The 44,817-nt window shown below is 48.9% G+C and carries 44 protein-coding genes, 1 tRNA gene and 1 riboswitch (1 of these 46 cut by a window edge); of the genes, 15 read left to right on the plus strand and 30 right to left on the minus strand.

Annotated features, from left to right (window positions below):
* Both ggt and A1OO_RS00270 read left to right on the plus strand, forming a co-directional pair.
* Nucleotides 1-92 carry the 3' portion of a gamma-glutamyltransferase gene (gene ggt, locus A1OO_RS00265; RefSeq protein ID WP_017005005.1) on the plus strand. Its footprint begins 1,681 nt before the window's first position, so the window shows 92 of its 1,773 coding nt (coding positions 1,682-1,773); the start codon falls outside the window, past its left edge; it ends in the stop codon at nt 90-92.
* 28 nt (nt 93-120) lie between these two features.
* Nucleotides 121-618 (plus strand): DUF2780 domain-containing protein, encoded by a 498-nt coding sequence (locus A1OO_RS00270; protein WP_016959477.1) that lies wholly within the window; start codon nt 121-123, stop codon nt 616-618.
* Between the two features lie 185 nt (nt 619-803).
* Here A1OO_RS00270 and uvrD read toward each other — a convergent pair whose 3' ends face one another.
* The gene (gene uvrD / locus A1OO_RS00275; protein ID WP_017005006.1) at nt 804-2,981 is read right to left on the minus strand and encodes a DNA helicase II; all 2,178 of its coding nucleotides are present in this window, start codon (nt 2,979-2,981) and stop codon (nt 804-806) included.
* Between the two features lie 385 nt (nt 2,982-3,366).
* Here uvrD and A1OO_RS00280 point away from each other — a divergent pair, with 385 nt between their 5' ends.
* From A1OO_RS00280 to A1OO_RS00295, 4 genes are read left to right on the plus strand one after another with little or no spacing between them, the layout of a single operon-like run.
* The gene (locus A1OO_RS00280; RefSeq protein WP_016959479.1) at nt 3,367-3,627 is read left to right on the plus strand and encodes a BufA1 family periplasmic bufferin-type metallophore; all 261 of its coding nucleotides are present in this window, start codon (nt 3,367-3,369) and stop codon (nt 3,625-3,627) included.
* 35 nt (nt 3,628-3,662) lie between these two features.
* The gene (gene bufB / locus A1OO_RS00285; RefSeq protein ID WP_017005007.1) at nt 3,663-4,520 is read left to right on the plus strand and encodes an MNIO family bufferin maturase; all 858 of its coding nucleotides are present in this window, start codon (nt 3,663-3,665) and stop codon (nt 4,518-4,520) included.
* Nucleotides 4,517-5,272: an HvfC/BufC N-terminal domain-containing protein gene (locus A1OO_RS00290; RefSeq protein WP_016959481.1), complete on the plus strand. Its 756-nt coding sequence runs from the start codon at nt 4,517-4,519 to the stop codon at nt 5,270-5,272. Before bufB ends, A1OO_RS00290 begins: the two co-directional genes overlap by 4 nt.
* Before the next feature lie 18 nt (nt 5,273-5,290).
* Nucleotides 5,291-5,728: a DoxX family protein gene (locus tag A1OO_RS00295; RefSeq protein ID WP_017005008.1), complete on the plus strand. Its 438-nt coding sequence runs from the start codon at nt 5,291-5,293 to the stop codon at nt 5,726-5,728.
* Here the strand turns inward: A1OO_RS00295 and yigB are convergent.
* From yigB to lptM, 6 genes are all read right to left on the minus strand, one after another.
* Entirely contained in the window at nt 5,712-6,437 is a 726-nt protein-coding gene (gene yigB, locus A1OO_RS00300; RefSeq protein ID WP_017005009.1) for a 5-amino-6-(5-phospho-D-ribitylamino)uracil phosphatase YigB, read from the minus strand. The genes A1OO_RS00295 and yigB overlap by 17 nt on opposite strands.
* A 76-nt stretch (nt 6,438-6,513) precedes the next feature.
* A complete protein-coding gene (gene xerC / locus A1OO_RS00305; protein ID WP_016959484.1) occupies nt 6,514-7,428 on the minus strand; it encodes a tyrosine recombinase XerC in 915 nt (304 codons plus the stop codon).
* A complete protein-coding gene (locus A1OO_RS00310; RefSeq protein ID WP_016959485.1) occupies nt 7,425-8,099 on the minus strand; it encodes a DUF484 family protein in 675 nt (224 codons plus the stop codon). Before A1OO_RS00310 ends, xerC begins: the two co-directional genes overlap by 4 nt.
* Nucleotides 8,096-8,926: a diaminopimelate epimerase gene (gene dapF / locus A1OO_RS00315; protein WP_016959486.1), complete on the minus strand. Its 831-nt coding sequence runs from the start codon at nt 8,924-8,926 to the stop codon at nt 8,096-8,098. Before dapF ends, A1OO_RS00310 begins: the two co-directional genes overlap by 4 nt.
* Nucleotides 8,927-8,935: 9 nt before the next feature.
* Nucleotides 8,936-10,189, minus strand: a complete 1,254-nt coding sequence (lysA, locus tag A1OO_RS00320) for a diaminopimelate decarboxylase (protein ID WP_016959487.1) — start codon at nt 10,187-10,189, stop codon at nt 8,936-8,938.
* A gap of 24 nt (nt 10,190-10,213) precedes the next feature.
* On the minus strand, nt 10,214-10,384 hold the full coding sequence (gene lptM / locus A1OO_RS22900; RefSeq protein ID WP_016959488.1) for an LPS translocon maturation chaperone LptM: 171 nt from the start codon (nt 10,382-10,384) through the stop codon (nt 10,214-10,216).
* A gap of 74 nt (nt 10,385-10,458) precedes the next feature.
* Here lptM and cyaY point away from each other — a divergent pair, with 74 nt between their 5' ends.
* Nucleotides 10,459-10,770 carry an iron donor protein CyaY gene (gene cyaY / locus A1OO_RS00325; RefSeq protein WP_016959489.1) on the plus strand — a complete coding sequence of 104 codons (312 nt, stop codon included), beginning with the start codon at nt 10,459-10,461 and terminating at the stop codon, nt 10,768-10,770.
* A 103-nt stretch (nt 10,771-10,873) separates the two neighbouring features.
* Here the strand turns inward: cyaY and A1OO_RS00330 are convergent, their stop codons facing one another.
* Complete coding sequence (locus A1OO_RS00330) at nt 10,874-13,438, minus strand: class I adenylate cyclase (protein WP_016959490.1); 2,565 nt, start codon at nt 13,436-13,438, stop codon at nt 10,874-10,876.
* A 540-nt stretch (nt 13,439-13,978) separates the two neighbouring features.
* Between A1OO_RS00330 and hemC the strand changes: the two genes are divergently transcribed.
* The 4 genes from hemC to A1OO_RS00350 are packed head-to-tail and all read left to right on the plus strand — an operon-like array spanning nt 13,979 to nt 18,108.
* A complete protein-coding gene (gene hemC / locus A1OO_RS00335) occupies nt 13,979-14,914 on the plus strand; it encodes a hydroxymethylbilane synthase (protein ID WP_016959491.1) in 936 nt (311 codons plus the stop codon).
* Nucleotides 14,911-15,684 (plus strand): uroporphyrinogen-III synthase, encoded by a 774-nt coding sequence (locus tag A1OO_RS00340; RefSeq protein WP_016959492.1) that lies wholly within the window; start codon nt 14,911-14,913, stop codon nt 15,682-15,684. Before hemC ends, A1OO_RS00340 begins: the two co-directional genes overlap by 4 nt.
* On the plus strand, nt 15,668-16,924 hold the full coding sequence (locus A1OO_RS00345) for a uroporphyrinogen-III C-methyltransferase (protein ID WP_017005010.1): 1,257 nt from the start codon (nt 15,668-15,670) through the stop codon (nt 16,922-16,924). The genes A1OO_RS00340 and A1OO_RS00345 overlap by 17 nt, the downstream gene beginning before the upstream one ends.
* Nucleotides 16,921-18,108 (plus strand): heme biosynthesis HemY N-terminal domain-containing protein, encoded by a 1,188-nt coding sequence (locus tag A1OO_RS00350; RefSeq protein WP_017005011.1) that lies wholly within the window; start codon nt 16,921-16,923, stop codon nt 18,106-18,108. Before A1OO_RS00345 ends, A1OO_RS00350 begins: the two co-directional genes overlap by 4 nt.
* Before the next feature lie 620 nt (nt 18,109-18,728).
* Here A1OO_RS00350 and A1OO_RS00355 read toward each other — a convergent pair.
* Together A1OO_RS00355 and A1OO_RS00360 are read right to left on the minus strand one after the other, a co-directional pair.
* Nucleotides 18,729-19,499, minus strand: coding sequence for a class I SAM-dependent methyltransferase (locus tag A1OO_RS00355; protein ID WP_016959496.1), 771 nt, complete (start codon nt 19,497-19,499; stop codon nt 18,729-18,731).
* An 86-nt stretch (nt 19,500-19,585) separates the two neighbouring features.
* Nucleotides 19,586-22,738: an ABC transporter substrate binding protein gene (locus A1OO_RS00360; RefSeq protein ID WP_017005012.1), complete on the minus strand. Its 3,153-nt coding sequence runs from the start codon at nt 22,736-22,738 to the stop codon at nt 19,586-19,588.
* A 121-nt stretch (nt 22,739-22,859) separates the two neighbouring features.
* On the opposite strand from A1OO_RS00360, the gene asnC reads away from it, so the two are divergent.
* Nucleotides 22,860-23,321 (plus strand): transcriptional regulator AsnC, encoded by a 462-nt coding sequence (gene asnC / locus A1OO_RS00365; protein WP_016959498.1) that lies wholly within the window; start codon nt 22,860-22,862, stop codon nt 23,319-23,321.
* A gap of 94 nt (nt 23,322-23,415) precedes the next feature.
* Here asnC and hemB read toward each other — a convergent pair whose 3' ends face one another.
* The 9 genes from hemB to rmuC all read right to left on the minus strand — a co-directional run bounded on the left by hemB (nt 23,416) and on the right by rmuC (nt 31,684).
* The gene (gene hemB / locus A1OO_RS00370; RefSeq protein WP_017005013.1) at nt 23,416-24,471 is read right to left on the minus strand and encodes a porphobilinogen synthase; all 1,056 of its coding nucleotides are present in this window, start codon (nt 24,469-24,471) and stop codon (nt 23,416-23,418) included.
* Between the two features lie 42 nt (nt 24,472-24,513).
* On the minus strand, nt 24,514-25,293 hold the full coding sequence (gene tatD, locus A1OO_RS00375; protein WP_026024072.1) for a 3'-5' ssDNA/RNA exonuclease TatD: 780 nt from the start codon (nt 25,291-25,293) through the stop codon (nt 24,514-24,516).
* A 105-nt stretch (nt 25,294-25,398) separates the two neighbouring features.
* A complete protein-coding gene (tatC, locus tag A1OO_RS00380) occupies nt 25,399-26,163 on the minus strand; it encodes a Sec-independent protein translocase subunit TatC (protein ID WP_016959501.1) in 765 nt (254 codons plus the stop codon).
* A gap of 37 nt (nt 26,164-26,200) precedes the next feature.
* A complete protein-coding gene (gene tatB / locus A1OO_RS00385) occupies nt 26,201-26,554 on the minus strand; it encodes a Sec-independent protein translocase protein TatB (protein ID WP_016959502.1) in 354 nt (117 codons plus the stop codon).
* Between the two features lie 3 nt (nt 26,555-26,557).
* Entirely contained in the window at nt 26,558-26,788 is a 231-nt protein-coding gene (gene tatA / locus A1OO_RS00390; RefSeq protein WP_016959503.1) for a Sec-independent protein translocase subunit TatA, read from the minus strand.
* 132 nt (nt 26,789-26,920) lie between these two features.
* Nucleotides 26,921-28,555, minus strand: coding sequence for a ubiquinone biosynthesis regulatory protein kinase UbiB (ubiB, locus tag A1OO_RS00395; RefSeq protein WP_017005015.1), 1,635 nt, complete (start codon nt 28,553-28,555; stop codon nt 26,921-26,923).
* Nucleotides 28,552-29,184, minus strand: a complete 633-nt coding sequence (locus A1OO_RS00400) for a ubiquinone biosynthesis accessory factor UbiJ (RefSeq protein ID WP_017005016.1) — start codon at nt 29,182-29,184, stop codon at nt 28,552-28,554. The genes ubiB and A1OO_RS00400 overlap by 4 nt, the downstream gene beginning before the upstream one ends.
* A 9-nt stretch (nt 29,185-29,193) precedes the next feature.
* The gene (gene ubiE, locus A1OO_RS00405) at nt 29,194-29,973 is read right to left on the minus strand and encodes a bifunctional demethylmenaquinone methyltransferase/2-methoxy-6-polyprenyl-1,4-benzoquinol methylase UbiE (protein WP_016959506.1); all 780 of its coding nucleotides are present in this window, start codon (nt 29,971-29,973) and stop codon (nt 29,194-29,196) included.
* A gap of 169 nt (nt 29,974-30,142) precedes the next feature.
* On the minus strand, nt 30,143-31,684 hold the full coding sequence (rmuC, locus tag A1OO_RS00410; protein WP_017005017.1) for a DNA recombination protein RmuC: 1,542 nt from the start codon (nt 31,682-31,684) through the stop codon (nt 30,143-30,145).
* Between the two features lie 133 nt (nt 31,685-31,817).
* On the opposite strand from rmuC, the gene A1OO_RS00415 reads away from it, so the two are divergent.
* Nucleotides 31,818-32,696 carry a DMT family transporter gene (locus tag A1OO_RS00415; RefSeq protein ID WP_016959508.1) on the plus strand — a complete coding sequence of 293 codons (879 nt, stop codon included), beginning with the start codon at nt 31,818-31,820 and terminating at the stop codon, nt 32,694-32,696.
* 10 nt (nt 32,697-32,706) lie between these two features.
* Here the strand turns inward: A1OO_RS00415 and A1OO_RS00420 are convergent, their stop codons facing one another.
* Nucleotides 32,707-32,997, minus strand: coding sequence for a hypothetical protein (locus A1OO_RS00420; RefSeq protein WP_016959509.1), 291 nt, complete (start codon nt 32,995-32,997; stop codon nt 32,707-32,709).
* A gap of 242 nt (nt 32,998-33,239) precedes the next feature.
* A complete protein-coding gene (locus tag A1OO_RS00425; protein ID WP_016959510.1) occupies nt 33,240-34,436 on the minus strand; it encodes a multidrug effflux MFS transporter in 1,197 nt (398 codons plus the stop codon).
* 98 nt (nt 34,437-34,534) lie between these two features.
* Here A1OO_RS00425 and A1OO_RS00430 point away from each other — a divergent pair, with 98 nt between their 5' ends.
* Nucleotides 34,535-35,503, plus strand: coding sequence for a LysR family transcriptional regulator (locus tag A1OO_RS00430; RefSeq protein ID WP_017005018.1), 969 nt, complete (start codon nt 34,535-34,537; stop codon nt 35,501-35,503).
* A gap of 84 nt (nt 35,504-35,587) precedes the next feature.
* Nucleotides 35,588-37,375: an aminopeptidase P family protein gene (locus tag A1OO_RS00435; RefSeq protein ID WP_017005019.1), complete on the plus strand. Its 1,788-nt coding sequence runs from the start codon at nt 35,588-35,590 to the stop codon at nt 37,373-37,375.
* 62 nt (nt 37,376-37,437) lie between these two features.
* Here the strand turns inward: A1OO_RS00435 and thiH are convergent, their stop codons facing one another.
* The 9 genes from thiH to A1OO_RS23505 all read right to left on the minus strand — a co-directional run bounded on the left by thiH (nt 37,438) and on the right by A1OO_RS23505 (nt 44,414).
* Complete coding sequence (thiH, locus tag A1OO_RS00440; protein ID WP_017005020.1) at nt 37,438-38,550, minus strand: 2-iminoacetate synthase ThiH; 1,113 nt, start codon at nt 38,548-38,550, stop codon at nt 37,438-37,440.
* A 15-nt stretch (nt 38,551-38,565) separates the two neighbouring features.
* Nucleotides 38,566-39,336 carry a thiazole synthase gene (locus A1OO_RS00445; RefSeq protein ID WP_026024073.1) on the minus strand — a complete coding sequence of 257 codons (771 nt, stop codon included), beginning with the start codon at nt 39,334-39,336 and terminating at the stop codon, nt 38,566-38,568.
* A 2-nt stretch (nt 39,337-39,338) separates the two neighbouring features.
* Nucleotides 39,339-39,539 carry a sulfur carrier protein ThiS gene (gene thiS / locus A1OO_RS00450; protein WP_017005022.1) on the minus strand — a complete coding sequence of 67 codons (201 nt, stop codon included), beginning with the start codon at nt 39,537-39,539 and terminating at the stop codon, nt 39,339-39,341.
* Nucleotides 39,523-40,326 (minus strand): HesA/MoeB/ThiF family protein, encoded by an 804-nt coding sequence (locus A1OO_RS00455; RefSeq protein ID WP_017005023.1) that lies wholly within the window; start codon nt 40,324-40,326, stop codon nt 39,523-39,525. Before A1OO_RS00455 ends, thiS begins: the two co-directional genes overlap by 17 nt.
* The gene (thiE, locus tag A1OO_RS00460) at nt 40,304-40,984 is read right to left on the minus strand and encodes a thiamine phosphate synthase (protein WP_017005024.1); all 681 of its coding nucleotides are present in this window, start codon (nt 40,982-40,984) and stop codon (nt 40,304-40,306) included. The genes A1OO_RS00455 and thiE overlap by 23 nt, the downstream gene beginning before the upstream one ends.
* A gap of 8 nt (nt 40,985-40,992) precedes the next feature.
* Nucleotides 40,993-42,924 (minus strand): phosphomethylpyrimidine synthase ThiC, encoded by a 1,932-nt coding sequence (thiC, locus tag A1OO_RS00465; RefSeq protein ID WP_017005025.1) that lies wholly within the window; start codon nt 42,922-42,924, stop codon nt 40,993-40,995.
* Nucleotides 42,925-43,038: 114 nt separating this feature from the next.
* Nucleotides 43,039-43,137: riboswitch (TPP riboswitch) on the minus strand.
* 49 nt (nt 43,138-43,186) lie between these two features.
* Entirely contained in the window at nt 43,187-43,570 is a 384-nt protein-coding gene (gene crcB / locus A1OO_RS00470) for a fluoride efflux transporter CrcB (RefSeq protein ID WP_016959519.1), read from the minus strand.
* Nucleotides 43,571-44,120: 550 nt separating this feature from the next.
* Nucleotides 44,121-44,197: transfer RNA gene (locus A1OO_RS00475), tRNA-Trp, on the minus strand.
* A 76-nt stretch (nt 44,198-44,273) separates the two neighbouring features.
* Nucleotides 44,274-44,414, minus strand: coding sequence for a hypothetical protein (locus A1OO_RS23505; RefSeq protein ID WP_016959520.1), 141 nt, complete (start codon nt 44,412-44,414; stop codon nt 44,274-44,276).
* Nucleotides 44,415-44,817 lie beyond the last annotated feature (403 nt).

Raw genomic sequence — 44,817 nt, forward strand, 5'->3', positions numbered from 1 at the left:
TAACATCCGGCATTCACGGTATTGTTATCGACAGTGGTGCATTGGAAGGCGGTGCCGACCCAAGGCGCGAAGGGCTGGTCACTGCACAGTAACCCGTTAAGCCCCCTCAGGAGAATATGAATGTTACGTAAAATCAACACGATGGCACTTTGTGCCATTCTCGCAACAGCAGCAGTACCTGCTCAAGCACTTAGCTTGGACAGCCTACTCGGTGAAGCGAACAAAGAAGCCAGTAATTTACTCAATGGCGTAGACACAAAAACGGCAGATAACCCACTCACGTCGTTGCTGTCGACAGATCTTGGCGTCAATGACAAGCAAGCAGCAGGCGGTGCGGGAGCCCTACTTGCCATGGCTTACCAATCCCTAGGGGAAGAACAAAGCGGTGAGTTACTCAAGATGGTGCCGGGCATGGATTCTTTGACAGGGATGATTCCAGACGATCTCGCCAGTAACCTTGGCAACTTAGAGTCCGTCGACAAAGTCTTCGGTGTACTTGGCTTAGATCCGGGCATGGTACAAAAATTCGCCCCAGTGATACTCAAGTATTTGACCGGTGAAGGCGCCAGCGAATCGCTCATTAGCGGTTTGACGGACGCTTGGGGCGCAGCAAAATAATCTGTCTCTTGTTTCCATTCTCTTTAACTTGAGTGCGATACAAGAACCAACAGACGAAAAAGAAGGGGTGGCCTAAGCCACCCCTTCTTTTTTACTGTCGTTTTTTCAAGCCTTAACGTTTTTGCTTTTAGCTTTTAGCTTTTAGCTTTTAGCTTTTAGAGCATGGCGCTTAACAGTGTCTGCCGTTACATCGCTTCTAGCTTGGCATATTGCGTCACCAACCACTTGATCCCTTCGCCATTAAAGGCGACCTGCACACGGCTTTGATTGCCGCTGCCTTCAAAATTGATGATCGTACCTTCACCAAATTTTGGATGCTGAACACGCTGGCCGAGATTAAAGCCCGTTTGATTGAAATTCTGCTGAGTCTGCGTTTGAGAGAAACGCCCACTCGCTGCAGCAGGGCGCGTAACCTTGGCACGCATGCGAACTTCTTCCATGCACTCTTCCGGCAACTCACGAATGAAGCGTGAGGCTTTGTGGAACATGTCTTTACCGTACACACGGCGCATTTCTGCATGGGTGATAAACAGTTTTTTCATCGCACGGGTCATGCCCACGTAGCAAAGGCGACGCTCTTCTTCGAGGCGCCCCGCTTCTTCGGATGACATTTGGCTCGGGAACATGCCCTCTTCCACACCAACCATAAACACCAACGGGAATTCCAACCCTTTGGCGCTGTGAAGTGTCATAAGCTGCACGGCATCATCAAATTCATCCGCCTGCCCTTCACCAGCTTCCAAGGCAGCATGAGACAAAAAGGCCGATAGCGGCGTCATGTCTTCTTGCACCTCTTCCGGCGCTTCATACTGGCGGGTTGCGGTGACAAGTTCTTCCAAGTTATCAATACGTGCCTGCGCTTTCTCGCCTTTTTCGGCTTCGTACATCGCGCGCAAACCCGAATGTTGGATCACGTAATCGGTTTGTTGGAACAGCGCCATCTCACGCGTCTCGTCTTCTAGCGCATTGATCAATTCAACAAAACGACGCAGTGAATTGGCCGCACGTCCTGCCAACACTTGCTCTTCCAACAACTGAGTACTGGCTTCCCACATGGTCGCGCCACGATCACGTGCCGCCAAACGAATGGTTTCCAAGGTGCGATCGCCCATTCCACGTGTTGGTGTGTTGATCACACGTTCAAAGGCAGCATCATCAAAACGGTTCGCCATCAAACGCAGGTATGCCAGCGCATCTTTGATTTCCTGACGCTCGAAGAATCGCATACCACCATAAATTCGATAAGGCAGCCCTGTTTGAATCAAGGCCTCTTCCAGCACGCGAGATTGGGCGTTGTTGCGATATAGCATGGCGCAATCGTTCAATGCGCCGCCTTCGTCATGCCAAGATTTGATTTTACCGACAACAAAGCGAGCCTCATCCAACTCATTAAATGCACTGTATACGGAAATTAATTCACCTTCGTGACCGTCGGTCCACAGGCTCTTGCCCATACGTTCCGAGTTGTTGGTGATCAGATGATTTGACGCCTTCAAAATATTGCCCGTAGAACGGTAGTTCTGCTCAAGACGAATGGTCTTCGCGCCAGCAAACTCATCAAGGAAGCGTTGAATGTTTTCGATCTTAGCGCCACGCCAGCCGTAGATAGACTGATCGTCATCGCCCACGATCATCACATTGGCTTGCGTGCCAGCCATCATGCGCAGCCAAGCGTATTGAATGTTGTTGGTATCTTGGAACTCGTCGACCAAAATATGCTGAAAACGCGCCTGATAGTGCTCACGAATATGGGTTTTATCTCGTAACAACTCGTGGCAACGCAGCAAAAGTTCCGCGAAATCCACCAGTCCTGAACGGTCACACGCTTCCTGATAAGCGCTATAAACACGTAACCAGGTTTTTTCGACGGGATCGAACTGCGCATCAATATGATGTGGCCGTAAGCCCTCGTCTTTTTTGGCATTGATGTACCACGATGCTTGACGCGCAGGCCAATGTTTCTCATCGAGGTTTTGCGCTTTAATCAAGCGACGCAGCAAACGCTGTTGGTCGTCAGAATCCAGAATTTGAAAATCTTGCGGTAAATTCGCATCAAGATGGTGAGCACGCAGAATACGGTGACACAAGCCATGGAAGGTACCGCACCACAATCCTGATGACGTCCCCTGCATCAGTTGGTCGATACGCCCACGCATCTCCGCTGCCGCTTTATTGGTAAAAGTCACCGCCAGTACTGAAAACGGCGAGGCATGCTCCACTTTCATCAACCAGGCAATGCGATGAACAAGCACTCGGGTTTTGCCACTACCCGCGCCAGCGAGTACCAGATAATTGCCGAGCGGCGCGGCCACGGCTTCGCGTTGGTTGTCGTTAAGACCGTCAATCAGGTAGGATACGTCCATCGTTCATTCACTGGTTATTTATACACTGGTTGAGGATTATATACCCAAGTGACTTTCAGGTGCGAACCTAACACCAAAATTCTGGGGCAAAGACCAACATACACCCCGATATTAACGCCGCCTTACTCCACTCCTTTTACCAATCCAGGTTTCTCTCTCATACTTTTATAAAAATGATGACTCAAACCAAACAAAACCAATATATATCAATATTTTAATGCAACACTGGTTCGTCATTGGTTATTTTTAATCAAAAAATAACCGCAACAGCGAAAGTTTTCATTCACTCAACCTATCCTTTTAGGTGAGCACGTTATTGAAGACGGCTCTTTCTTTAATCAATTGATAATCCTAAGGACCTCCGTCCTTACAATGAGGAATTGACATGAAAAAGACTAATTTTGCTGTCGCTGCTGCTATTACCAGTCTGCTTGCTGTGGGTGCAACCACTTTGACGACAACGCCTGCCCAGGCTGCAGAAAAAGAGAAATGCTACGGTGTCGCAAAAGCGGGTAAAAACGACTGCGCAACGGCGACCAGTTCTTGTGCGGGTACATCAACCAAAGATGCCCAAAAAGATGCGTTTATCGTCGTGCCTCAAGGCCTATGTGACCGCCTGTCAGGCAGCGCTAAGTCGGCCTCTTAATCAGAGTAACGTCTTAATCGAAACAGGGGTTAGGCATGGAAAAAGTTTCTCCTTGGATTGGCGTGGGGCTAAGGCATCCACATCATGAGCACTTCATCAATCAATCCCCGGATATAGGATGGTTAGAAGTACACAGCGAGAACTTTTTCCAGCCTGATTCTGATGCTTTTCAGGCGTTAGATACCTTGCGACGCCAATATTCGATTAGCTGTCATGGCGTGGGTTTGTCATTAGGGTCAACCGACCCGATAAACCGCGACCACTTGCGTCGACTCAAACGATTAGTTGATGAGATCGATCCCTTATTCGTCTCTGAGCACCTCAGTTGGAGTTCGGTAAATGGCGAATATTTTAATGATTTACTGCCTCTTCCTTACACCGAAGAAGCACTGGATGTGTTTTGTGCCAATGTCGACATCACACAAGATCACCTCAGTCGACAGATTCTGGTGGAAAACCCATCGAGTTACTTGAGCTTTAACCACTCAACCATTCCTGAATGGGAGTTTCTGGCCGAAGTCGCCAGACGCACTGGCTGCGGATTGTTGCTCGATCTGAATAACGTGCATGTCAGTGCCTTTAATCATGGCTTTGACGCACAGCAATACTTAGCCGCTATTGATCCAGAGTGGGTGAAAGAAATCCATTTGGCAGGCTATGTCGTTAATCCGCTGCCCGAGGGTGAAATTTGGATTGATACTCACAGCCAGCCAGTTTCTGAGCCAGTATGGGCGCTTTATCATCAATGGATCGCCGCAAACGGGCCACGACACACCTTGATTGAGTGGGATAGAGACATTCCAACACCCGAGGTGCTGCTGGCGGAAGCGGCGAAAGCCGATGCCATCTTAAAGGCGCTATATTATGGCCCCTTGCGAGAGGTGGCATCATGACATCGCCAGACTTAGCCTCTCTGCAGCGACAGTTTAGTGACGCGCTGCACTATCAGCCGCACCAATTGCCGGTTGCTCAAGGCGTCACAGCACCCGATGCGCTATTGCAGGTTTATCGCAACAACTTCGTGATGACATTAACTGAATGCCTCGGCGTGGCTTACCCCGTGGTCAATGCACTGGTGGGTGAGGAGTGCTTTGCTGCCATTGCTCGCCAGCACGTGCTGACCACGCCAATGAATAATGCCTGTGCCGATCGTTATGGCGAAGGGTTTGACAAGACAATGACGTCATTGCCCAACATCATCGAAGCTGTCCCTTATCTTGCCGATATCGCGACACTAGAGTGGCATATTCAAACGGTCAGTCAGGCGACGATAACGAAAATGCCGTTTCCAGTGGAAGCCTTAGCGCTAGTGACACCTGAAGATTTTGGCAATATCCAGCTTCAGGTATCCCCCACAGCCAAAGTGATGCAAAGCCATTTCGCCATCTGCAGCATTTGGCAAGCAATCACCCATCATGATGAAGCGGCGCTGCAATCGCTTGACCCTCTTAATTCCGAGGCGACGCTCGTTCAACGCCGTCATAACACGCTAGAAATCACGTTGCTTGATGCCGAAGAAGCCACATTAATCGTCGCTTGCGAGCAATCGCCGTTTGGCAATATTGCTCCTCATTTATTGCAACACGTCGCCAGCGCCATGCAGCGTGGCGTGTTTACTGATTTTACTCTCGCTCACACGCCATAAGAAAAAAGGACATCGCGCATGCTTTCAGTTATTACCAAATTGGACGATATTTTTGCGTCCGCGCTCAAGCCCCTCGCTCCGGTATTGCTGCTGATCAGTCGTCTTTGGGTGGCATGGGTGTTTTTCCGTGCAGGGCAGACCAAAATCGCAAGCTGGGACAGTACGCTATACCTCTTTGAGTATGAATATCAGGTACCGGTATTGCCTTGGGAAATGGCGGCATACTTGGGGACGGCAGCGGAACTTATCCTGCCTGTATTTTTACTATTAGGTTTGTTAACTCGCCCAGCGGCTTTTGCACTGTTCGTTTTCAATATTGTCGCGGTTGTGTCTTACCCCGCCCTTTGGGATAAAGGCTTCTTCGACCACCAAATGTGGGGCGTGATGCTCTTAGTCACCACCGTGTGGGGGCCGGGCTTACTGGCACTCGACAATAAACTTAAACAGCGCGGGTGAGAGTCAAAAGCTGACTCAGATGGGAGATCTCCACATCCGGAAGTAATGTTGCATGCCGCTGCTTTGTCAGCGGCTGGTTTGTTTCGTTAATCCAGCACGCCTTAAATCCTGCCAGTTTCGCACCGCGCACATCCGCTTTTAAATGATCGCCAACATGCAAAATGTTCTCAGGATCAACATCCAGCAAGTGTTTCGCTTTAGTAAACATAGCCAAGTCAGGCTTGGCTTTCCCGTCAGGTCCGGCTTGCAGAACATGCATAAAATACGGCGTCAGCCCCAGCCGATCACAATCAACATTGCCATTGGTGATCGCCAAAAGTGGGTAATTTGCCGCTAATGCCGCTAAGGTTTCAATGGCTTCATCTGGCACGGAAAAGTTGCTGCGCTCGAAAAGAAAGAATTCAACGGCGTCATTGGCAAGTTGTTGCGCTGCAAAGTCGCTCAGACCACAGCGAGTGGCGGCAAATTTGATCTGCGCTCGTCGAATCTCTGTGACAAACCCTACCAAGCGAGGATCTTGCTCCATCACCTGCTGGCGAATGTCCTGCCATAACGCCCAGCTAAATGCTTCCATCGGCGGGCAATGCGAGGCTAGCCAATCCAGCAACTGTTGCTCTGCGCGTACAATCACCACACGGTTGTCGTACAAGGTATCATCCAGATCAAAGGTCAGTGCTGAGACGGGTTGCCATCTGCGGTAAAACTTCATGCGCGTTCCTCTACTCGTTCCGTTGCCTGTATTCACTCGATCACAGTGCTCACCAGATCAAGATCTGGGGGGGGGGCTAATCGCTTTTTCGTTTACGCGCTCTGGGATGCGCTGCATCGTAGACTTTGGCAAGATGCTGGAAGTCCAAATGGGTATAGACCTGTGTCGTCGACAAGTCTGCATGCCCCAGCAACTCTTGAACAGCGCGCAGATCACCGGATGACTCCAACATATGCGTTGCAAAGCTATGTCTGAGTTTGTGCGGATTAATGTGGCTATTCACCGCTTGCTTTTGTCCCCACTCAGCCATACGTTTTTGTACGCTTCGCGCCGAGATTCGGCTTCCTAATTTAGAAATAAACAGTGCATTTTCTGGTCCTTTCAACAACAGATTGCGCACTTTTATCCAATTAATCAGCCACTCTTTGGCCATGCCAGTAAACGGGACGATACGTTCTTTATCGCCCTTACCGATGACGCGAAGATCGCCTTTTCGTACCGCCACATCTCGAAGATTTAGGCCGGTAAGCTCAGATAAACGTAGCCCCGCACCATACATCAACTCCATCATGGCGCGATCGCGCACCGCTAAGGGGTCGTCAGAATCGACAGAAAGCAGTTGGTTGATTTCATCCACATCAAGATTTTTTGGCAAGGTGCGCCCTTGTTTTGGCGCTGCCACACCTTTGGCTGGATTTGCACCCAAAGCACCATCGACAATCATAAAATCAAAGAAACTACGAAGAGCAGATAAACGCAGAGCAATGCTGCCCGGCTTTAGGCGTTCACGCTTGGCTTGCGAGGCAATTTGACGCACCCAGCCGGCATCGACATCCTGCCATTGAGTCACACCCGAATCCTGCAAAAATGTGGCGCAAGCGGTCAATTGTTGACGGTAATTAGATTCGGTATAGCGACTTAAGCCCCGCTCACGAATCATGTAATCAAAAAATCGCGCCAGTGGTTTTTCCAAGGCCGACAGCAGGCTCATTCGTCTGACTGCCACTTGGTAAGAAGAATAGCGATGTGCTCTGCAATTTGCTCAACAAACAGGGTGTCCATGCTGGGCTGAAAGTGTCCGCCATCTTTGCTGGCAAACGACAAAAAGCCTAGCTCTTTCCCCTTGTAAACAGGTACTAATGCATAAGAGCCTAGCTCTGGTGCGTGACTAACAAATAGTTCACCATCGGCTTTACGAAGACGACCCAAGTAAACATGCTGACCGCAAAAATGCGCCGCTTTTATTGCGTCGACACTTTTTTTGTTCAAGGCATGATGACCAACATCGTAAAAACGCAAGCTAACTGAGAGCTGCAGCGACGAGGCTAAAGTACGTAACGCCTGATGAATATCCTGCTCACGACTGGCGGCAAACAAAGCTTTGTGCGCCTGCGAGAAAGCACGAAACAGGTTTTCATTCCCTGCAGCAATGCTCATCAATTGGGTGATGTCTTCTTCTAGTTCAGCCACGCGTTCGCGTAATCGGCTTAGCTGAATTTCAACCAAGGAAACCGCGCCACGTTGTGGATGAGAGAGTCGAAGTTGCTCCAGCAATTTAAGCTGGCTAAGAAAAAAGTCAGGATTGTCTTTCAAATAGCTGGCCACGGCATCGTCGGTAAGCGCTTTTGCCAGTGGCCCTTCGAGCTTGGAAAGCTCCGTCATACTGTTATTTGTCCATCATAAACATGTGAAGCTGGGCCGGACATATGCAAAGCATGTCCCGGACCACGCCAACGAATGTGTAGATCGCCGCCTGGCAATTGCACGCGTACAGACTCATCAAGCAAGCCTTGTGCAATGCCGACAGCCACCGCTGCGCAGGCACCGCTGCCACAAGCTTGGGTCTCACCTGCGCCGCGCTCATAAACGCGAAGACGAATTTCACTGCGTGAGACCACCTGCATGAAACCTGCATTGACACGCTCAGGAAAACGCTCGTGGGATTCCACCAACGGGCCCAAGGTGTCAACATCGGCCGTATCCACATCGTCAACCACTGTGACACAGTGTGGATTACCCATACTGACCGCGCCAACAAACAAGGTTTTGTCACCTACACGTAAAATATAGGTTTTTTCTTCTGTGTTTGCGCGGAAGGGAATTTTTGATGGTTCCCAAACAGGCTCGCCCATATTGACCGTGACCTGATCGTCACCATCAATATTGAGTACAATTTTACCCGACTTAGTGCTGACTTGGATTTGATGTTTATTGGTCAGCCCTTTCATGCGAACAAAACGAGCAAAGCAGCGCGCGCCGTTGCCGCACTGCTCGACTTCACTGCTGTCAGCATTGAAAATCCGATAGTGAAAATCACTCTCCGGATCATAAGGTGGCTCGACCACCAAAAGCTGATCAAAACCCACACCGGTGTTTCTGTCCGCCAAACGACGGATCATGTCCGGGGAGAAATACGCATTTTGCGTCACGCAATCAACCACCATAAAGTCGTTGCCGAGACCATGCATTTTCGAGAATTGTATCTGCATCCGGTTCCTTTATTCAGGCAAAACCTGTTCTAACTGCCACAGTGATTCCAGTGGCTCTCTCTGACGTACCAGATGGGCTTGCTCACCGTCCACCATCACTTCGGCAGCACGGCTACGCGTATTGTAGTTCGATGACATCACAAAGCCGTATGCGCCTGATGAACGCACAGCAAGCAAGTCACCAGCTTCCAACACCAAGGAACGGTCTTTGCCTAAGTAGTCGCCTGTTTCACACACAGGGCCAACCAAATCATAGGTTTTGCCTTCCCCGTCGCGCGGACGAAGCGGCACAATGTCTTGCCATGCTTGATACAACGCAGGGCGCAGTAAATCGTTCATCGCCGCATCAATGATGGCAAAATTCTTCTCGGCGTTGTGCTTGAGAAATTCAACTTTTGTGACCAATACACCAGCGTTGGCGGCAATGGCACGACCCGGTTCAAACACCAACTCTATGTCTTGATGATTGTCGAGACGATCTAGTAAAGCCTTGGCGTAGTCAGATGGCTCAGGTGGCTTTTCATCGTGATAAGTCACGCCCAATCCACCACCAACATCAAGATGAGTGATGTTAATACCATCTTCACGCAGTGCATCAATCAGCCCCAAAAGGCGATCGGTAGATTCAATAAATGGCGCCAGATCCGTTAACTGAGAGCCGATATGACAATCGATACCGTGTACGTCCAGATTTGGCAAGCCATGGGCGTAATGGTAAACCTCACGCGCACGGTCGAATGCAATACCGAACTTGTTTTCTTTAAGACCGGTGGAAATATATGGGTGGGTTTTGGCGTCTACGTCCGGGTTAATACGCAAGCTAACAGGTGCGACTTTACCGAGTTCTCCCGCCACTTGATTCAATCGATCAAGTTCAGCTTCCGATTCCACGTTGAAACACTTAATCCCCAACGACAGCGCACGCGCCATTTCTGGGGCAGTTTTACCCACACCAGAGAAAACCACTTTAGCCGGATCGCCACCCGCTGCAAGCACACGCTCTAGCTCGCCTTGGGAAACGATGTCAAAACCTGAGCCTAAACGAGCAAGCACATTGAGCACACCCAAGTTGCTGTTCGCCTTCACGGCATAGCAAATCAGGTGTGGATGATCGCCAACTGCATTATTAAACGCATGCCAATGACGCTCTAGCGTCGCACGAGAATAAACGTACAGCGGGGTGCCATAGTCTTGTGCCAACTGTGCCAAAGGCAGGTCTTCTGCCCAAAGCTGTCCGTCATCCTGATAATTGAAGTAATCCAACGTTGTCCTTCCCTGTCCGATATATTATGGCTGATCAGTTCCCTGAGCTTGCGTATCCTGTGTGTTTCCCGTTTCTGCTGGCGCACTGTTTTGCGCTGGCGCGTCTTCGGGAAAATAGAGTGGGCCTTGTTGGCCACATGCAGACAGCAAGGTAATTGCGGCCAGCACAACAAGTTTCAGGGTTGTTCGCATCATTTATGCCAGTGATCCAAAAGTTAATGCCCTCTATAATCGCATCAACACACTGAAAAGCAATAGGACGGAATACAATGAACACCAGTGAATACCATGAACTTGTCGACGCAGAATGGATGGCCATCGAGGAAGGTATCGATGAATGCGGTGCAGATATCGATTACGAAACATCTGGTAATGTTCTGACACTGGATTTTGAAGACCGCACTCAGATCATCATTAATCGTCAAGAGCCGATGTCAGAGATCTGGCTGGCGTCGAAATCCGGAGGCTTCCACTTCGCTTATAAAGAAGGAAAATGGCTGTGTAGCAAGACAGGCGTTGAGTTTAGCGAAATGGTCAAGCAAGAATGCCGCAAACAATCTGGCGAAGAGGTCAATTGGTAGAGCGCGCATTGCTTACGCACTAAATCAAGACTCACAAACGCAACGTCGCTGAAAGCCATTAGGTTTTCAGCGACGTTTGTGTCGGTACGTTTAGGCTTACAATTTAACGAGAAGCAACCTGTGCTGGCTCACCGCGCGTCTCTGCGCCACGTTGCCACTGGCGATCACTCTTATACGGGATCACCTGCGCCCGACCATCAGCCTGATGGATGATGTCGTAAAACTGAGGTAAGTTGAAATTAACGGCTTGGCCACTAAAGCTCACTTTTTCCTGAGATGATGTGTAGAAGCGGTTCACGCCTTGCACCATTTCTTCTTTATCGCCACTGCATTGACGATACATTTCTACGCGATTATTTTCGTCCAACACATAAATATTGAACCCTTCGCTGCAATCTTCGAAGAAAAACTGGATGATACCTTCACTAGCATACGCATCGACCACTTCTGGCGGATGTATTTCTCCCTCTTTATCCAACACCACCAAGGGCGATCCCGTGATCTTGTTGGTTGAGATAGAACGATAAAAATCCACCGAGTTCTCAAGTTTTTGTACCGACACGCCGCGTCGCTCAAAGAACAATCCGAAGGTTTGATCAGCCACACGAATCGCTTTAAAACGACGACGTTTTTCCTGATCGATAGGCTTTAATCGCATATCAATACATTCTGCCACCAACTGATACACCAAATTACGGATCAAGCCGCGCATTTTTCCAGCGTAGCAAAACACGTCGACAGACTCGGGGGGAATCGCATCTTGGTGCATCTTGCCTAGTAGCGTCTTAAGCACATCCAGCATGGCGTTATCACCCTTAAAATTCAGGGTACGCACTTCATTCCAGCTGTTGCGGTAAACCAAATCAACGCTACCCACCAAGCATTGCTGCTCAGCACCGTAGCTGAAAATGTCTGTGTTTTTGAAATCGAATCGAACTGACGGCTGCTTCAATTCAGAAGTAGGATCGTGCTCAAGGTTGATGAACAGCGCCAGTTTGCGGATTTCACAAGGGCTCGACAACGCCTGCAATGATGGATGCGGTCGACGTACCGAGAAGGTATTTCGCATGTCACTCACCAGCTGATACAACTTGTCGATGTCGACTTCACTGGTACGTGCGACGGAATGCAGGCAAGTCGATTCAGTGAGCATGCCATTGAAATACGCCCAAGCAACAAGCTTGGACAAGTAACGGTTGTGCTCTAGTGGCGCGCGACCAATGATGTCGACAGGTTTAAGTGATTGCTTATACAAATACCAACCCGGCGGATTGTTGCGCCCTTCCGGCACTTGAATCAAGGTCAGGTTAGGTTCGTGCAAATCCGGCGATAATTGAGGATTAAGCAAGGTCACTTTACCCGGCAACACCTCAAATGCAGCGTACAGCTTACGCGCCAAAATACTGATATCTTCAGGACTAATCGCAGAAGTAATGTCATTGCGACGCGCAAAGCGGATCAGGTTGCGATAGCTCAGCATCAAAGCTTCTAACAGCTCGTTATGCGCCTCTTTAACCTCTTCCACCTTCCAGTTACGGCGATTATCCAGACGTGCAATATCGTCTTGCGTCCAACCCCATTCACGGGTCAATACGCACAACACTTCACGGCGCCATGGCACGGAGCCTGGGCCCGGTTCACGGGTCAGTTTTTCATGGGTTTTGAGGTAAAAACAGCGACGCACCAAATCGAGACGACGGTGATCGTCAATGCGTTCGAGGTAACGCGTGACTTTCTCCAACATCAGATAGTAAGCATCAGATTGATACACATCCACCATACCGGAGAAGAAACGGCGCTTACCGTCAACACTAAGAAGCTGCGTGCCTGGGTATTCCCAAGAATACGCTTCAAGCAAAATCGCTTTCAATACCGACTTATACGGGGAGTCGATACTTTTATACAGTTGCCAAAGGCTGGAGCCAAAATACTCTTCTGCTGGGATCGACGGCAATCCGCCAAAATCGACCCAGTCATCACGACGAAGCGCACCGCTAGCGATCATCTCACCCACGTATTCTTCGTAGCAGTTTTCCATCTCTGGCGGCACCAAATACCACAGCAGTTGCTGACCAGCTAGGTGCAAGGCAGAGCGATAAAATTCATCAAGTAAGAGATAGTGTTGACTGGAGCCACAGTTATCAGACGTCATTTCCTGCGCGAGGTTTTGACGGAAACGCTGCTCACACATCACGAAGAAGTTCACTTCTACGCCTTGTGCCATTGCCCAATCAGAAATCAGCGAGCACTTAGCATCGAGCATTGAGCGCTCTTCTTCACTCACCCACTGTTGCACACAAACCCAAATATCCAGATCGCTGCTCAGGCTTTGCCCCATCGACGCGGTGCTGCCCATAGAGAACATCCCTTTAATCGGGAAATCTTTAGAAATGGGTTTTTCCGGCGCAGACGTATTCGATGCCAATGCACAATCATTGACAAAATCTTGATGAATATCTGAAAGGGTAAAGCTGGCAATGCCGTGAACAACACTGCGCTCGAGGTAGCCAGGAACGGCAGGATGGTTAAAGTGCAGCAAAGCAGGTAATACGTTAAACACGTTAACGGCCTGAGAATGCATAGCGCTTCGTGCGCGCTCCAATCGTACTCGATTGAAGGCATTAAGACGCTCTATTTGCTGATCAATATAGTTTTGCAAGATTAACATCCAAAGTTGCCGACATCCTAGTCAACGAAACAGGCCTCAACGAAATACCACTGCGAGTCCCATGGATAAAAACGTGATCAATCTAACAGTTTTTACTCGGAGCGTAAAGCAAGCAACGACACAACATATTTGCTAAACATCGCTCACTATCTGAACGAAACTGTGAGACACACAACGCTTTATCTCAAATTTGATTCGAAATAAGGTGAACCAAGTAGTATTTCACACCCTACAACGACCCTTATTATTTGATCCATATCACACAGGATAGTCTATGGTGCAAAGCTTCGCACATTTTAGACGCCGCTTTCTCTGCCCTATTGCTACGCATTTCCATAACAAGCCCTCCATCCCTTGCACTTCACGTTCACTGTCCTCGTTAATCACTGACGCCAATCACCGAAACAACCCATCTAAGTGATACGACGAATCACAGGGCATCACACGTACCGACTGACTTCTGAAATCCTGCATCTTGAGGTGGTTTGGCAATGAGAAGCGGTGATACGATTAGCGTATGCAAATCACATGGAACCCACTATGAATTCAACGCCCCTACGCATCGCGACTCGCAAAAGCCCATTGGCGCTTTGGCAGGCCGAATATGTTAAAGCTGCTCTCGAGAATACACACCCCGGTCTGGTGGTTGAGTTGGTGCCAATGGTGACCAAGGGCGACATTATTCTGGATACGCCACTCGCGAAAGTGGGCGGCAAAGGCCTGTTCGTAAAAGAACTAGAACAAGCCATGCTGGAAGGACGTGCTGATATCGCCGTTCACTCAATGAAAGATGTCCCTGTCGAATTTCCACAAGGGCTGGGACTCGTCACTATCTGTGAACGTGGTGATCCACGTGATGCTTTTGTTTCTAACACGTATTCGAGTATCAGCGATCTGCCACAAGGCGCGATTGTCGGTACATCGAGCTTGCGTCGTCAGTGCCAACTGCGTGAGATGCGCCCCGACCTCGTGGTTAACGATCTACGCGGTAACGTGGGGACACGTCTGGGTAAACTCGATAACGGTGAATATGACGCCATCATCCTTGCTGCGGCTGGTTTGAAGCGCCTTGGACTGCATGACCGTATTCGCAATGAAATCGAACCCGAAGAAATCCTGCCTGCAGTTGGACAAGGCGCCGTCGGCATTGAATGTCGACTTGACGATGAGCGTGTTCGTGCTTTGCTCGAGCCACTTGCTGATGCAAACACCACCTATCGCGTATTGTGCGAGCGTGCCATGAACAATCGCCTACAAGGTGGTTGTCAGGTACCCATCGGCAGTTATTCTGAAATTCAAGGCGATCAAATCTATTTGCGCGCTTTGGTTGGCGAGCCAGACGGCAGCGAAATCATTCGTGGTGAAGTCACAGGGCCGCTAGAGAAAGCCGAAGAATTGGGAACAGGCCTTGCAGAGCGATTGCTGGCAGAAGGCGCACGCCCGATTCTTGAAAAGTTGTATCAGGACGAAATATGACGGTCGTGGTCGTCCGTCCGGCACCTGCCTGTTATGCGCTGGTCGACAGCCTCAACCAAGCAGGAATAAAGGCGCTGCCCGCGCCTTTGTTATCTTTTTCAGCCGGCGCCGACCTCCCGACACTTCGCGATACCCTAACCACACTGCCTAACGGCAGTGTGGTTGTCGCTGTCAGCCCACGCGCTGTCGAATATGCGCAATTGCACTTAAACGAACATCATACCCAATGGCGCTCAGACCTACATTTCGTTGCTGTGGGCGAAAAAACAGCCTCTGTTTGGCGCGAACTGAGCAATATTGATGCGATGCAGCCCCCGAGCGAAGACAGTGAAGGCATGTTATCCCTGCCCGTTTTTTCAAAAACAACATCGTTATCTGTGCTGATTTTACGCGGCAATGGCGGGCGAGCCTTATTGGGAGATACGCTCATTCAAAGTGGTGCCAAGGTGCGCTATTTTGAAGCCTATCAACGACACTGGAACGCAGACGATTTATCATCATTAGCCAAACAATGGCGGGCAGACGGCGTCGACACCTTTGTCGTCACCAGTGGTGAACAACTTTCACTTTTATGCCAGACAATCTCAGAGTGTGACCAGCAATGGTTACGAGAATGCCATATACTGGTGCCAAGCAAACGGATTTACAATCAAGCAATTGGCCTTGGCTTTTCGGCAATTAACTGCGTAAACAGCGCCTCCAATGACTCGCTGCTGCGCGCTTTATACGAGATGAACAACTCGGGACATTCGGATGACAGACAAGAATAAACCTTCAGGCACGGAGAAAGACACAGCGGCGCCAGCATCCTCAAAAGACACGGCAACGAATGCGTCTGACAAAGCCACCAGCTCTCCTTCTCATACAGATACTAAAGTGTCTGATAAGACTCAAGCAGGCGATAAACCTTCTGTGGCACCGTCTTCTTCAGCAAAAGAAACCCAACCTGCTAAGCCTTCAAAACCCACCGCCTCTGCACCTGTGAAAGAAAAGAAAGGCGGGCGTGGATTGGCTGTACTTGCCATTGTGCTGGTTATTGCACTGGGCGCGGGTCTTTACTACCACGGGCATCAGCAATCAATGCAATACAACGCAGGTATTGCCACATTAAGTTCTCAGGTTTCTGAACTGAAAACGGCGCTGGAAGACAGTGACAAACAAGCACAAGCTGCGGTGCAAAAAGCCACGCAAGATACACAAGTGCTGATCGACCAGCAGGGCAAAACCATTGCCAGTTTGCAATCGGCTTTGGCTGACGTGAAAGGTCGCCGTCCTAATGACTGGTTATTAGCAGAAGCGAACTATTTAGTTAACCAAGCAGGCCGTCAATTATGGCTGCAACATGACGTGCTGACCGCAACAACCTTGATGGAAAATGCAGACCAACGCATTGCAGAGTTGAATGACCCGTCGCTGACGCCACTGCGCCAAGCCATGGCAAAAGACATTCAACAGCTGAAAGCGATTAAGCGCATCGACCGTGACGGCATCGTACTCAGACTGAACAGCTTGCAACAAGAAGTGGATAAACTGCCACTGGCCAATGCGATCATTCCTGAAGGCGAAGCGGTTGTCCCAGAGACAGTTTCAGATAACGTCGATGATTGGCAGCAAAACCTTAAAGCGTCACTGAGCGATTTTGTGAGTCAGTTTATTACCTACCGTAAACGCGATGGTGATGTCGTACCGCTTCTAACCCCTGCGCAAACCTTCTATCTGCAAGAAAACCTCAAAGCCAAACTGGATCAGGCTATCACCGCGGTGTATCGCCAAAATGGTCGTCTGTATGCGGAATCGTTGAAAGCGGCGGAAGAATGGGCCGAGCGTTTCTATAACCAAGACGCCAAGATCACCGAAAGCTTTGTCAGCACGCTAAAAGCACTGAGCCAGCAAACCATTGCGGTGAGCTATCCAGAAGCATTGGAAAGCCAGCAACTTATCAGCGACTTGTTAGCCGATCGCCTACGGCGCGACCTTGCGCCGCTGTCGACGGGGGAGAGCAGCCAATGATCAAAATCCTCCTATTAGTTATCGCACTGATCGCAGGTTTGATTGTTGGTCCTGATTTGGCCGGTAATCAAGGTTATGTGCTGATCTCTGCCGCAAATCAAACCATCGAAATGAGTCTGACTACATTGGTTATCGTGGTCATTGCTGCATTTGCTGCCTTGTTCATTCTCGAGTTTCTCATTCGCAAATTATTTTCGTTTTCGAACTCAACCCGTGGCTGGTTTTCTGGCCGTAAAAGCAAAAAGGCGCGCACCTTAACTAACCAAGGTTTGGTCAAATTGCTGGAAGGAGACTGGAAACAAGCGGAGAAATTGGTGGTAAAGGGTGCAAACTGCAGTGATGCGCCGCTGCTTAATTACTTAGCCGCCGCAGAAGCAGCGCAGGGCCGTGGCGATGTGGAAAACCGCGATCGCTACCTGCAACAAGCCTCTGATTTTGGCACTGACAGCCTAGCCACCTCACTGACTCGTGCAAAACTTCAATACCGTCAGGGCCAATACGAAGAAGCACTGGCAAGCATGCAAGGCTTGTTAGATGCGAACCCGCGTAATGCCATCTTGCTCAATCTGCTTAAAGATACCTATCTACAACTGCAAGATTGGCAAGCATTGCTTCGCCTGTTGCCGTCACTGAAACGTGTGAAAGCCATTTCTGACGCAGATGCGACCAAACTGGAGCTAAAATCTGAATGCGGCTTGATGGCCCATATCGCGACACAAAAGGGCAGTGATGGCCTTCTGGCGCATTGGAATAGCCTGTCGCGTGCAGCGCGTCAGCAAACACCGCTGATCGCCTGCTTAGTCAAACAATTGATTGCACGTCATGCCGATTCTGAAGCCTATGTCATTTTACGAGAAAATCTTAAAAAGCATCCTGATGAAACCTTGATTGGTCTCGTGCCTGAGTTGTCATTGCCTGACTATCACCCAGCGATTTTGAAGTTGCAGGATCTGTTGCGCTACAACGAGAGTAATCCGATCACACACAGCGCATTGGGTCAGTTGTATTTCCGCGAAGGAAAATGGGCAGAAGCTCGTCAGCATTTTGAAAAAGCGCTCAATATTCGTGCCGATGTGACCGACTATGCATGGCTGGTTGATACGCTTGAAAAGCTCAATGAATCAGGCGAAGCCAATCACCTCTCACGTGAAGCATTGAAACTCGCGCTACCTCACAAAGAATGAAACATTTTGCGCACAAAAAAACGCCCGAACGGGCGTTTTTTTATTCACAAAATTCACTCAAAGCCGTAAAAACAACCCATTATGTTTCAATTCGTTAATAATCATTAAGGGCTATTTACCAGCCATTGTTAAGACAAAGTAGCTGGTATCAAATAGGAAGGTAAAATTTTGATGTCAAAAACCTTTATTTGAAAGTGAGCCCGTTGAATCATGGATATGTTACCTTGGATCATTGTGTCAGGCCTGATGGTTTCTGTTGTTACCGGTCTACTGACAGTTCTGCTGGTAAAAGGCATGGAGTAATTCTCTGCCTATTACCAATAACGCCTCCGCTTGGAGGCGTTTTTGTTTTCAGCATCTGACGATGCTGAACCAAAGATATCAAATGTTAAAAGAAGACATATGCCGCTTCAGGGCTTAAGCTCAATCGGCTTACAGAGGACTTTTTTTGTGTTAGCCACCCGTGCACACTTTCGACACACATAATCGGGGGCTCTGACCAGTTTAGCTAACGCTACCATGTCTTTTTCAATGTCTTTACTTTTCCAATCACACAAGGTTTTTGCCAACCCTATGCCTCCTCTGCAATATCTAGGTCATCTGTTCAACGCTATACGCGATCAACGCATCGCCGCTTTCACGTAAACGTCGAAACGATTCTTCTTGGTTTCAATTTGGGTAGACGGCGTTTTTCCCGCAATGAACTCAGCGTAATCGGGGCGTTTAACCACCACACGCTTGGTTGCCAGCAAATAAGCAGGATCGAACAAACCATCAGCATCATGATCAGCACCAACCAGTGACTGAAACACGCGCATTTCTTTTTTGACCAAGGCCGATTTTTTTTTGTGCGGATACATAGGGTCAAGATAAACCACATCAGGGCGCTCAAGCGTTATGTCATCCACCAGCTGCGTCAATGCATCGTGACTGGATGCATGCACCATCGACATGCGTTCGCTGACCCAATGTCCAATTTCTGGATCTCGCTTGGCACGTTCTAAGCCGTCTTCAAGTAATGCCGCGACCACAGGGTGGCGTTCTACCATCTGTACTTTGCAGCCCAGTGATGCCAGCACAAACGCATCTCGGCCCAAGCCCGCCGTGGCATCGAGCACTGTCGGCGTCGCACCTTTGTTGAGGCCAACCGCTTTGGCAATCGACTGCCCCTTACCGCCACCAAATTTACGGCGATGCCCAACAGCACCGCCGACAAGATCAACAAAAACAGCGCCCAGTTTAGGTTCATCCAGCTTACGCAATTCTAACTGTGATTCGGTTAAAACGAGGGCAAACGTGGCATCGCGGTCATGGGTGAGACCCCAACGTTGTGCGATGGTATCGAGGGTGTCTTGGCGCGTTGGCGCTTCGCAGGTTAAAGCAATCTGCACCTGAGTTCTCCGGCTATCTAGTCTCGCCGAGTATAACCTCAAGCGTCGCCTAGTTGGAGCAAAGAAAACGGCGATCTTCTTGCCGCTTACTCTTGCGCCTCTAGAGAGCGTTGCAGATATTCGCTTTTGATAAGCAATTCCATCGGTTTTGGCATACTGAAGTGATAACCCTGCGCATAATCGACACCGAGCGATTTAAGGCGGGTTAAGATGGCTTCGTTCTCGACAAATTCCGCCACGGTCTTCTTGCCCATCTGCGTGGCCAATTCGTGAATAGCCCTTACCATTGCGTAATCGGTTTCATCTTCCGCAATGTCACGAACAAACTGACCATCAATTTTGATAATGTCGACAGGCAATCGCTTGAGGTAGCCAAACGACGATAAGCCAGAGCCAAAGTCATCCAGCGCAATGGTGCAACCTAGCTGCTTGAGTTTGGTAAACAGCTCAATCGCATCCGTCAGATTGCCAATAGCGGCGGTTTCGGTGATCTCTAGACAGATCGAAGAACTCGGCACATTGCTCGAGGTCAGCGCATCAAGAAGAAAAGCAATGAAACCTTCGTCGCTCATTGAACGTCCCGACAGATTAATCGAAATCATGGCGATTTCATTCACATACTCAGGGTTGCGCTCAAACCAGCCCAAGGTTTTTTCGATGACTCGTTTATCGATAAGATGCGCCATGTTGTAACGCTCAGCCGCAGGAATAAACAACCCGGGCGCAACATAGTTACCCTCGCGGTCACGCATACGCACCAAGACTTCGAAATAGAGTTTTTCTCTCAGCTTTGAAGACACACTAACAATGGGCTGGGCATACACTTCAAGCCGATCTTCAGCGAGGGCGGCGTGAATTTTATTCACAAATGCCATTTCACGCTCATGACGACGAAGCTCTTCGTCATCAGGGCGATAAAGGTGAACCCGACTACGACCATCATGTTTTGCGGCAAAACAGGCTGTATCAGCCTGTGCATGCACTTGTTGAGGCGTTCCCGCCGTTTTGTCCAACATGCGAATACCCACGGAACAACTCAATGCCAAACGAGAATTGTTCCAGTAGAAATCCATCTCACTGAGACTATCAAGAATTTGTTTACCCTGTGCAAGCGCCTGCTCTTCGTCGCATTGATAACAAATCACTGCAAACTCGTCGCCGCCTAATCGCGCCAGCGTGGCACCAGTAGGCAGAAGTTCTCGCAGCGCTTGTGCGGTTTGTTTTAACGCTTCATCGCCCGCTTCATGCCCAACCGTGTCGTTAATCACACGGAACTGATCCAAATCGATGTAGAACATTGCGTGAGTAAAACGCTCGTCTGAGGCGGAGTTCAGTGCATCAACCAAACACATTTCAAAATGGCTACGATTTATCAATCCCGTGAGGAAATCATGTTGCGCTTGATACCTCAGTTGCTGTTCCATACGACGGTTTTCAGTGATGTCTTCCCCCACCAGCAGAAGTTGAGATTGCACTTGTGTGGAGCGGACACTTTCACGAATCCAACGCTCTTGCCCGTCACTGGTGCGATAGCGAGTTTCACGACGCCAAATCCCAAAACGCTGGCGATTCGAACTGCCCAGTAAGCTGCGTGGCGGAGGACTATCGTCTGCATAAAAATCAGTGACTTTGTGCCCAAGCATATGGCGTTTGGAAAAGCCCAGCCATTCGGTCGCGCATTGATTAACCGATTGAATACGTGACTGGTGGTCAATGGTCAGCAACATCACAGGTTGCTGCTCATACAACATGCGATACTCTACTTCACTGCGTTGTAATTTCTGTTCGGCCAGTTTGCGCTGACTAACATCTCGCGCTTCAAACAGTATCTGCGCATCGGCATCACTGTGATCGGGCAACGCTTTGAGCGCCACATCAAGTATCACTTCGTTTTGCTGCTCTGATAATAGACAGGCCTCAAAACGACTAGTTTGCCCCTCTATCAGCGATTCAATGTGCAATTTCAATCTGTCACCGCTTAACCAATCGGACCAATGCCAAAGAGGCATAGACTCTCGCGTTTCCCATTGAGGGAATATCCGTTGAAACGCACCATTAGCGGAGACAACGCGGCCTTGATAGTCAAGCAGGGCGATATATTGGTGGCTCTGATCGAACACGCCTTTAAACAAAGCACGGCTTTGCGCTAACTCACGCTCGCCCTTTTTTTGCTTATTCATTTGCTTGGCTAATCCAGCAATGATCAAACCAGCAACAAACATAATGGCGACACTACTGAGGATCGCATCTCGATTAGAGACCATAAATGAAGGGGGTTGATTCACCGACACCACGTTGGAGAATAAGGTCAGGTCAATGTGCTTCTTCTTGGCTGTGGTGTACTCAAACATGAGTTGGTTAGCATCAGTGACGATAGGTGGCGTCGTTGAGGACTGCAAGGCTTCAGTCAATAGTTGTGCCTGCACCAAACCATGATGATGACCATCAACCATGATCCCACCTATCACGCCATAGGGCAGCATAAAGCTATTGGCGCCGTAGATAGGAACCGTCGCGGAAGCCGTGATCTTCGTAAGCAGGTCACCGTGGTTCATAAATGCCCCATCGGCATCTTTGAAATACGAGATGAACAACACCACATCACCGGATTCTAATTCAGCAATGCGATTCACCAAATCGTCAAAACGCATCTGATGAAGACGGTTGACCTCAACCCCCAAATCCGTTGCATTTTCTAACTGTTCACTGATCGCCTGCCAGTAATCACGACTGGAATAAGCATCATCAAGCGCTAACCACACACGTTGGGTATCTGGATGAACAGCTTTAATCAAAGCGACGTTATCCGGCACATTGATCAATTCTTCCACGCCCGTTAAGCGTGTAAGGTTTTCAAAAGGTGCATAGGTAGCGATATTCAGGCCTGAAAAAACCACCGGAATATCACCAACCTCCTCCGCCAAGGCACTCACCAACCACAATGCCGCGTTATCCGTGGTCAGTATGGCGTCATAGTGATGATCACGCAGGCGGCTCTGATAAAGGGATTTCAATTCCGCCATATAGCCGACGGACTGAACGCGCTTGGTATCGAGATAGGTGTGCTCGACAACAATGTCTTGCCCTTCTATACCCTGCTCTATGCCTTCAACCAGTGATTCTGTCCAAAAAAAATCGGGATGATAGGAATGCACAGCAAGAACCTGATAGGCTGCTAGGACTGCGCCGCTTTTCAGTAAGACGATAGCAAGAAAGAAACACTTAAATATCTGGCGCATAGGAATAATTATTAAAATGTTCCTGAGAGTATCATTATGGTGACACCCTATTGGTAAGCCTGTCAGTTGGTCAAGTTTCATGCACGGAAACTGCGGGTAACATGGAGTTTAGTGAATACCAATGAATGACGTTGCAAAGTTAGATGATTTAGATCGCCAAATCCTGCACACCTTGATGGCCGATGCCAAAGTGCCTTATGCCGAAATGGGCAAGCGTTTTTCGGTCAGTCCAGCGACGGTACATGTGCGTGTGGAAAAGATGAAAGCTGCAGGTATTATTACGGGGACTGAGGTGTTGGTTAATACCAAAGCGCTTGGTTACGACGTGTGTTGTTTTATCGGCATCAACCTTTATGCTGCCCGTGATTACCATTCTGCGATAGAAAAACTGCAGCAGCTCGATGAAGTCGTCGAGGCCTATTACACCACCGGCGCCTACAACATTTTCGTTAAACTCATGTGCCGCTCCATTGAAGAGCTGCAATATGTCCTGATTGATAAACTGCAAGCTATCGACGAAGTGCAGTCAACGGAAACGCTGATTTCTCTGCAAAACCCCATTAAGCGAAATGTGGCACCGTAAGTAAGACACAAGAAACAACCGTCAGGACTGCCAAAATGAAAAATGCCAGCAAGTTGAAGTTGCTGGCATTTTGGTGTTCTCGGCACAGAACTAATTATTCAGTGCTTTCTTGATTTGGCAAATCAGGGATATCCACCTGCTTATCTTCGGCCAACCAACGCGCAACGTCTTTGGCGAAATAGGTCAAGATACCGTCTGCCCCTGCGCGCTTAAAGCACAGTAGCGATTCCATCACGGTTTCACGCTCATTCAGCCAGCCATTTAACGCCGCCGCTTTATGCATCGCGTATTCGCCCGAGACTTGATAAGCAAAGGTCGGCACTTTTAGCTCTGATTTCACTCGGCGAACCACATCCAGATATGGCATGCCCGGTTTCACCATGACCATGTCAGCGCCTTCATTGATATCCATCGCCACTTCATGAATCGCTTCGTCGCTGTTAGCTGGGTCCATCTGATAGGTTTTCTTGTTGCCACCTTTCAGGTTTGCCGCCGATCCAACCGCATCACGAAACGGTCCATAATAGGCTGATGCATACTTAGCTGAATACGCCATGATTTGGGTATGAATGTAACCCGCCTCTTCGAGTGCTTCGCGAATAGCGCCAATACGACCGTCCATCATGTCTGATGGGGCCACCACGTCCGCACCCGCTTCAGCGTGGGACAATGCCTGCTGGATTAGCACTTGGGTGGTTTCGTCGTTTTGCACATAGCCATTATCGTCAGTCAAACCATCTTGACCCGACAAGGTGTATGGGTCGAGTGCGACATCAGTGATCACGCCAATTTGTGGCACATGCTCTTTCAACAGTCGCACGGCACGCTGAACTAACCCTTCAGGGTTATGCGCTTCTTCGGCACTGGCCGATTTAAACTCTTTCGGCACAACAGGGAACAACGCGATCGCTGAAACGCCTAACTTGGCTAGGTATTCTGCTTCATACAACATCAAATCAATGGAAAGGCGTTCAATGCCCGGCATTGATTCAATGCTTTCACGGCGGTTTTTACCCATAAGGATAAACATAGGGTAAATCAAATCGCTCGCTGACAATTGGTTTTCTGCCATTAAGCGACGGCTAAAGTCATGTTTGCGCAGACGGCGCATGCGACGGGCCGGGAATGCGCCCTGAATGGATATGGTCACGATATCCTCCTTAATCCAAGTGCTTTGAGCGAATCATAACGTCTACAGTTTGAATAAGCGACGGGTGTTCTCCACGCTTTGTGTGATCAACCGCTCAGTGTCTTGCTGACGCAATACAGCAATCACTGAGGCGATATGAGGTAAGTAGCAAGGTTCGTTGCGGCTCGACTTAGGTTTAGGCTTGAGATCACGCGGCTGTAAGTAAGGCGCATCGGTTTCTATCATCAATCGGTCATCCGGAATAAGCGGTACGATAGCGCGAAGGGCCTCACCGCGCCTTTCATCACATACCCAGCCCGTGATACCGATATACAACCCCGCCTCTAAGCACTCACGCACCTCTTGCTCCGATCCGGTAAAGCAGTGCAATACCGCGCCCGGCAATTGTGGCAGCCATGGTGTCAATATCGCCATAAAGCGTTCATGAGCATCTCGGCAATGCAGAAACACAGGCATGTTCAACTCAGCAGCTAAACGAAGATGCGCTTCAAACACCGCTTCTTGCTGTGGGCGAGGTGAGAAATCACGATTAAAGTCGAGCCCGCATTCACCGATTGCCACGACATGCGGAAGGCTCGCAAGCTCGCGAATAGTAGGCAATGCGATATCTTCCACCGTTTTGGCATCGTGTGGATGCACGCCCGCGGTCGAATAAGCAAAGTCAGAATACTGGGCGGCAAGCGCCGCCACTTGAGGACTTGACTCAAGATCAGTCCCGGTCAGAAGCATTGCGGTGACACCCGCCTCTTTGGCACGAGCGACGACGTCATCTCGGTCTTTATCAAACCGGCTACTGGTTAAGTTGACACCAATATCAATCACTGTTTGTCCTCGGTTATCTGTCTTAGCAACGTTGGTGGTTACATTACATTGGGCGCATAAAGAAAAAGCCAGTGTATCACTGGCTTTATTCACTCTGGCAGGGCGTTATCCCTGACTGTGCTCTTCATTCTCGTCGCTGTTTTCTTCATCGCGTCGCTTATAGAAGCGGGAGAAAAACAGCCCCACTTCAAACAGCAGACACATTGGGATAGCCAGCAGCGTTTGCGAAATAATGTCTGGCGGTGTCAGGAACATGCCAACAACAAACGCAGCGACAACGATATAAGGCCGCTTCTTGCGTAAGTCGTCAGGGTCCACGGCCCCTGTCCACACCAACAAAATAATCGCGACCGGTATTTCAAACGCAATACCGAACGCCATAAACAGTGCCAAAATAAAATCGAGGTAACTGGCAATGTCGGTGGCTATCTCGACATCTATCGGGGCAATCGACGTAAAAAAGCCGAACACCAACGGGAAGACAACGAAATACGCGAAAGCCACGCCGCAATAAAACAGCAAAGAACTGGATGCCAGAAGTGGCATGACAAGACGTTTTTCATGCTTGTACAGCCCAGGCGCCACAAACGCCCAAATCTGATACAAGATCATAGGAACAGCAACGAACACCGAGACCACCAAGGTCAGTTTGATTGGCGTGAAGAAGGGCGATGCCACATCCGTTGCAATCATACTGGTGCCTTCAGGCAGCCGATCAACCAAGGGTGCCGCCACGAATGTGTAAATATCGTTGGCGAAATACACCAAACCAAGAAACACAACCAGCACAGCTAATAAAGCGCGCAGCAGTCTGTCTCTCAGTTCTACAAGGTGACTAATAAGCGGTTGGGTATCTTCAACAGATGACATAGTTACTCGACAAAAACTTGAGCCCTACGGAATACCGTTACTCGGTTTTATCCTTAGTAGGGCTAGTGGCGCTGGCAACATCAGTGTTCTCGCTCTTACTGGCGTAAGGGCGCTGTACACCTTCTGCTGCTTTTTTTAGCTCATCAACAGATTGTTGTAGGTCGGGCGACAGGTTTTGCATTCCCATCTGCTCGGCTTTTTTCAAGTTATCCTGTAGCTCTTGAATTTTAAGCTCTTGTTCAAGCTCATCTCTCACAGAACCAGCCATACGTCGCGCCGCACCAATCCAGCGGGACACATTTCGAATAGCAACAGGTAAACGTTCAGGGCCGAGAACCACCAGACCTACAACTGCGATCAGGATCAGCTCCCAAAAACCGATATCAAACACGGATTATGCCTGCTCTTTGTCTTTCGCTTCGCTCTTTTGTGCTGTGCTGTCTTTCTCTTCCAGTTTTTCCTGGACGAAGTCAGCGTCTTTCTTTTCATCGTCTGTCATGGCTTTCTTAAAGCCTTTTACTGCCGAGCCCAAGTCGCCGCCGATGTTACGCAACTTCTTGGTACCGAATAGGAGAATGACAATGACGGCAACGATAAGGAGTTGCCAAATACTAATACCACCCATCTAGTGCGACCTCTGTTTTATGTGGTGAATAACTGAAGTAACCCGAGTCTACTCGCATAATGTTACAACTTATTTGATATTGCCAAGCTACCTCAATTTTCGGCTTTCAGCGAGAATAACTTGAATTGACACTTATTTATTAAATGCTCGCCATGCAAACAGCCAACTGAACAACGCAACCGTTCCCGCTATCTGCGGCAAATCTTCCACTTGGTTACTATAGAGTATGGCAGAGGTGACGATCAGTGTTGCCCCAACACCCAACAGGAACCTTGCACGATTGTGTTGCTTTCGCGATTGCATAAATTCTTTATACATAACATCCATGCGCTGATTGACCTGACGGCCTTGGCGCAAACTGTCATAGACCAGCTCAGGGAGTTCCGGTAATTTTTCAGCCCAAAATGGTGCTTTCTCTTTGATCGCGTTAATGACCGCTTGCGGCCCTAACTGGCGTGACATCCATTGTTCGAGAAACGGTTTCGCCGTGTCCCAAAGATCCAATTGCGGGTAAAGCTGACGCCCCAGGCCTTCTACATACAGCAAGGTTTTCTGCAGCAGTACCAACTGAGGCTGCACTTCCATATTAAAGCGACGCGCCGTATTGAACAGGTTTAGCAATACGTGACCGAAGGAGATCTCACACAGCGGCTTTTCAAAAATAGGCTCACACACAGTGCGGATCGCGAATTCAAACTCGTCGACATTGGTATCGTGAGGCACCCATCCAGAATCAACGTGCAGCTCTGCCACTTTGCGATAATCACGATTAAAGAAGGCGAGGAAGTTTTCCGCCAGATAGCGTTTATCTTCTCGATTCAAAGTACCAACAATGCCGCAATCTAAACCTATCCACTGCGGGTCTTGTGGGTGTTCGTAAGAAACAAACACATTGCCAGGGTGCATGTCCGCATGGAAAAAGCTGTCGCGAAACACTTGGGTGAAAAACACCTGTACACCGCGCTCAGCAAGCAATTTCAAGTCCGTACCGTTGGCTTTAAGCCCTTCCATATCGGACACCTGAATACCGTAGATACGCTCCGACACCATCAAACTGGTACGGCAGTAATCACTAAAGGTTTCGGGCACATAAAGAATATGGTCGTTTTCAAAATTGCGGCGTAGTTGAATTGCATTGGCCGCTTCGCGCATCAAATCCAATTCATCGAGCAAGGTCTTCTCGTACTCACGTACCACTTCCACAGGCTTTAAACGACGAGCCTCAGGCAGGAAGCGGGCAACAATACGCGCCATGCGATACATGAGTTTGATATCGGCTTGAATGACAGGAAGAATGTCAGGACGAATGACTTTCAATACCACTTCTCGGCCATTTTCTTTCAACGTCGCGGTGTGTACCTGCGCAATGGATGCAGAAGCCAGTGGCATTTCGTCGAAATCATCGAACCAGTTTTCGAGCGGTCCACCCAACGCATTTTCCATTTGGGTCTTAGCAAGCTTGCCGTCGAAAGGGGCAACTTGGTCTTGCAACAGCGCGAGCTGATCGGCAATTGCAGGTGGAAACAAATCACGTCTCGTCGACATCATTTGCCCGAACTTAATCCAAACCGGTCCAAGCGCTTGCAGTGCCAATCTTAAACGTTCGCCCAACGGCATGTCTTGGTGTTCGTTTTTCATCCAAAACAGCATTTTTCGCAGCAAATGTGGGGCGCGAGTGATCGGCTGCTTAGGCAGCAACTCATCTAACCCATAGCTCAGCTGAACTTGGGTGATTTTATAGAGGCGACGAATTTCGCTCGGTGTCATGCGTTTTCCACCTTGGCGGCTAACGCCAGTTTTTGTTCAAACGCATCAAAGCGCGCATGTAGACGTGATGCCTGACTTTGCACTTCATCAACCTGATCGGCAAAATAAGCCACTTCCAGCGCTCCGGGTGCCAAGCGCCACTCTTCAACGACCAATTCCGCCGCATAGCGCTGATTGCGCTCGCCGAATGCTTTAATAAAAGCCAGCCCTTGCTTTGCGCCGCGCACCATAGTGTGTGCTACTACATCACCGGTGTAGTGAGATAACCATTCGGCAATGTCTAGGTTAAGGCCATTGAGTAAATTGGAAAACTGCTGAGCAACATCGATGTCACCATCAAGATGCAGCTTGTCTTGCTTGATAAGCGCAGTCAGGTTGGCTTTGTCTTTCAGCTGCGGCGCGACAGAGATCGCCAACGCCAGATCGCAATCTGCATCACCGTCGAAATCTGCTAACACATCAATTTGCTGACTGAATACAAACACCAATTTCTTATTGATGTCTGTCAGGGTGACACGCAATACTTTGCCTTTCAGGCGAGCAAGTCGACGCTGACTTTCCGCATCCTGACGAACCAGCGAGTTAAGGCTAGTCTCAACAACAGCGGTGACTAATGGGTCAAGAGGCATACTGGCACCTTAGAATTTGTAACCACGGTGCAGGGCAACAATGCCACCGGTCAGGTTGAAGTATTTGGTTTGATCAAAACCGGCATCTTCCATCATGCCTTTCAGCGTTTCCTGATCAGGGTGCATGCGAATAGACTCTGCCAGGTAACGATAGCTCTCGCCATCATTAGCAATAAGCTCGCCCATTTTAGGCAGAAGGTAGAACGAGTAGGCGTCATAAATCTTTGATAACGGCTCGACCAAAGGCTTAGAAAATTCCAATACCAGTAAACGGCCACCCGGCTTCAACACGCGATACATAGAACGCAGCGCTTTGTCTTTGTCGGTAACGTTACGCAAACCAAAGCTGATGGTGATGCAATCAAAGTGGTCATCCGGAAATGGCAGTTCTTCTGCGTTAGCTTGAACATAGTTCACGTTGCCTACCACGCCCATGTCACGCAGTTTATCGCGACCCACATTGAGCATGGAGTTGTTGATGTCAGCCAATATCACCTGGCCTTTCTCACCGACAATGCGAGAGAATTTTGCAGTCAAATCACCGGTACCGCCCGCCAAATCCAACACGCGATGACCAGGGCGTACGCCACTGCAATCAATGGTGAAGCGTTTCCAAATTCGGTGAATACCCATGGACATCACATCATTCATGATGTCGTATTTTGCGGCCACATTGTGGAAGACGTTAGCAACCATACCGACCTTTTCTTCTTTGGCGATCGTCTTGAAGCCAAAGTGAGTGGTATTGTCCTCTGTGTCTTGCGTCACGCCCTGTGTCAAATCTGTCATTGTAAACCCCTGAGTAACACCGGACTGGAATAGGAAATGCCCGATATTTTTGCCGCTTAGTGTACTTTACATACTCAAACAACCACAAGAAGCGCGAGTCAATGTGATGTCGCCATCATGTGGTTATTTTAATCAGATCAAACCATGCTCAAAGTGCTTAGTGCGCCAACTACCTGTCCGATGACTCGCGTGAGACGGGTAAGCTAACCACATCTTCGTTTTGTTCAGATTCTTCTGACGTGTCTCTTTTTAGCATAGTCGGGCTGATATCGCGCTTTACCTCTACCCCGAGGGATTTAAAGCCTTCCACCTGACGAAGAATATTCCCTCGTCCTGTCGACAATTTATTTAGCGCGCTGTGGTAGCTGTCTCCCGCTTTATCAAGCGCTGCACCGAGCACTTCAACATCTGCGACAAACAGACGAATCTTATCGTAAAGCTTGGCGGCTTTATCGGCGATAAGACGCGCATTCTGATTTTGATGCTCATAACGCCACAAATTGTTGATGGTTCTCAATGCCACCAGCAAGGTCGTTGGACTGACAAGCATGATATTATGATCAAGTGCCTCGCGGATCAGTGATGGCTCAGCTTCTAAGGCAATCTGGAATGCGGGCTCAATAGGAATAAACATCAGCACGTAATCAAGGCTGTGAACACCATGCAGTTGATGATAATCCTTTCGCCCAAGCCCTCGAATATGCCCGCGAATAGCGGCAACGTGCTCGCGCAACGCGCTGTCTTTTTCCGCCACTGTATCTGCGTGGAAATAACGTTCATACGCGACCAGCACCATTTTGGCGTCAATCACGACGTCTTTTTCTTGCGGCAAACGCACAATCACGTCTGGCTGATAGCGCTTGCCTTCCTCGTTTTCTAAGCTAACTTGGGTTTGGTATTCATAACCATCACGTAAGCCAGATTCCTCCAACACGCGCGCCAGTACAACCTCGCCCCAGTTACCCTGCTGCTTGTTATCCCCTTTCAACGCTTGCGTCAGGTTCACGGCTTCACGTGTCATGTCCTCATTGAGCTTTTGCAGGCTTTTGATTTCATGGATCAGGGTGTGACGCTCTTTGGCCTGCTCACCAAAGCTATCACTGACTTGTTTATGAAAGCCCTCTAGCTGGCTTTTCAGCGGGCCTAATAACGAATCTAAGCTTTGTCTATTTTGTTCATCGACAGTCCGTGTTTTGTGGTCGAACACTTTGTTGGCCAAACTTTCGAACTGCACGCGTAGGCGCTCTTCAGCGCTTTCGAGTAAGCGGATTTTCTCGTCTGCCGCTTCCAATTGCTCTTCAGTGCGGGTTTGCTGTTCACGTAGTGAAAGCTCTAGCGCTGCTTTGTGATCACGCAGGGAATCTAACGTCTCAGCAAGCTGCACTTTTTCCGCACGAAGTGCGTCCATTTGACGGAGCTTTTCGGCCGCCGCGGCCAGTCTGCCATACTGCAGGCGAAGTTCAGCGCTGAGTCGATCTCGATCCAAATCCAGTTCATCGAGCTCTCCTTGAAGCGATGTGTTCTCGGTTTGCAGACGCTCAATCGCAGCGCAGCTGAGTTTTTCGTCTGCCTCACGTTGCTGCATATGGAGATCGCGCAGGTTTCGCTGTGCCATACGATGATAGACCGCACTGACGATGAATGTCAGTCCTGCACCTATTGCCGCTGCAAGCCATATCATGCCATCTGAAAACAGGCTTTCGATCTGCATCCCATTAACCTTTTCAATGTTCATCATTACTTGTAGCAAAGGCTAATAAGACACTGGATAAATGTCCAGTCTTTCTGTTTATCGGTAACTGCACTAGACTGCTGCTCTCCTCTTTATTAAGTAAGCACTTCTCATGAATGATCGCCTTGCGATTGGCTACGGATTGGCTGCCGTGTTGCTTTGGTCAACCGTCGCGACGGCTTTTAAAATCACCCTGACTTACATGGACCCGATCCAAATGCTGGCTGCCGCCAGTGTGGTCTCTGCATTGTCACTTGTCGCTGTGGCGGGATGGCAAGGCAATCTACACCTCATTACGTCGACGTTTTTTCGCCGTCCGCTTTATTATTTGATGCTTGGGCTTATCAATCCGTTTATCTATTATTTGGTGCTGTTTAAAGCCTACGACTTGCTGCCCGCATCATTGGCTCAGCCGCTTAATTACAGTTGGGCGATTACGCTGACTTTGATGGCGGCCATATTCTTAGGGCAAAAAATTCGTAAGCAGGATTGGATTGCGGCGGCATTGGGCTATGCCGGTGTGGTGGTTATTGCGACCAAGGGCAATGTCTTGGACTTAAACTTTGATAGCCCGCTAGGCGTTGGATTGGCCCTTTTCTCAACACTACTTTGGGCTGGTTATTGGATCCTAAACGCAAAAAACCAAGCCGACCCTGTCATTGGGTTGTTACTTGGTTTTCTTTTGTCCTTGCCGTTCTCTATCGGTCTTAGCCTATATAGTAGCGATTGGAGTGGTATTCCTTGGCAAGGCTGGCTCGCCGTCAGTTACGTGGGCTTGTTTGAAATGGGGATCACGTTTGTGCTTTGGCTGAAGGCGATGAAGTTGGCGACCAATACCGCCAAAATCAGCAACCTTATCTTTATTTCGCCATTCATTTCACTGATATTACTGGCCAATATTATAGGCGAGCAAATCCACCCAACGACCTTGATAGGCTTGGTAATGATTATTGCTGGTTTATTGATTCAGCAACGAAAAAGTAAGACGTGATTTAAAACAGTTAAGCGTTACGCTGCGCTAGATATTGGCGCAGCTCATCCACTGAAATGCCGTCATCTGCGATTTCTTGTGCCAATTCCTGAACGCGCTCTCCGCGGCGATCCGCAATAACTTTATTAAATTGATGGACCAATTCACGCAATCCACTGATCGGTACTTGGCGAGCCGCACGTTGGACGCGATCCTCACTCATACCGCTTAATTCTGTGAGAAGTTTACCAAACATCATTTTCTCTGGAGATTCTTCAAGAGTCTCCAAGTGACGAGCTAATTCAAGCATCGACATCGACATAGTTATACAACCTATTGTTTTAATTTTCGGGAAGAAAGGAAGTGTTCGCACACTAAATATACTCCCTTTGGTCAATAAGCAACAAAAAAATACCCGCACAAAATAATTTGGCGGGTAAATAGTCGGTAATAAGCACGCCATTATTACGAAGTGAATGCCGTAAACATATCGCCTAGAGGGTCAGCACTTCGTGCTTTGTGCGCTTTTTCACTAATATAGCTTACAGTACTGTTTTCTCGTTTTTAGCACTCAGCCGTATGCCAGCGCTTGCCTGCTCGAGACCAAAGCACAGCCAAGCCCGGCGCAATCAACAGCATATGGAAAACCAATAGGTGAGGCTCAGAAAGACCAGCTCGTTGTGTCAGGCTGACAAGGATACCCGCGCCACTCATTTGAAAGAGGCCAAGCAGCGCCGCCGCTGTGCCAGCACGTTGACCAAAAGGCTCCAGCGCTTTGCCTGCCGACGAGCCCAACACCCAAGCAAAGCCAAATGACGATAAGAACACGGGCACCATGAAGGCCCACGCGGTTTGTGTCGAGCTCAACACGCCCATCAACACACCCGCAAATACCAATATCATCATGCCTGCGTTTAGCGTTTTACGGCTCCCGACGATATCCATAACTTTTGGCGTCGTCATTGAAGCAAAAATATTGAGCGCAGCGTTGATGGCAAACCATCCTGTAAACTGCCCCATCGACAAGCCCAATCCATTGATGAGTCTCACCGGTGCTGACGTTACGTAAGCCAGAATCACCGCCATTGCCAACATGCAAAGCACGGCATGATAGATAAACACGGGTTCTTTCAATACTTGCCAGTAACGGGAAGGACTCAACAGCGCGCCGCTTGAATCGGTATCAGCTGGGCGCGTTTCGCGAAACAGCGTAAATACCAGCACCAAAGCCACTAGCGCATATGCCATCATGAAACTAAAGTTTGAACGCCAGCCAAAGTGAACAGTTAACCAACTGCCCAACAACGGTGCCAGCGCAGGGATAAAACAGATAGCACCATTGAGGTAACTGATCATTTGACCGCTTCGCTTACCGCCAAAGCTATCTCGTACTGCCGCAAACGCACACACAGAGGTTGCGCACGCACCCGCACCTTGCAGTAAACGCGCAATGAGCAAAGCGTCTAACGAAGAAGCAACCCAAGCCATGGCAGAGCTTGCGGCGTAAATAGAGATACCCACTAAAGCGACGGGACGACGACCAAAACGATCGGCTAATGGGCCAGCCAACAATTGGCCCATGCCCAAACTCACCATAAACCATGAAATAGTGTCTTGAATACGGGTCGGCGCAACATCAAATTCTGCGGCCATAATTGGCATAGCAGGCAAATAAATATCAATAGCAAGCGGGCTGAACAGTACAAGCAGTACCATCAATGCAACCAAGCGGCTATCAGGTTTCGAAGAGGGGGTGGACATAAGGAACTCCTGATTAATTGCGCGCAGTGTAGTCTTGTTTTGATATGAATAAAAATGGCTTATAGTCAGGTGAGACATTCCCGTATGGAATATTACTATTGAATCTGAATCATTTATTACGCTACGACCTCAATATGCTGATTTGTTTGCATATTTTATTGGAAGAGTGCAACGTCACGCGCACAGCTCAACGTTTGCATCTGAGCCAATCTGCGGTGAGTAAGAGCCTCGCCAAGCTACGCGAGCAATTTGATGACCCTTTATTTAACCGTACTTCACGTGGTTTACACCCGACAGCCAAGGCACTATCACTTAAACCCGCGCTGAAAAACTTGCTCAACCATTTAGACGGACTGACTGTATCTGATGCGTTCAATCCCGCTACCAGTGATCGTCGTTTTCATTTTGCACTGGTCGAAAGCGCCTACCCTCTTTTGATGCCGCGATTCTTAGGTGAAATACTAGATGCAGCGCCATCAATCACCTTAGATACTCAGGCATGGGGTGCTGGTACGTTTGATGCAATGGCACGGGGCGAAGTGGACTTTGGTATAACAGGAAAAGATCTGAACCCTGCTGATGCGATGCTCACTTTAATGCCTCCCAAAGGCATCGTTTACGAAGAGTTATATCAAGATCATCAAAAAGTGATTGTTCGCCAAGGGCACCCGTTATTGTCAAAGCGCTGGAATATGGAAAGCTATCTCAAACAGCGCCATATACAAGTCCGTTGTGATGGCAGCGATCGCTGGCTACTGGATTACAAACTCGCCGAACGTGGGCTTGAACGCGACATTGCGATGTATGTGCCTGACTTTAATAGTGCGGCCAGTTTATGCACCCATACCGATTTGGTATTTACCGCGCCATCTCACTTCGCAAACGCCGTGGCCAAGCAACTGGATTTAGTGGTGACATCTTTGCCTGAGCCGTTACCGCCCATGGCATATACCCTATTTTGGCATCAAAGTCAGGAATCTGACCCTGGTCATCGTTGGCTTAGACAGCTCATTATTTCGCGTTGCCGATATATGACAGAAATTGCAGCGGCTGAGGAAAACAGATAGGTTAGAGCCTTGAGAGAACACGCTAAACCTCATCGCTTTTTTGAACATTACGATCAATCAAAACAGATAAAAATAGGACGAAAAATGCACGCCACTTATGCTGATCGCGTCAACGCATTGCGACGCTGGCTGGAAGACCAAGCGCTGGACGCACTGGTTATTCCACATGAAGACGAGTTTCTTGGAGAGTATATTCCCGCCCACAATGAGCGTCTTCACTGGGCCACCGGATTTACAGGTTCGGCAGGCGCGGCGGTGATCACTCGTGAAAATGCAGCCATTTTTGTTGATGGTCGCTACACCGTACAGGTGCGTAAACAAGTCCCTGGCGATATTTTTGAATATCGTCATTTGATTGAACAACCTGCATTGCAATGGCTTACTTCTAACTTGCCACAAGGCAGCAAAGTCGCCATCGATACGCGTCTTCATAGCGCAAACTGGCTAGCTAACGCCGAGCAAACTGTGGCAGGAAAACTGACACTGACCGCTATCGACAGCAACCCGATTGATGCACTTTGGCACGATCGTCCTGAGCCACGTTTAACCACTGCTCGTCTGATGGGCAACGAGCTCGTTGGACAAAGCAGCACAGAAAAACGCGTGCTCATTGGCCAAGCACTGACAAAAGCCGGTGCAAACGCAGCGTTGCTGAGTCAACTAGACAGCATTTGTTGGCTCTTAAACATTCGTGGTGGCGATGTATCTCGCCTTCCCGTCGTATTGGCTTCTGCATTGGTTGAAGCGAATGGCAACGTCATCCTGTTTATCGATCCTAGCCGCCTACCTGATGACTTTACAGCACATGTTGGCGCAGGCGTATCGGTGCAATCACCTGATGCACTAGAAGTGGCCTTGTCGGCTATGTCTGGCAAAACCATTTTGGTCGACCCACAAACCAGCAATGCTTGGGCAAGTCAGGTTCTGGCCAAAAATGGCGCAATCATTGTGCACGCTGCAGATCCTTGCATGCTGCCGAAAGCGGCCAAAAACACCACTGAAATTGCAGGCATGAAAGCGAGTCATATCCGAGATGGTGTGGCAGTAAGTCGTTTTCTAGCATGGCTAGATGCACAAGTCGCAGCAGGCATTCTTCCAAACGAAGCAGCGCTTTCTGACAAACTCTACAGCTTCCGCGAATTGGACGAAACGCTGGCAGATTTGAGCTTTGATACCATTTCAGCCGCAGGCGGAAATGCGGCCATGTGCCACTATAACCACCTCAATCAACCGAAGCCTGGCGAACTGGAACTGAATAACGTGTATCTGGTGGACTCTGGCGGTCAATATCCAGATGGCACGACAGATATCACGCGCACCGTGGCAATCGGTGAATGCTCTGATGGCGTGAAGCAAGCATTTACGCTGGTTCTCAAAGGTCACATTGCACTCACCACAGCACGTTTCCCGAAAGGCACCGCTGGCAGCCAATTGGATGCATTAGCTCGCCAATACTTGTGGGCAAACGGCTTTGATTACGATCACGGTACAGGTCATGGCGTTGGTCACTTCCTCAGTGTTCACGAAGGTCCACAACGCATTGCCAAGGCGCCAAATACCGTTGCCTTACTGCCAGGTATGGTGCTCTCCAATGAGCCTGGCTACTACCGCGCAGACGCATTTGGTATTCGTATTGAAAATCTAGAGTTGGTGGTAGAAGTACCCACAGCCGGTGACATGACGGTATTGGGTTTTGAGTCACTAACTCGCGCGCCAATTGATCGTCGTTTGGTGGATGTAAATCTGCTGACTGACAGCGAGATCGCATGGTGGAACGATTACCATCAAAAAGTGTGGGCCGATATCAGTCCATCACTGCAAGGTGATGATCTAGCTTGGCTTGAGCAAGCTGTGGCACCCTTGTCTCGATAACTCACTAGCACCGAGAACAGAAAGAAAAAGGCTCCTCGAGCCTTTTTAGTTTTCAATTTTGGCTACCCTGAGTACCCGGCTTGCCAATCCTTCCAAACCACGTCAAAACCTGCACTTTTCACCGCGTTGGCGACCTCTCTGGCGCTACGCTCATCAGAGACCGCAAACTGTTCCAATTCAGGCTCATTGTCGGCATATCCTCCAGGCTGAGTTTTTGATGCCGCTGACATAGACGTAATCCCAAGGGGTAAGACTTTATCGCGAAACGCAGGCGATTCACGGGTAGACAAGGAAAGCTCCACTTCCGTATTCAGCAGCCGATACGCGCAAATAAGCTGCACCAATTGTCTATCTGTCATGACAGATTTGGGCTGCACAGCGCCTTCACACGGACGCAATCTTGGGAACGATATGGAATAACGACTGCGCCAATAAGTTCGCTCCAAATAGTCGAGGTGAGTCGCGACGAAAAAGCAATCCGTTCGCCATTCATCAAGCCCAATTAGCGCACCAATACCGATTTTATCGATGCCTGCTCGCGCCAGCCTATCTGGCGTATCAAGCCTAAAAGCAAAGTCGGTTTTATTACCTCGAAGATGATGCTCACCGTAAGTCACCCGGTTATAGGTTTCCTGATAGACCATCACCGCATCCAATCCCAACTCTTTGAGTTCAGCGTACTCTGCTTGCGCTAACGGCTGCACCTCCATCGCTAGATAACTGAATTGACGCTTAATTTCAGGTATCGCCTGACGAAAATAGTTCATGCCAACTTTGGTTTGATGCTCACCCGTGACCAGTAAAATGCTGTCAAAGTTCATCGCCTTGATAGCACGACACTCACGGCCAATATCATCCATCGACAGGGTGCGTCGCTTGATGCGATTCTCCATCGAAAAGCCGCAATAGGTGCAAACATTGGCGCAAAGGTTCGACAAATACAGCGGAACATAAAAATTCACTGTGTAACCAAAACGGCGGCGAGTTAACGCCGCTGCTTGTTGCGCCATGTGTTCGAGATAGGGCTCGGCAGAAGGCGATATCAAGGCTTTAAAATCCTCAAGATCTCGCTTAGGTTTCGCCAGCGCACGCAAGACATCCGCTTCATTTTTACTATAGATAGATAGCCGAATATCGTCCCAATCTAGCGTTTCCCAATAGGCTGAAAAACTCATTTTTTCTCCCGTCTATCAGGTAAGTTCATCAAGAAACGACGTGAGTGGACTCGATGCAACAGCATGCTGTACTTTGCCCGCCAACCCTGCTTCATAGGCCATACGACCGCTTTCTACTGCCAACTTAAACGCCTGCGCCATGGCAACCGGATTGTGTGCCGCTGCAATGGCTGTGTTCACCAATACTGCATCAGCACCTCTTTCCATCGCTTCTGCAGCGTGAGAAGGCGCGCCAATCCCTGCATCGACGATCACAGGCACCTTGGCTTGATCGATGATGATGTCGAGAAAGTCTCTCGACACTAGCCCTTTATTACTGCCAATCGGTGCACCTAGCGGCATCACTGCCGCGCAACCCACTTCCTCTAACCGCTTACAAAGCACAGGATCAGCATGACAATAAGGCAATACTATAAAACCCTCTCTTACCAGTACTTCTGCCGCCTTCAAGGTTTCTATCGGATCGGGCATGAGATATTTAGGGTCAGGATGAATTTCAAGCTTAAGCCAGTGAGTACCAAGCGCTTCTCGTGCCAATCGCGCAGCAAAAATGGCTTCTTTCGCCGTTTTTGCGCCTGACGTATTCGGCAATAAATTGAGATTAGCAGCGATAAGCGGTGCAAGAATATCGTCTTCGCGGTTTTGAACGTCAACGCGTTTAAGCGCCATAGTGACAAGTTCAGAGCCACTTGCCGCAATACTTTGCGCCATCACTTTGGTTCCGGAAAATTTTCCGGTGCCCGTAAATAATCGAGATGAAAACGTTTTATCTGCAATTGTTAACATGGTCATCCTCCTGCAATCGCTTGAAACACGGCGACCTGAATACCTTCGGTCAATGGTGTCTGCTGCCACTGACCTCGCGGGATAATCTCTCCATTGATGGCGATGGCCACAGATTGCTGTGACAATGACAACTCGTGTATCAAAGCATCAAGATCACTGGCACCGGCTGGAGAATACGCCTGATCATTAAGCCAAATGTTCATCGGGCACCTCGCTGACATGTGATGAATTACGGGGGTGACAGACGGCGCAATCACTATCAATAGGGATCGACATAGCGCGAAGCGACAAGGATTGACCATCCAACTGATAGAAACGGCTGGGGATGCTTTTTGTCTGTGTCAGTAGCTTGAGCGCTTCCAAAGCTTGTAGGTTGCCAATCACCCCAACAACGGGCCCTACGACACCAGTGCTTTGGCAATTTCGTGGAGAAGCATCCTTGCTTGCAGGAAACAAACAGTGATAACAAGGCGAAATGCTCGCGGCGAAATCAAACACCATCAACTGTCCTTGCCATCCAATAGCGGCACCTGCAACCAATGGTGTGCAAGACTTCCTGCACACTTCATTCACCGCTTGTCGGGTCGCCATATTGTCACTGCAATCGAGCACGACATCGGCCAATGACACTTCGAGATCAAGTGCTCTATCAACAAGGTAGCGTTCCACTGCGCGACATTGAATCTGTGTGTTCAGCGCCATTAGCTGCGCACTCAGTGCGCGCGCTTTGCTCTCACCCAGATTGCTTTCACGGTATGCCACTTGGCGTGACAAGTTTGAACGCTCTACTGCATCATCATCAGCAAGCACTAGGTTACCTACACCCGCACCAGCAAGGTAGAGGCTGGCAGCAGTGCCTAGGCCGCCGCATCCCACAATAAGTACCTTTGCTTGCTTCAGGCGAGACTGCCCTTCTTCTCCCCACTCAGACAGCATAATTTGACGGCTGTAACGCTCAAACTCGCTATCAGACAGAGGCGGAATGCTCATGTCTCGCCTCCTCGGTCAAAATGCGTGAAAACGACTGCAATGTCGAAGGCAGATCGCCCGATTCGGTGACAGCTCGAACAACGGCAATAGCATCCACACCTGTTTGCCAAACCTCTGACGCGACAGACAAGTCAATGCCACCAATCGCGACAGTCGGGAAGCGACCATCGACGGTTTTCAGGTGTTTAGCCAACTGTTCAGTACCTTGAGGAGGTGTTGGCATGACTTTGGTTGGAGTGGGAAAGATATGTCCGATAGCCAAATAGCTCGGCGCAATCGAGAGTGCGAGATCCAGCTCCTGCGCCGTTCGAGTTGAGATCCCCAAGCGAATACCAGCCAGAGCAATGGCCTCGAGATCTGCATCTTTCAGATCATCTTGACCAAGGTGTATACCGTATGCCCCTGCTGCGAGTGCTTTCTCCCAGTGGTCATTGATAAAGATCTGCGCCTTAGCGGTCTTTCCAGAGGCGACAGCCTCTTCGATCATTGCGTCTAGATCAGGTTCATTGGGATCTTTGATCCTAAGTTGAATGGTACGCACGCCTAGCGCCAACAACCGCTTAAGCAATACAATGTCATCAACCACTGGATAAAGAGGGCCAATACCCTCCTCCATGCGCGCAAATGATACGCGACAGTTAAACATAGAAGGTTTCATCACCCCTCCTACGCTTTCTGGTGGTAAAGTTCACTGCCTTTCGCCAAGAACTCTGCCGATTTTTGTTTCATGCCTTCCAGCGGATCATCCAGCATCTGAACTTCTACCGCTTGGCCTTTCTCTTGGTTTTTAGCGCTCTCGTCTTTAGCAAAAGCAAGCCGGACTTCTTGGCTTATCTTCATGGAACAAAACTTAGGCCCGCACATCGAACAGAAATGCGCCACCTTGCCAGACTCTTGAGGCAGTGTTTCATCGTGATAAGTGCGTGCAGTATCTGGGTCAAGTGCCAGATTAAATTGATCTTCCCAACGAAATTCGAAACGCGCTTTAGACAAGGCATTGTCGCGAACCTGCGCACCAGGGTGGCCTTTTGCAAGGTCTGCAGCATGCGCGCACAATTTGTAAGTGATCAGGCCGATTTTGACATCATCTTTATTCGGCAAACCAAGGTGTTCTTTTGGTGTCACATAGCAAAGCATGGCGCAACCGAACCAACCGATCATTGCGGCGCCAATACCAGACGTAATATGATCATAGCCCGGTGCAATATCGGTAGTCAGAGGGCCAAGGGTGTAAAATGGCGCTTCATGGCAGTGCTTGAGCTGCTCGTCCATGTTTTCTTTAATCATGTGCATCGGGACATGACCTGGTCCTTCAATCATCACCTGGACATCATATTCCCATGCAACTTTGGTCAGCTCGCCCAAGGTTCGTAACTCGGAAAATTGCGCTTCATCGTTTGCATCAGCAATCGAGCCAGGGCGCAAGCCGTCCCCCAAAGAAAGCGCGACATCATACTGAGCACAAATTTCACAGATTTCACGGAAGTGAGTATAAAGAAAGCTTTCGGTGTGATGAGCAAGGCACCATTTCGCAATGATAGAGCCGCCGCGAGAGACAATTCCCGTCACGCGCTTGGCGGTCATTGGCACATAACGCAGCAAAACACCGGCGTGTATTGTGAAGTAATCAACACCCTGCTCGGCTTGCTCAATTAAGGTATCACGCATGACTTCCCATGTTAGGTTTTCAGCAATTCCGTTAACCTTCTCAAGCGCTTGATACATTGGCACTGTGCCAATAGGTACAGGGCTGTTTCGCAAGATCCACTCTCGGGTCTCGTGAATGTTTCGTCCCGTAGACAAATCCATCACGGTATCGCCACCCCAACGGGTCGACCAAACCAATTTTTCAGTCTCTTCTTCTATCGAAGAACTCACTGACGAGTTACCAATATTGGCGTTAACTTTCACTAAGAAGTTACGCCCAATTATCATGGGTTCGGATTCAGGATGGTTGATATTTGATGGGATGATGGCGCGACCTTCTGCGACTTCTCTGCGCACGAACTCAGGCGTAATTTCTTTGGGTAAATTTGCACCAAAGCTTTGCCCTGGATGCTGATGATTGAGTTGCTCATCGGCATATTTGTGGCGTCCCATGTTCTCACGTATTGCGATGTATTCCATTTCTGGCGTAACCATACCCTGACGCGCATAGTGAAGCTGAGTCACTCGCTTACCTTCTTTTGCACGACGAACATCGGGCAGTCTGCCAAAACGCAGTTCATCTAATGTATCGTCATCCAGGCGTGTTTGTGCAAACTCTGAGCTTACTCCCACCAACGCTTCAGTATCGCCACGTTCTTCAATCCAACGCTCGCGCAGCTTTGGCAACCCCGCGTAGATATCAATGTGGTAATCAGGGTCGGTATAAACACCGGATGTATCATAGATAAGTACAGGTTCGTTATCTTCAAACTGTGGTGTTTCTTTATTTCCGCCGATCATGCTTGGCGACAACGAGATTTCACGCATTCCAACGCGAATATCTGGACGAGATCCTACAACGTGAACTTTTTTGGAATTAGGGAAGGGTTGTACCGACAGGTTGTCGATAAAATCTTTAGCTTCGTTTCTGGCTTGTTTACGGGTCGACATAGCATTACTCCATTAATTGTGGGAATAAATGCTTGCCGGATTTGCTCTGCAAGAGGTGTGTCACGCACAGATACAGTTACCCCGTTTGAGGTGACGTAATCTAAAACACGATTGTATTTACTTTCTCTTGTTTCCTTCGCAGGTATTAGCCTGATCAGGTTCAACGGATCCCGCTTTCGCGGTCTCAGCCAAATGGCACTCCGACAAGTATCAGTTGCAGTATAAGAAATGCGCTATGTCTTCTCAACCTCAATGTCTGTGATTAGCTGCGCATTAAGAGCTGAAAGCCTGCCCATGCGGCAAAAATACACACCACGACATTCAATACGATGTTTAACCCCATCTTGAACCACTCGCCTTGCTGAAGCAGCAAAACATTGTCCATTGAAAACGTGGAAAACGTTGTCAATGCACCAAGAAAGCCAAGGCCGATAAGATGTCGCCATGGACCAGGACCAAAAGTCTCTTGTTCAAGCGCCGCCACCAAAAATCCCATGAACAATGAACCAATAATATTCACTGTCAAAGTCCCATAGGGAAAACCTCGCCCTAACAAAACAGCGCAAATCTCAGAAATGAGATAGCGAGAGCAAGCACCCGCCGCGCCACCAATAGCAATATAGAAAAGCAAAACCGCCTGATTCATGGTCTAAAACCACTCGTAGCTTAAAACAGTAGCAATATGATACGCCGTAAAAACGACAAGCGCTAAGGCAGGAACAAGAATTGGATGTGATTGCGTATAACTGAGATTCATAAAAATAGCATTTATATCTAAAGTAAGGCTGAATAGGTAAACACACTGCTTCTCATGACACGCACAGAATGTAGCAGGTATAAATAAATCGACATTACTCTTCGAGGCCTTAAATGTGGCAGGGTGGAGAGATTTGACTGGGCTGGTATTCCAGCTCCCAACATCACTTTAAAAAAGTGACAGATTCGAAAAAGCCCCGACATTACTGTCGAGGCCTTAAATGTGGCGGGGGTGGAGAGATTCGACTGGGCTGGCATTCCAGCTCCCAACATCACTTTGAAAAAGTGACAGATACAAAAAAGCCCCGACATTGCTGTCGAGGCCTTGAATGTGGCAGGGGTGGAGAGATTCGACTGGGCTGGCATTCCAGCTCCCAACATCACTTTGAAAAAGTGACAGATACAAAAAAGCCCCGACATTGCTGTCGAGGCCTTGAATGTGGCAGGGGTGGAGAGATTCGAACTCCCAACACGCGGATTTGGAATCCGCTGCTCTGCCAATTGGAGCTACACCCCTATACGAACGCTATTTTAACGACAATCAGCAAAATAGCTAGGGTTTAGTAAAGCTTCATGCTCCAACTGAACAGGAATTAGGCAATGTCGTGTTTTTCGGCAAGATTTTGTTTGTACTTATTAAATACGAGCAATGCTATAACTGCAGGCCCAGCTACCGCCGTTGCGACTGCTGTACAAAGTAACGTCATTTGAATTAATGCTGATAAATCATTCATTTGATGATTCCCCAAGCCGTTAAATATAAATTTGATAATACCGTGATGGTATAAAAAAAAACTCTCAATAGTAAGAACCCGCGCGACTCAATTCGATAGTTGCATAGCGTAATATGCAATAAATAAACACTGATCACTTATGGTATGGATTTCTATACAACAAGTTTTAGACGTCATACCACGATAAATCAAACTATTAGTGACATCATTAATAAAAATGCGTACTCGAAGATATAGACAGTGCCCAAGGGAATCTACAGAAAAATTTCTAACAAGGTTTTTAATTGATACTGGAGTGTATGGGACTATACGAAGGTGTAACGATCAAAATTGTGTAAGACTTTCTGATGAGCATAAACGATAAAAAGCCCCGTCATTTCTGACGAGGCTTTTTAATAAATGG

The sequence above is a fragment of the Enterovibrio norvegicus FF-33 genome (genome assembly GCF_000286835.2).
In the GTDB taxonomy this organism is placed as follows: domain Bacteria; phylum Pseudomonadota; class Gammaproteobacteria; order Enterobacterales; family Vibrionaceae; genus Enterovibrio; species Enterovibrio norvegicus_A.

Coding starts and splice junctions, on each gene's coding strand:
- A1OO_RS00270 (WP_016959477.1), top strand. CDS start 121: ATGTTACGTAAAATCAACACGATGGCACTTTGTGCCATTCTCGCAACA.
- uvrD (WP_017005006.1), bottom strand. CDS start 2,981: ATGGACGTATCCTACCTGATTGACGGTCTTAACGACAACCAACGCGAA.
- A1OO_RS00280 (WP_016959479.1), top strand. CDS start 3,367: ATGAAAAAGACTAATTTTGCTGTCGCTGCTGCTATTACCAGTCTGCTT.
- bufB (WP_017005007.1), top strand. CDS start 3,663: ATGGAAAAAGTTTCTCCTTGGATTGGCGTGGGGCTAAGGCATCCACAT.
- A1OO_RS00290 (WP_016959481.1), top strand. CDS start 4,517: ATGACATCGCCAGACTTAGCCTCTCTGCAGCGACAGTTTAGTGACGCG.
- A1OO_RS00295 (WP_017005008.1), top strand. CDS start 5,291: ATGCTTTCAGTTATTACCAAATTGGACGATATTTTTGCGTCCGCGCTC.
- yigB (WP_017005009.1), bottom strand. CDS start 6,437: ATGAAGTTTTACCGCAGATGGCAACCCGTCTCAGCACTGACCTTTGAT.
- xerC (WP_016959484.1), bottom strand. CDS start 7,428: ATGAGCCTGCTGTCGGCCTTGGAAAAACCACTGGCGCGATTTTTTGAT.
- A1OO_RS00310 (WP_016959485.1), bottom strand. CDS start 8,099: ATGACGGAGCTTTCCAAGCTCGAAGGGCCACTGGCAAAAGCGCTTACC.
- dapF (WP_016959486.1), bottom strand. CDS start 8,926: ATGCAGATACAATTCTCGAAAATGCATGGTCTCGGCAACGACTTTATG.
- lptM (WP_016959488.1), bottom strand. CDS start 10,384: ATGATGCGAACAACCCTGAAACTTGTTGTGCTGGCCGCAATTACCTTG.
- cyaY (WP_016959489.1), top strand. CDS start 10,459: ATGAACACCAGTGAATACCATGAACTTGTCGACGCAGAATGGATGGCC.
- A1OO_RS00330 (WP_016959490.1), bottom strand. CDS start 13,438: ATGTTAATCTTGCAAAACTATATTGATCAGCAAATAGAGCGTCTTAAT.
- hemC (WP_016959491.1), top strand. CDS start 13,979: ATGAATTCAACGCCCCTACGCATCGCGACTCGCAAAAGCCCATTGGCG.
- A1OO_RS00340 (WP_016959492.1), top strand. CDS start 14,911: ATGACGGTCGTGGTCGTCCGTCCGGCACCTGCCTGTTATGCGCTGGTC.
- A1OO_RS00345 (WP_017005010.1), top strand. CDS start 15,668: ATGACAGACAAGAATAAACCTTCAGGCACGGAGAAAGACACAGCGGCG.
- A1OO_RS00350 (WP_017005011.1), top strand. CDS start 16,921: ATGATCAAAATCCTCCTATTAGTTATCGCACTGATCGCAGGTTTGATT.
- A1OO_RS00360 (WP_017005012.1), bottom strand. CDS start 22,738: ATGCGCCAGATATTTAAGTGTTTCTTTCTTGCTATCGTCTTACTGAAA.
- asnC (WP_016959498.1), top strand. CDS start 22,860: ATGAATGACGTTGCAAAGTTAGATGATTTAGATCGCCAAATCCTGCAC.
- tatC (WP_016959501.1), bottom strand. CDS start 26,163: ATGTCATCTGTTGAAGATACCCAACCGCTTATTAGTCACCTTGTAGAA.
- tatA (WP_016959503.1), bottom strand. CDS start 26,788: ATGGGTGGTATTAGTATTTGGCAACTCCTTATCGTTGCCGTCATTGTC.
- ubiB (WP_017005015.1), bottom strand. CDS start 28,555: ATGACACCGAGCGAAATTCGTCGCCTCTATAAAATCACCCAAGTTCAG.
- A1OO_RS00400 (WP_017005016.1), bottom strand. CDS start 29,184: ATGCCTCTTGACCCATTAGTCACCGCTGTTGTTGAGACTAGCCTTAAC.
- ubiE (WP_016959506.1), bottom strand. CDS start 29,973: ATGACAGATTTGACACAGGGCGTGACGCAAGACACAGAGGACAATACC.
- rmuC (WP_017005017.1), bottom strand. CDS start 31,684: ATGCAGATCGAAAGCCTGTTTTCAGATGGCATGATATGGCTTGCAGCG.
- A1OO_RS00415 (WP_016959508.1), top strand. CDS start 31,818: ATGAATGATCGCCTTGCGATTGGCTACGGATTGGCTGCCGTGTTGCTT.
- A1OO_RS00420 (WP_016959509.1), bottom strand. CDS start 32,997: ATGTCGATGTCGATGCTTGAATTAGCTCGTCACTTGGAGACTCTTGAA.
- A1OO_RS00425 (WP_016959510.1), bottom strand. CDS start 34,436: ATGTCCACCCCCTCTTCGAAACCTGATAGCCGCTTGGTTGCATTGATG.
- A1OO_RS00435 (WP_017005019.1), top strand. CDS start 35,588: ATGCACGCCACTTATGCTGATCGCGTCAACGCATTGCGACGCTGGCTG.
- thiH (WP_017005020.1), bottom strand. CDS start 38,550: ATGAGTTTTTCAGCCTATTGGGAAACGCTAGATTGGGACGATATTCGG.
- A1OO_RS00445 (WP_026024073.1), bottom strand. CDS start 39,336: ATGTTAACAATTGCAGATAAAACGTTTTCATCTCGATTATTTACGGGC.
- thiS (WP_017005022.1), bottom strand. CDS start 39,539: ATGAACATTTGGCTTAATGATCAGGCGTATTCTCCAGCCGGTGCCAGT.
- A1OO_RS00455 (WP_017005023.1), bottom strand. CDS start 40,326: ATGAGCATTCCGCCTCTGTCTGATAGCGAGTTTGAGCGTTACAGCCGT.
- thiE (WP_017005024.1), bottom strand. CDS start 40,984: ATGAAACCTTCTATGTTTAACTGTCGCGTATCATTTGCGCGCATGGAG.
- thiC (WP_017005025.1), bottom strand. CDS start 42,924: ATGTCGACCCGTAAACAAGCCAGAAACGAAGCTAAAGATTTTATCGAC.
- crcB (WP_016959519.1), bottom strand. CDS start 43,570: ATGAATCAGGCGGTTTTGCTTTTCTATATTGCTATTGGTGGCGCGGCG.
- A1OO_RS23505 (WP_016959520.1), bottom strand. CDS start 44,414: ATGAATGATTTATCAGCATTAATTCAAATGACGTTACTTTGTACAGCA.